Source organism: Nostoc sp. DSM 114160, assembly GCF_053470305.1.
In genome coordinates this window covers 1,008,228-1,065,898 of sequence record NZ_JBPFGO010000001.1, presented here as the reverse complement: position 1 = coordinate 1,065,898, position 57,671 = coordinate 1,008,228, and the positions used below count along the sequence as shown (strand labels likewise).

General features: G+C 41.2%; 53 protein-coding genes and 2 pseudogenes (2 of these 55 cut by a window edge). 30 read left to right on the top strand and 25 right to left on the bottom strand.

Annotated elements, in window-relative coordinates; all coding sequences use genetic code 11:
* Positions 1 to 630 carry the 3' portion of an MvdD family ATP-grasp ribosomal peptide maturase gene (locus tag NSTCB13_RS05010; RefSeq protein ID WP_448271545.1) on the top strand. 345 nt of this gene lie to the left of the window's left edge, so the window shows 630 of its 975 coding nt (coding positions 346-975); the start codon falls outside the window, past its left edge; it ends in the stop codon at positions 628 to 630.
* On the opposite strand, the gene NSTCB13_RS05005 is transcribed toward NSTCB13_RS05010, so the two are convergent.
* Positions 631 to 1,866 (bottom strand): DUF4336 domain-containing protein, encoded by a 1,236-nt coding sequence (locus tag NSTCB13_RS05005; protein ID WP_448271544.1) that lies wholly within the window; start codon positions 1,864 to 1,866, stop codon positions 631 to 633.
* Between the two features lie 311 nt (positions 1,867 to 2,177).
* On the opposite strand from NSTCB13_RS05005, the gene NSTCB13_RS05000 reads away from it, so the two are divergent.
* The 3 genes and pseudogenes from NSTCB13_RS05000 to NSTCB13_RS04990 all read left to right on the top strand — a co-directional run bounded on the left by NSTCB13_RS05000 (position 2,178) and on the right by NSTCB13_RS04990 (position 5,833).
* Positions 2,178 to 2,393, top strand: coding sequence for a hypothetical protein (locus NSTCB13_RS05000; protein ID WP_448268850.1), 216 nt, complete (start codon positions 2,178 to 2,180; stop codon positions 2,391 to 2,393).
* A gap of 2 nt (positions 2,394 to 2,395) precedes the next feature.
* Positions 2,396 to 2,749: a PIN domain-containing protein gene (locus NSTCB13_RS04995; protein WP_448270365.1), complete on the top strand. Its 354-nt coding sequence runs from the start codon at positions 2,396 to 2,398 to the stop codon at positions 2,747 to 2,749.
* Positions 2,750 to 2,811: 62 nt separating this feature from the next.
* Positions 2,812 to 5,833 (top strand): annotated as a pseudogene (locus tag NSTCB13_RS04990) (UPF0182 family protein).
* 597 nt (positions 5,834 to 6,430) lie between these two features.
* On the opposite strand, the gene NSTCB13_RS04985 reads toward NSTCB13_RS04990, so the two are convergent.
* Positions 6,431 to 6,613, bottom strand: coding sequence for a CsbD family protein (locus NSTCB13_RS04985; RefSeq protein ID WP_322693288.1), 183 nt, complete (start codon positions 6,611 to 6,613; stop codon positions 6,431 to 6,433).
* A 587-nt stretch (positions 6,614 to 7,200) separates the two neighbouring features.
* On the opposite strand from NSTCB13_RS04985, the gene NSTCB13_RS04980 reads away from it, so the two are divergent.
* Together NSTCB13_RS04980 and NSTCB13_RS04975 are read left to right on the top strand one after the other, a co-directional pair.
* Positions 7,201 to 8,088, top strand: a complete 888-nt coding sequence (locus NSTCB13_RS04980; protein ID WP_445628598.1) for a TIGR02587 family membrane protein — start codon at positions 7,201 to 7,203, stop codon at positions 8,086 to 8,088.
* 124 nt (positions 8,089 to 8,212) lie between these two features.
* The gene (locus tag NSTCB13_RS04975; protein WP_448271543.1) at positions 8,213 to 8,608 is read left to right on the top strand and encodes a TIGR02588 family protein; all 396 of its coding nucleotides are present in this window, start codon (positions 8,213 to 8,215) and stop codon (positions 8,606 to 8,608) included.
* Between the two features lie 176 nt (positions 8,609 to 8,784).
* On the opposite strand, the gene NSTCB13_RS04970 is transcribed toward NSTCB13_RS04975, so the two are convergent.
* A complete protein-coding gene (locus NSTCB13_RS04970; protein ID WP_448271542.1) occupies positions 8,785 to 11,574 on the bottom strand; it encodes an ATP-binding protein in 2,790 nt (929 codons plus the stop codon).
* Between the two features lie 1,340 nt (positions 11,575 to 12,914).
* Between NSTCB13_RS04970 and NSTCB13_RS04965 the strand changes: the two genes are divergently transcribed.
* From NSTCB13_RS04965 to NSTCB13_RS04955, 3 genes are all read left to right on the top strand, one after another.
* Positions 12,915 to 13,001 carry a hypothetical protein gene (locus NSTCB13_RS04965; RefSeq protein WP_445632225.1) on the top strand — a complete coding sequence of 29 codons (87 nt, stop codon included), beginning with the start codon at positions 12,915 to 12,917 and terminating at the stop codon, positions 12,999 to 13,001.
* 281 nt (positions 13,002 to 13,282) lie between these two features.
* The gene (locus NSTCB13_RS04960) at positions 13,283 to 14,080 is read left to right on the top strand and encodes a hypothetical protein (protein WP_448268843.1); all 798 of its coding nucleotides are present in this window, start codon (positions 13,283 to 13,285) and stop codon (positions 14,078 to 14,080) included.
* 538 nt (positions 14,081 to 14,618) lie between these two features.
* A complete protein-coding gene (locus NSTCB13_RS04955) occupies positions 14,619 to 15,839 on the top strand; it encodes an MFS transporter (RefSeq protein WP_448268842.1) in 1,221 nt (406 codons plus the stop codon).
* Positions 15,840 to 16,046: 207 nt separating this feature from the next.
* Here the strand turns inward: NSTCB13_RS04955 and NSTCB13_RS04950 are convergent, their stop codons facing one another.
* Positions 16,047 to 16,193, bottom strand: a complete 147-nt coding sequence (locus NSTCB13_RS04950) for a hypothetical protein (protein ID WP_448271541.1) — start codon at positions 16,191 to 16,193, stop codon at positions 16,047 to 16,049.
* A 15-nt stretch (positions 16,194 to 16,208) separates the two neighbouring features.
* On the opposite strand from NSTCB13_RS04950, the gene NSTCB13_RS04945 reads away from it, so the two are divergent.
* Positions 16,209 to 16,910 (top strand): hypothetical protein, encoded by a 702-nt coding sequence (locus NSTCB13_RS04945; RefSeq protein ID WP_448271540.1) that lies wholly within the window; start codon positions 16,209 to 16,211, stop codon positions 16,908 to 16,910.
* Between the two features lie 245 nt (positions 16,911 to 17,155).
* The gene (locus tag NSTCB13_RS04940; RefSeq protein ID WP_448271539.1) at positions 17,156 to 18,007 is read left to right on the top strand and encodes a toll/interleukin-1 receptor domain-containing protein; all 852 of its coding nucleotides are present in this window, start codon (positions 17,156 to 17,158) and stop codon (positions 18,005 to 18,007) included.
* Between the two features lie 366 nt (positions 18,008 to 18,373).
* On the opposite strand, the gene NSTCB13_RS04935 is transcribed toward NSTCB13_RS04940, so the two are convergent.
* The 3 genes from NSTCB13_RS04935 to NSTCB13_RS04925 form a co-directional block, all read right to left on the bottom strand.
* Entirely contained in the window at positions 18,374 to 18,514 is a 141-nt protein-coding gene (locus NSTCB13_RS04935) for a hypothetical protein (protein WP_448271538.1), read from the bottom strand.
* A 97-nt stretch (positions 18,515 to 18,611) separates the two neighbouring features.
* On the bottom strand, positions 18,612 to 19,436 hold the full coding sequence (locus NSTCB13_RS04930) for an alpha/beta fold hydrolase (RefSeq protein WP_448271537.1): 825 nt from the start codon (positions 19,434 to 19,436) through the stop codon (positions 18,612 to 18,614).
* Positions 19,437 to 19,492: 56 nt separating this feature from the next.
* The gene (locus NSTCB13_RS04925; protein ID WP_448271536.1) at positions 19,493 to 20,938 is read right to left on the bottom strand and encodes a deoxyribodipyrimidine photo-lyase, 8-HDF type; all 1,446 of its coding nucleotides are present in this window, start codon (positions 20,936 to 20,938) and stop codon (positions 19,493 to 19,495) included.
* A 299-nt stretch (positions 20,939 to 21,237) separates the two neighbouring features.
* Here NSTCB13_RS04925 and NSTCB13_RS04920 point away from each other — a divergent pair, with 299 nt between their 5' ends.
* On the top strand, positions 21,238 to 21,792 hold the full coding sequence (locus NSTCB13_RS04920) for a cupin domain-containing protein (RefSeq protein ID WP_445628590.1): 555 nt from the start codon (positions 21,238 to 21,240) through the stop codon (positions 21,790 to 21,792).
* A gap of 30 nt (positions 21,793 to 21,822) precedes the next feature.
* Here NSTCB13_RS04920 and NSTCB13_RS04915 read toward each other — a convergent pair whose 3' ends face one another.
* The 9 genes and pseudogenes from NSTCB13_RS04915 to NSTCB13_RS04875 all read right to left on the bottom strand — a co-directional run bounded on the left by NSTCB13_RS04915 (position 21,823) and on the right by NSTCB13_RS04875 (position 31,792).
* Positions 21,823 to 22,872: a glycosyltransferase family 2 protein gene (locus NSTCB13_RS04915; protein ID WP_445628589.1), complete on the bottom strand. Its 1,050-nt coding sequence runs from the start codon at positions 22,870 to 22,872 to the stop codon at positions 21,823 to 21,825.
* Positions 22,873 to 23,001: 129 nt separating this feature from the next.
* The gene (locus NSTCB13_RS04910) at positions 23,002 to 24,024 is read right to left on the bottom strand and encodes a glycosyltransferase family 2 protein (protein WP_448271535.1); all 1,023 of its coding nucleotides are present in this window, start codon (positions 24,022 to 24,024) and stop codon (positions 23,002 to 23,004) included.
* A gap of 380 nt (positions 24,025 to 24,404) precedes the next feature.
* On the bottom strand, positions 24,405 to 25,394 hold the full coding sequence (locus tag NSTCB13_RS04905) for a glycosyltransferase family 2 protein (protein ID WP_448271534.1): 990 nt from the start codon (positions 25,392 to 25,394) through the stop codon (positions 24,405 to 24,407).
* A gap of 69 nt (positions 25,395 to 25,463) precedes the next feature.
* Entirely contained in the window at positions 25,464 to 25,814 is a 351-nt protein-coding gene (locus NSTCB13_RS04900; RefSeq protein WP_448271533.1) for a hypothetical protein, read from the bottom strand.
* Complete coding sequence (locus tag NSTCB13_RS04895; RefSeq protein WP_448271532.1) at positions 25,804 to 26,433, bottom strand: glycosyltransferase family 2 protein; 630 nt, start codon at positions 26,431 to 26,433, stop codon at positions 25,804 to 25,806. The genes NSTCB13_RS04900 and NSTCB13_RS04895 overlap by 11 nt, the downstream gene beginning before the upstream one ends.
* Positions 26,434 to 26,589: 156 nt before the next feature.
* Complete coding sequence (locus NSTCB13_RS04890) at positions 26,590 to 27,654, bottom strand: polysaccharide pyruvyl transferase family protein (RefSeq protein ID WP_448271531.1); 1,065 nt, start codon at positions 27,652 to 27,654, stop codon at positions 26,590 to 26,592.
* Between the two features lie 80 nt (positions 27,655 to 27,734).
* Positions 27,735 to 29,007, bottom strand: a pseudogene (locus NSTCB13_RS04885) (lipopolysaccharide biosynthesis protein).
* Positions 29,008 to 29,054: 47 nt separating this feature from the next.
* Positions 29,055 to 30,347, bottom strand: coding sequence for an O-antigen ligase family protein (locus tag NSTCB13_RS04880; RefSeq protein WP_445628584.1), 1,293 nt, complete (start codon positions 30,345 to 30,347; stop codon positions 29,055 to 29,057).
* A complete protein-coding gene (locus NSTCB13_RS04875) occupies positions 30,344 to 31,792 on the bottom strand; it encodes a GumC family protein (protein ID WP_445628583.1) in 1,449 nt (482 codons plus the stop codon). Before NSTCB13_RS04875 ends, NSTCB13_RS04880 begins: the two co-directional genes overlap by 4 nt.
* 548 nt (positions 31,793 to 32,340) lie before the next feature.
* On the opposite strand from NSTCB13_RS04875, the gene NSTCB13_RS04870 reads away from it, so the two are divergent.
* The 3 genes from NSTCB13_RS04870 (at position 32,341) to NSTCB13_RS04860 (ending at position 36,986) form a co-directional block, all read left to right on the top strand.
* Entirely contained in the window at positions 32,341 to 34,479 is a 2,139-nt protein-coding gene (locus NSTCB13_RS04870) for a WD40/YVTN/BNR-like repeat-containing protein (protein WP_448271529.1), read from the top strand.
* Between the two features lie 385 nt (positions 34,480 to 34,864).
* Positions 34,865 to 36,316, top strand: coding sequence for an ATP-binding protein (locus NSTCB13_RS04865; RefSeq protein WP_448271528.1), 1,452 nt, complete (start codon positions 34,865 to 34,867; stop codon positions 36,314 to 36,316).
* Complete coding sequence (locus NSTCB13_RS04860) at positions 36,306 to 36,986, top strand: response regulator (protein ID WP_448268831.1); 681 nt, start codon at positions 36,306 to 36,308, stop codon at positions 36,984 to 36,986. The genes NSTCB13_RS04865 and NSTCB13_RS04860 overlap by 11 nt, the downstream gene beginning before the upstream one ends.
* Before the next feature lie 2 nt (positions 36,987 to 36,988).
* On the opposite strand, the gene NSTCB13_RS04855 is transcribed toward NSTCB13_RS04860, so the two are convergent.
* Positions 36,989 to 37,282, bottom strand: a complete 294-nt coding sequence (locus NSTCB13_RS04855; RefSeq protein WP_448268830.1) for a hypothetical protein — start codon at positions 37,280 to 37,282, stop codon at positions 36,989 to 36,991.
* Between the two features lie 34 nt (positions 37,283 to 37,316).
* Positions 37,317 to 37,451 (bottom strand): hypothetical protein, encoded by a 135-nt coding sequence (locus NSTCB13_RS04850; protein WP_448268828.1) that lies wholly within the window; start codon positions 37,449 to 37,451, stop codon positions 37,317 to 37,319.
* Between the two features lie 828 nt (positions 37,452 to 38,279).
* Between NSTCB13_RS04850 and NSTCB13_RS04845 the strand changes: the two genes are divergently transcribed.
* The 5 genes from NSTCB13_RS04845 to NSTCB13_RS04825 all read left to right on the top strand — a co-directional run bounded on the left by NSTCB13_RS04845 (position 38,280) and on the right by NSTCB13_RS04825 (position 40,583).
* Positions 38,280 to 38,867 carry a WecB/TagA/CpsF family glycosyltransferase gene (locus NSTCB13_RS04845; RefSeq protein ID WP_448271527.1) on the top strand — a complete coding sequence of 196 codons (588 nt, stop codon included), beginning with the start codon at positions 38,280 to 38,282 and terminating at the stop codon, positions 38,865 to 38,867.
* A complete protein-coding gene (locus NSTCB13_RS04840; protein ID WP_448271525.1) occupies positions 38,860 to 39,096 on the top strand; it encodes a WecB/TagA/CpsF family glycosyltransferase in 237 nt (78 codons plus the stop codon). Before NSTCB13_RS04845 ends, NSTCB13_RS04840 begins: the two co-directional genes overlap by 8 nt.
* A 118-nt stretch (positions 39,097 to 39,214) precedes the next feature.
* Complete coding sequence (locus NSTCB13_RS04835; RefSeq protein ID WP_445628577.1) at positions 39,215 to 39,889, top strand: sugar transferase; 675 nt, start codon at positions 39,215 to 39,217, stop codon at positions 39,887 to 39,889.
* A 20-nt stretch (positions 39,890 to 39,909) separates the two neighbouring features.
* Complete coding sequence (locus NSTCB13_RS04830) at positions 39,910 to 40,032, top strand: hypothetical protein (protein WP_448268827.1); 123 nt, start codon at positions 39,910 to 39,912, stop codon at positions 40,030 to 40,032.
* A 74-nt stretch (positions 40,033 to 40,106) separates the two neighbouring features.
* A complete protein-coding gene (locus NSTCB13_RS04825; RefSeq protein ID WP_448271524.1) occupies positions 40,107 to 40,583 on the top strand; it encodes a GNAT family N-acetyltransferase in 477 nt (158 codons plus the stop codon).
* Between the two features lie 155 nt (positions 40,584 to 40,738).
* On the opposite strand, the gene NSTCB13_RS04820 is transcribed toward NSTCB13_RS04825, so the two are convergent.
* Complete coding sequence (locus tag NSTCB13_RS04820; RefSeq protein ID WP_094352776.1) at positions 40,739 to 41,536, bottom strand: hypothetical protein; 798 nt, start codon at positions 41,534 to 41,536, stop codon at positions 40,739 to 40,741.
* Positions 41,537 to 41,893: 357 nt separating this feature from the next.
* On the opposite strand from NSTCB13_RS04820, the gene NSTCB13_RS04815 reads away from it, so the two are divergent.
* A complete protein-coding gene (locus tag NSTCB13_RS04815; RefSeq protein WP_445628574.1) occupies positions 41,894 to 42,340 on the top strand; it encodes a TOBE domain-containing protein in 447 nt (148 codons plus the stop codon).
* A gap of 365 nt (positions 42,341 to 42,705) precedes the next feature.
* On the opposite strand, the gene NSTCB13_RS04810 is transcribed toward NSTCB13_RS04815, so the two are convergent.
* Complete coding sequence (locus tag NSTCB13_RS04810) at positions 42,706 to 44,670, bottom strand: hypothetical protein (RefSeq protein WP_448271523.1); 1,965 nt, start codon at positions 44,668 to 44,670, stop codon at positions 42,706 to 42,708.
* A gap of 351 nt (positions 44,671 to 45,021) precedes the next feature.
* Positions 45,022 to 46,938, bottom strand: coding sequence for a squalene--hopene cyclase (gene shc / locus NSTCB13_RS04805; protein WP_448273123.1), 1,917 nt, complete (start codon positions 46,936 to 46,938; stop codon positions 45,022 to 45,024).
* A 124-nt stretch (positions 46,939 to 47,062) separates the two neighbouring features.
* Here shc and NSTCB13_RS04800 point away from each other — a divergent pair, with 124 nt between their 5' ends.
* Positions 47,063 to 48,298 (top strand): glycosyltransferase, encoded by a 1,236-nt coding sequence (locus tag NSTCB13_RS04800; protein ID WP_448271522.1) that lies wholly within the window; start codon positions 47,063 to 47,065, stop codon positions 48,296 to 48,298.
* Positions 48,299 to 48,375: 77 nt separating this feature from the next.
* Complete coding sequence (locus tag NSTCB13_RS04795; protein ID WP_448271521.1) at positions 48,376 to 48,783, top strand: pentapeptide repeat-containing protein; 408 nt, start codon at positions 48,376 to 48,378, stop codon at positions 48,781 to 48,783.
* Between the two features lie 10 nt (positions 48,784 to 48,793).
* Here the strand turns inward: NSTCB13_RS04795 and NSTCB13_RS04790 are convergent, their stop codons facing one another.
* From NSTCB13_RS04790 to NSTCB13_RS04780, 3 genes are all read right to left on the bottom strand, one after another.
* Positions 48,794 to 49,207, bottom strand: a complete 414-nt coding sequence (locus tag NSTCB13_RS04790; RefSeq protein WP_448271520.1) for an HNH endonuclease — start codon at positions 49,205 to 49,207, stop codon at positions 48,794 to 48,796.
* Position 49,208: 1 nt separating this feature from the next.
* Positions 49,209 to 49,589 carry a hypothetical protein gene (locus NSTCB13_RS04785; protein WP_448271519.1) on the bottom strand — a complete coding sequence of 127 codons (381 nt, stop codon included), beginning with the start codon at positions 49,587 to 49,589 and terminating at the stop codon, positions 49,209 to 49,211.
* 532 nt (positions 49,590 to 50,121) lie between these two features.
* Positions 50,122 to 50,472 (bottom strand): ArsR/SmtB family transcription factor, encoded by a 351-nt coding sequence (locus NSTCB13_RS04780; protein ID WP_445628567.1) that lies wholly within the window; start codon positions 50,470 to 50,472, stop codon positions 50,122 to 50,124.
* An 80-nt stretch (positions 50,473 to 50,552) separates the two neighbouring features.
* Here NSTCB13_RS04780 and trxA point away from each other — a divergent pair, with 80 nt between their 5' ends.
* From trxA to NSTCB13_RS04750, 6 genes are all read left to right on the top strand, one after another.
* The gene (trxA, locus tag NSTCB13_RS04775) at positions 50,553 to 50,876 is read left to right on the top strand and encodes a thioredoxin (RefSeq protein WP_292829099.1); all 324 of its coding nucleotides are present in this window, start codon (positions 50,553 to 50,555) and stop codon (positions 50,874 to 50,876) included.
* A gap of 221 nt (positions 50,877 to 51,097) precedes the next feature.
* Positions 51,098 to 51,892, top strand: a complete 795-nt coding sequence (locus NSTCB13_RS04770; RefSeq protein ID WP_448271517.1) for an SDR family NAD(P)-dependent oxidoreductase — start codon at positions 51,098 to 51,100, stop codon at positions 51,890 to 51,892.
* A 297-nt stretch (positions 51,893 to 52,189) separates the two neighbouring features.
* Positions 52,190 to 53,317 (top strand): alkene reductase, encoded by a 1,128-nt coding sequence (locus NSTCB13_RS04765; RefSeq protein ID WP_448271515.1) that lies wholly within the window; start codon positions 52,190 to 52,192, stop codon positions 53,315 to 53,317.
* A gap of 110 nt (positions 53,318 to 53,427) precedes the next feature.
* Positions 53,428 to 53,859 (top strand): YybH family protein, encoded by a 432-nt coding sequence (locus NSTCB13_RS04760; protein ID WP_445628564.1) that lies wholly within the window; start codon positions 53,428 to 53,430, stop codon positions 53,857 to 53,859.
* Between the two features lie 98 nt (positions 53,860 to 53,957).
* Positions 53,958 to 54,623, top strand: a complete 666-nt coding sequence (locus tag NSTCB13_RS04755; protein ID WP_445628563.1) for a nitroreductase family protein — start codon at positions 53,958 to 53,960, stop codon at positions 54,621 to 54,623.
* Positions 54,624 to 54,800: 177 nt separating this feature from the next.
* A complete protein-coding gene (locus NSTCB13_RS04750) occupies positions 54,801 to 56,090 on the top strand; it encodes an MFS transporter (protein ID WP_448268818.1) in 1,290 nt (429 codons plus the stop codon).
* A gap of 15 nt (positions 56,091 to 56,105) precedes the next feature.
* Here NSTCB13_RS04750 and NSTCB13_RS04745 read toward each other — a convergent pair whose 3' ends face one another.
* Positions 56,106 to 57,002 (bottom strand): ATP adenylyltransferase family protein, encoded by an 897-nt coding sequence (locus tag NSTCB13_RS04745; RefSeq protein WP_448270360.1) that lies wholly within the window; start codon positions 57,000 to 57,002, stop codon positions 56,106 to 56,108.
* Positions 57,003 to 57,326: 324 nt separating this feature from the next.
* Here NSTCB13_RS04745 and NSTCB13_RS04740 point away from each other — a divergent pair, with 324 nt between their 5' ends.
* A protein-coding gene (locus tag NSTCB13_RS04740) for an HhoA/HhoB/HtrA family serine endopeptidase (RefSeq protein ID WP_445628557.1) crosses the window boundary here: on the top strand, positions 57,327 to 57,671 show its beginning. 918 nt of this gene lie beyond the right edge of the window; 345 of the gene's 1,263 nt are visible here — the first part of the coding sequence; it begins with the start codon at positions 57,327 to 57,329; its stop codon lies off the right edge, out of view.

The window sequence follows — 57,671 nt, the reverse complement described above, 5'->3', positions numbered from 1 at the left end:
CTGCCAAATATTCGCCGAGCCGAAAATAAGCAACTGCAATTAGAAATAGCAAGAGATATCGGTCTAGATACGCCTCGCACTCTGACCACAAATAATCCCATAGCAGTAAAGCAATTTGCCCAAGAGTGTCAGCAGGGAATGATTACCAAAATGCTGTCTTCTTTCGCTATTTATGATGAACAAGGGCGAGAAAAAGTTGTGTTTACAAATCCAATTTCCTCAGAGGATCTAGACAACCTTGATGGTTTGCGTTTCTGCCCAATGACATTTCAAGAGAAGATTCCCAAAGCATTGGAATTGCGGACAATTATTGTCGGTAAACGCGTGCTAACGGCTGCGGTTAATTCTCAAGCTTTGGATAAGGCACGTTACGACTGGCGCAAACAGGGAATCGCCTTACTCGACGCTTGGGAGTCATACACTTTGCCCGAAGATGTCGAAGAGAAATTGCTCAAACTCATGGCAGAATTTGGTTTAAATTATGGGGCGCTTGATATTATTTTGACTCCTGATGGTCGTCATGTATTCCTGGAAGTTAACCCAGTTGGCGAGTTCTTCTGGCTGGAACGCTGTCCTGGTTTACCGATTTCCCAGGCGATCGCTGAGGTTTTAACTAATTCACCTAATTGATTACAATTTCTCTTTAGCTGGCGTTGCAATACCCCGTTTAACTAGACCCGCTTCTAGTTCCTGAATGAATTTTAAGTCTTCCTCCAATAGAAGCTGGCTTTCGCTAGAAGAAAGATTTTTTTCCATAAAAGCAAATGCTTGCCGAAATTGACGCGGATTTGCTTTAATTAGCGAGTCAAAGTGACAGGGAATAATCTGCTGAAAATCCCAACTTGCAACTGTATCAGCCCAGTTGAGGACTTGGCTTGGTGCTTGAGGAAAAATGAGGATTTGCAAAATCGGTGCGACAAATGGTCGTCCCTGACCTCGTAGAGCGTCGAATGCCTGCTTCCAGTTTTCTTGCCAGCGAAAAGGAAATAAACCAAAGTACGTTTTTAGCGATCGCTGTGGTGCTTTGAGAGCATCACGAAACATCTGTCCGATTGAAGCAACTTCCAAAGCACTTGGACGGAAGTAAAGCGCAAACAGTGATATACGTTGCCATCCCTTGCGGCGGTTGTCTTCATTGTCCTCGATCGTCTCCCAGGCATTATCCCTGGCATGAAACAGTAAGGGATAAGGATCTAATTGGAGAATTTCTGGTGGGTCAACTGGCACAGAAAGTATAGAATCAGTTACAAGCAGAGTACGCGATCGCTTGTGAAACAATGCAACTTCTGCAAAAGATCCTCGTCCCAAGTCGATGTCCAATATTGCATAGTCAAACTCCAGAGCAAAGGGAGCAAGGCTTGAGTCCTCTGGGAGTTCTTGAGTTCGTTTTTGGGGAAAGCCTAGCCAACTAAGCGGCAGATTGAACGGGAAACTCCACTGGTGCGGGGCAACAAAGACTTGTGCTTGAGGAAAGCGACGAGCAAAGGGGCCAACGAAGACTTTATGCTCCAGACCAGAACTGGTTGGCAGTAAGATATACTTAACTTCACCGTGCTTTGCTACCAACTCATTAACCAAGCGAACACACTCAGTTGTGGGAGCAACGGGTGCATAAACCAGAAGCCCTCCAGCGGCGAGCTTGACGATAGTCATACGAATCGGCACGATGGTGTAGAGAATGCCGTGAAGCTGATCGAATGTCCAGATAGTGTCCTGAACTATTTCCTGACGAAGTGTCCGCCGCCTGCCGTAGGGGTAAAGTGGGACAGCAGCCCAGAATGGCCATGACCAATCCTTGGGGTTGTTCAAAGGAGACATCCCTCGATCTTGTAGTTCAACTCTCGACTGAGATCCAAGTGAATTCATCGTCGTTTTATTGTCCTGGCGTCGGCCAGTTATGAGAGTGCTGTAGTGGCTACAAGATTGATATAGCACGCTTGTCGAGCGAGGGCAACTGGCTAGAATTGCAACTAGAAGGTATAGAATTTCAATTAGCGATCATTGCAAAACTCTTTTTGCAAGAGTGGGCAAAGGGGAAAGGTAAAAAGGAAAGGGTTTTTTCTTATCCCTTTCCCTTTTCCCGACAAATGCCAAGAAGTCTATTGAGTTCGACAAGGCATCATGAACCACCAACTCGGTAATAAATACTACTAGAATTTCCATAGGAGGTAAAAATAATGCTACGAACGATTGAAGGAATTTATAGAAACGGCAAAATCGAACTAGCTGAAAAACCACAAGGTATTACTGAAAGCAAAGTCTTTGTTACTTTCTTAGAAACAAAGCCTATAACTTGGCCAGAAACTATTATGCAACATCAAGGTGTAGTAGAAAGTATTATTTTTGAGTCCTACCGAGACGAACTGCTACCACCTAACGAAATCGAGTTTTAATGATGGGTTATTTACTCGATACCTGCGTCATTAGTGATTTTGTCAAGGGAGAAAAAAATACTCTCAAGCTATTAAAGTCTACTACTCCCACAGATATTTTTATTTCTTCCTTAACAGTAATGGAGGTTAAGTACGGATTAGCAATCAATCCTCAACGTGCCTTAAAAATCCAATCATTGATTGAAGCATTGTTAGGTTCGATTACAATTTTACCTTTTGGTGTGGAAGAAGCAGAACAAGCTGCCCAAATTAGAAGTATTTTGAAAACAGCGGGTACTCCTATCGGTTCTTATGATGTATTGATCGCAGCAACAGCACTAACTCACAATCATATTGTTGTAACATCTAATGTTTGAGAATTTCAAAGAGTAAACGGCTTGCAAATAGAGAATTGGCGTTCTTCTTAAATTACATATCAATGTATTGGAAATGGGGCTTTAGGCTATTAATCGGATTTTTGGGGCTGTGGCTACTGTTGGATCTGGGTTCCCGTCTGGGAGCAGAAATTTTTTGGTTTCGGGAAGTCGGCTATCTTCAAGTATTTTTGTTGAGGCTACTGACCCGTGGTATTTTGTGGGTAGTTGTGGCTGGAATAACTGCTGCCTATCTACTGTTAAACCTGGCTTTAGCACAACGGCTAAAATATTCCCAGTCTGTAAAGATTGAGCAACCAGAATTCAACAGTGAATTAACAAGTTTTCTCAGTCCTAATTATCCAAGACGCAACGAAACCCGGATACTTGCGCCGCAACGCCCTCAAGCATTAAAATTGCACTGGTTATTACCCTTAACTCTGATATTGAGCTTGTTAATTGGGTTAATGCTGGCTCACTATGGTCAAATTGCTCTTTTCTACTGGCATTCTCCAGTCAATCAGGCTATTCTACCCGTTCCCGCTCTATTTCGACCAGAGACAATCTGGCAACTTTTGAAGCAGATTCTCTCTCAAGTCTGGTATCTCGGTTTAATTGGGGGAGTAGCGATCGCCATTTTAATCTATCCGCAATTTTTACTGACTGCGATCGCAATTCTCTCTAGTCCCATTTTTGCCTTCATCATCTTCCGACACTGGCCCAAGGTGCTGGAATATTTGCACCCTACCCTTTTCAACAGGACTGAGCCTTTATTTGGTCGAGATATCAGCTTTTACGTATTTTCTTTACCTTTTTGGGAACTGCTAGAACTCTGGCTGATGGGTTTATGTTTGTATGGCTTCGTCGCCGTTGCTCTCACTTATCTCTTGTCGGCGGATAGTTTGAGTCAGGGGATTTTCCCTGGTTTTTCACCCCAGCAGCAGCGTCATTTATTCGGTATGGGTGGCTTGTTGATGCTGGTAGTGGCTTTTAGTTATTGGCAAAGTCGCTATGAACTGGTGTATTCTAGCCGGGGAGTGAGTTATGGTGCTAGCTATACCGATGTCACAGCCCAGTTGCCAGCTTACACCGTTTTGTGCATTGTGGCAGTAGCGATCGCCTTTTACCTCCTTTGGCGAACGTTTTTCTGGAAACCCAAATCTCGGTATCCTCGCTTTGTCTTTTATGGGTTAGGGGTTTATTTAGTATTAGTTATAGCTGCTGATGTTGTCTTACCTACTGTGGTGCAATATTTAATTGTTCAACCTAATGAGTTGCAACGAGAGCAACCCTACATTCAGCGGACTATTGCCTTAACTCGCCAAGCATTCGATTTAGAGGCGATCGATTCTAGAAGCTTCAACCCGCAAGGAACACTGACTGAAGTTGATATTCAAAATAATGCCTCGACAATTCGCAATATTCGCCTTTGGGATGAGCGACCACTTTTAGAAACTAATCGTCAACTGCAACAAATTCGGCCGTATTATCGGTTCCCCGATGCCGATATCGATCGATATACTCTCAAAACAGATGAACCTTCACCTCGACCACCAGCCCCCCAAAAGCCGCCAGAACCTAAGCAAGAAGCCCTAGACTCAACAGAACGGCGGCAAGTATTGATTGCCGCGCGAGAATTAGACTACACTGCCGTACCACAGGAAGCTCAAACATGGGTTAATCGTCATTTAATTTATACCCACGGTTTCGGGTTTACTGTTAGTCCAGTTAATACAGTTGGGCCGGGTGGACTACCAGAATATTTTGTTAAAGATATTAGCGGTAATAGTAGCGCTCTCACAACTTCTAATGAAGCCGTTCGTGAAAGTATTCCCATTGGGCAACCCCGGATTTATTACGGTGAAATTACGAATACTTATGTAATGACTGGCACAAAAGTTAGAGAGCTAGACTACCCTAGCGGTAGTGATAATGTTTACAACTCTTATGAGGGTCTAGGTGGCGTTGAAATCGGTTCAATATGGCGACGGTGGCTATTTGCGATGTATTTGAAAGATTGGCAGATGGTGCTGACACGGGACTTTTTGCCAGAAACAAAAGTGCTACTGCGACGAAATGTCAAGGAAAGAATTCAAGCGATCGCCCCTTTTTTGAAATTTGACAGCGACCCCTATTTAGTTGCTGCTGCTGCTAATCAAGATTTTCCCAGCAATCCCAGTTATCTTTATTGGATTGTTGACGCTTACACAACGAGCGATCGCTATCCCTACTCAGACACTGGTAGCGATGGTATCAATTACATTCGCAATTCTATCAAAGTAGCGATCGATGCCTATCACGGCACTGTGAAGTTTTACATTGCCGATCGCAGCGATCCGATTATTGCTACTTGGTCAGCGATATTTCCCAATATGTTCAAACCGCTCAGTACAATGCCAGTCAATCTCCGCAGTCATACCCGATATCCGGAGGACTTTTTCAAAATTCAATCTGAGCGGTTGATGACTTACCACATGACCGACCCCCAAGTATTTTACAACCGGGAAGACCAGTGGCAGATTCCTAATGAAATCTATGGTAGTGAACCCCGTCCGGTAGAGCCGTATTATTTGATTACTAGTTTACCCACTGTAGACTTTGTTGGCGTTCGCGAAGGCTCTCGTAGAGAAGAATTTCTGCTGTTTTTACCTTATACTCCCAAACAGCGGACTAATTTAATCGCTTGGTTAGCGGCGCGATCGGATGGCAAAAACTACGGTAAGCTGCTGCTATATGTCTTTCCTAAAGAACGCCTGATTTACGGAACAGAGCAAATCGAGGCGCGGATTAACCAAGACCCCAGTAATTTCTCAGCAAATTTCCTTATGGAATCGCCAGGGTTCGAGAGCGATTCAAGGTAATCTACTAGTAATTCCCATTCAGCAATCGCTGCTGTATGTCGAGCCAATCTATCTAGAAGCCACACAGAATAGTCTGCCAACCTTGGTACGAGTAGTAGTAGCTTATGAAAACCGGATTGTCATGGCGCAAACCTTAGAACAAGCATTGCAAGGAATCTTTAAACCAGAAGTTACACCAGCCCCGGCGATTATCCGTCCCTTTGAAGAAGCAGCCCCGCCCGGTTAAGTAGGGGCGCAAGGCTTTGCGCCCCTACAAATCTATAAATAATTTGGGATAATTTATTTTTGAGAAAAGAATGCAACAAATAGTTGTAGAGACGCGATGAATCGCGTCTTTACAAATGGATGTGTTGCAATCATTGACTGGAGGCAGAACCTCTAAATCAACGTGAGTGAGTTCGATGAACCTCTCCCGGACAGCCTCCTTCTTTGAAACCCAAAGGGAGGAGCAACGAAAAATTAAGCTTTTTGCTCCCCTCTCCGTGTCGGAGAGGGGTTGGGGGCAATACGGTTCGGTTAAAGGGGAAAGGGTAAAGGGGAAAGGAGAATAAAAAACCTTTAACCCTTACCCATTTCCCTTTTCCCCAAACCCTATTTTGAGTTCAAAATGCTTATCTGAACCGTATTGGGGTTGGGGGAGAGGTTAAATAAGACTTGTCGAATTCACGTTAAATCAGGCATTTCCATCCAGAGCATGGAATCTAATACTTTCAGATTTGACGCAATAAAAAACCCCACTAACTTATAGAAAGTGGAGCAATCAATGTTACAAATTTAGGAGTCACTCATCGTTAAAATCGCTATTTGTACTAGACTAGCGCAATTATTCTAAAGCTTTCTTCAGTTCGTCTTTAATATTTTCTACGGTGTGATCGATTTGGGCTTCAGCTTGCTTTGCTTGCCCTTCAGTTTTATCTTGTGGATTACCTGTGACTTCACCCACAATCTCTTGAATTTTTCCTTCAATATTTTTTGCAGTCGCTTCTATTCTCTTTTCGACACTCATGGTTTTTATCTCCAGCTTGTAGTTGATTTAGAGAACTCCAAAGATAACAAGACTTACGCAACTGGCATATTATTTTCAGTTCGTAGTGTTCGCGCACTTGTACTGAGCAAAGCCGAAGTAGCGTCTCGAACGCGAGTGCGTCTCTGAAAGAGAAGAGAGGATTTTAGTTTTCAAAATAAGGGCTAAAACCCTTACTGCAAACTACAAATCCGATTTTTTTGTGACACTTGCGAAGTCCTAAGTCCTAAATAAATTACTACTTGCAAAGTGGCACGAAAAGCCCGCCCATTTCACGGGACGGGCAAGACGCTCACCCTACAGTAATAAAATATTGCTTATCTTATTACTTGTAAGTCCCTAAAGCTATTAGATAATTTAACAACTGTGTATTGTTTTTTACTTCCATCAACGGAGAGAATATTTTGGTAAATTATATCATCTTAAGATAGATGCTGGTCAGTACTGTAGCAGATAATACAAACATGAAAATATGATAAATAAAATTTATATATATTAAAAAAATAACTTTTTCGCAGATAAATGAACTATAAATTAAAACAAAATTTCAATAAAAGGAAAATAAAGGAGTGCCAACGAACAGTCAAAAAAATGTTTGGAAGAATGAGATTAATGACATCATTCGAGGTGCTTGTGGAGGTTTTTTGTTTGGCATACCCTTGCTGTACACAATGGAGGTTTGGTGGATTGGATCGCTGGCAAAAGCACAATTTCTCATGACGGCAATCGCATTAATGTTTATTGTGGTTTACTTGCTCAATTACACAGAAGGCTTTCGGAAACGCAGATATACAGGCCTCGCTCATCAAGCCGTAATGGATACCGTAGAAGCGATCGCGATCGGCATAGCTTGTTCTACCTTTGTGCTATTACTATTGCAAGAATTGACACCAGAAACCTCCCTAAAAGAATCTTTAGGTAAAATTATCTTTGAAAGTGTGCCGTTCGCTCTCGGTGTAGCATTAGCGAATCAGTTTTTGGGAGAGACTGAAAACAGCAATGGAAAAGGACAAGGAAGCGATCGCGAAAATAACACAACCAAGAACAAAGGTGATGAGTTACAAGCCACTTTTGTAGATGTGGGTGGAACCCTGATTGGTGCAACCATAATTGCATTTAACATCGCTCCCACTGATGAAGTTCCTATGCTAGCAGCCGCAACCTCTCCACTTTGGGAGTTGGCAATGATCGCCGCATCTTTGCTGATTTCTTATGGCATTGTATTTCAGGCAGGTTTTTCTAACCAGCAAAAACGTAAAGAGCAAAAGGGAATTTTTCAACGACCATCGAGCGAAACTATTATGTCCTACTTAGTATCATTGCTAGCAGGCGCTTTTATGCTGTGGTTCTTTCAAAAATTAACTTTTAGCGACCCCTGGACAATGTGGTTGGATCATACATTGATACTGGGTTTACCCGCAACCATTGGTGGTGCAGCCGGAAGGTTAGCAATATAGGAATCCGGTTTGATTCGGAGAATTTACTTGCGTGGGTAGGGAACAGGAAATAGGGAATAGGGAACAGGAAAGAAAGCTTTCTAAGGTGTACTGAGTTTTTTCAAAAATCAAATATGAGTCCTATATGACTGAAACAGAACAACCAAAGCGCTCAATAGCTGAGTGGATAACATTCAGCATCGCCTCATTCATCCTAGCAATCATTGTGATTCTAGTAGGGTACACTTGGCTGAACGAAAAAAATCAACCTCCGATCCTTTCTGTCACTAAAAAACAAACAATTCGAGAAATTAATGGCCAGTTTTATGTTCCTTTTGAAGTTGTGAATAATGGAGGAGATACAGCTGAGTCAGTTCAGATTATGGCTGAGTTAATGATTGACGGCAAAGTTACAGAAACAGGAGAGCAACAAATTGACTTTTTATCTAGTGGGGAAAGCGAAGAAGGTGCATTTATATTCAGCCATAACCCGCGCCAAGGTCAGTTAAATCTACGTGTTGGTAGTTATAAATTGCCATAGGGGACTGATATTATGTCCGGTTAAAGACCGCTCCAGGGGCTGGCACAACTATTTTGCTACCAGACCAGTCCTAGTTTTTGCAACACAACCGAAATCCCACCGCCCGTCGTTAGTCTGCTGGAGAAAGTCTACACTGGCACTCGTAGAATAGTCGTTGTTATTTCATTGTTTTATATTTAGTACGGCTGACGTAGGGGAATCTCAATTACAAATTCTGTTCCTTGATTGAGACAAGAAACACAACGCAATTTTCCTTGATGTTTTTCTGTAATAATTTGATAACTAATTGATAAGCCTAATCCAGTACCTTTACCAATGGGTTTAGTAGTAAAAAAAGGATCGAATAATTTTTTTTGTACATTTTCTGACATACCAGAACCATTATCAGCAACGCGAATAATTACCTGATTAGTATTTACAAGTTCAGTTTTAATCCGAATCTGAGGATGAGGATTATTTTGTCCAGTCATACATAATTCTTCTAAAGCATCAATCGCATTTGTTAATATATTCATAAATACTTGATTGAGTTGTCCAGCATAGCATTCTACTAATGGAATATTGCCATATTCTTTAATTGTTTCTATCCCTGGACATTTAGCTTGCTCCTGAAGACGATGCTCAAGTATCATTAAAGTACTATCGATACCATGATGAATATCTACCTCTTTCATTTCTGCCTCATCCAAGCGAGAAAAATTTCGCAGAGATAGGACAATTTCTTTGATTCTTTCGGCTCCAACTTTCATCGAAGTTAGCAATTGTGGCAAATCTGTGAGTAAAAAATCAATGTCTACTGCTTCTGCTTCGTCTTGGATTTCTGCTACTGGATTAGGATAATGTTGTTGATAAAGTTGCAACAGTTTGAGTAAATCTTGGATATATTCATTAGCTGGTGTAAGATTACCATAAATAAAGTTGACTGGGTTGTTAATTTCGTGCGCTACTCCTGCTACTAGCTGTCCTAAACTGGACATTTTTTCACTTTGCACCAGTTGAGTAGCTAATTGTGTAGCCTCTTGCCGTAATTGTGCTTCTGATTGTCGCAATACTTCTTCTGCTTGTTTGCGCTTGGTTATATCATGGAGAATAACGACATATTCTTGAAAGTTCTGATGGGGTCTGTCTGAGATAGAAACTTCCAAATTTTTGATTTTAGAATTATAAATTATGGTGTGTTCGCTACGTCTTGTCCACTGTTGGGGATAGTTAGTAAGTTCTGGCAACCATTTGTTGAGGTGATGTCCCAAAAGCGTATGTGGATTCACACCAAAAAAAAATTCAGTTGCTGGGTTTGCTTGCCAAACTATACCTTGTTCATCTGTAACGACAATACCATCTTGGGCAATCTGAAAAAGATGTTCTGCCGCCTCTCTTGCTTCCGCGATCGCCATTACCTGAGGTAAACTTGTCCAACAGGCTATAGCTACTCCTACAAATGCTACCGTCATCAGCAAAACCACAACTAAATTTTCAAAATTTACAGTTGCAGCTTTATGCCAATTCCATCCAAATAAACAGCCAACTAAAACCGCACTACACAACAGAAGAATTAAGATGCTCACTTGTAACATCACCGAATCTTGAAATAGCTTCTGCCGCCGTGAGTAATAAAGTTTTAACCACCAATTAGGACGAAAAATTGGCATCCGAATCTGGCGCACTAATACATCAATTGCTAATACACCAAACGGAACTAATAAGCCAGTTAAAAAATCTTGCCATCCCCAAGCATAGCTTGCCGTTAATAAAATTACTATTTCTAACAAACATACTCCCAAAGTCAGCGGTGGCAGCACTACATCGAACTTTGCTCGTTGTTGCCATAAACCTAAATGCAGCAGTATGAATGATATAAACCAAGCCGCATTTGTAGCTGCAATGATGTGAGATACATTACCCCAAAGAAAATAAATCAATGCCAAAATTAGGCTCAAAGCCAAAGACGGGCCAAAGACTCCACGTGGTGAGACTACAGAAAAAACTGGTGCAAGATGTTTATCTACAGCTAACTGATAGATAATTCGGGGACAGTTAGAAACAGTCGTTGCTGAACCTAATAAACAAGAACCGGCTAGTAAAAAAGTAGCACTCGCCGGAGCAAAATTTCCCCAAAATGGTGTAGAAGCTGCAACAAAATTTAAAAAGCTGTTATCACCTAAATCTGGAACTGTTGCTAAACGCATGATTACCCAAGAACCACCAACCATTACTGGTAACATTAACCAAGCAGCAATCTCGAGAAACCATAGAGTTTTATGAGGCTCACGGCTATCAGCAACAAAGGATGAGGCTGTTTCACTACTATAAGTTACATAGCTAACAAAATAAAACCATTTTGCCCAATCAATAAAGCTCAAAGATGACCAATTATTCGGAAAAAAGCCAGGACTATTACTAGAAAAAGCTAAAAATCCCAGACCTTGTACACAAAAAGTAAATAGCAAGGTAAAGGCAGGAATTGCAAAAAATAAATGTAGAATGCTTAATGCACGCGTACCACTGAATGCAACCACAAAGGGTAATAATATAAAACTAATCCTGAGAATCGCCTCTGGAACACTTATACCTAATGCCTCAAGATTCACTTTGATTAAATCTGTCAGCACAACAGCATTTACTGACAGGAAAGAAAGCCAAGCCAAAAGATATCCTATTGCCCCGTAGCGGGCAATTATTGGACAATGCTGCCAGACTTTAGTTGTGTAATTAGGTGTTCCGCCAGCTACATCAAATAAACTTCTACCTAAATGTTTCATCTGATAATTCAGTAACATCCCAACAATCACACCAGGAATCCAAACAAAAATAGCTTGTGTTCCCAAAGCGGCATGAATAGCCGGCACTACTGATGTCCAACCAAGATGGGATGTTAAACCAAACGCCCAAGTCTCCCAAGAACTCAAGCTACGCGGCAAACCACACAATGACGGCTGATTAGGTACAGCGCTATCAAAATCAGACATAAGTAATTACTCTAGAAAATTGATATCAACTTCCTAGTTAGAGTTCCCATTCTGTAGGTGTAACCAACATCATGTGACTGTAAGCATAAGTTTGCGTGTGATTCGTTCAGTCGAAATGAGTAGTAATACTCAAGGATGACTGGAAAGGAAAAGAGAAATCTCTCGAACAAATGGCACTAAGAAAAGCGTAAATGTATTATTTACAGGGGTTTCATCACTTTGGAAAAATGTAGGCTAATGAAGCAGCGATCGCAAACTGAGAGTTGCAGATTATTCTGATTCTTGCCCTTAAAAGTATTAGTTTTCTAAAACCCTTACCAGGCAACTATTTCAGCTTTTGTTAGTGCCATTCGGGTTAGAGTTATAGCAGGGGGACAGGGAACAGGTGACAGAGGACAGGGTTGAAAGTCTCTTGGTGTCTATGTTCTATATTCAGTTTATGTCCTAACCTACCTGGCGACCGCTATATATGTGTTAGTTGATACCAGAAATAAATTATGAGACGAAAACTGACTGTTGAAGAACTGTTGGAGCGATATGCTACTGGGGAAAGAAACGCCCAAGTCTTGTCAGAGCAGGATATTGGAATCTGACTCTCCCTGATGGCAGATTCATTGCTAATTGGCAAACTGAAGAGATTTGACCAATTGATATTATTGGTGAAAGTTTGATTCACATTCTCGGCTAAAAGAGGAGCATTAAGCCGGCCAGTAACAGGACCAGTAATAGCACTCGTCGAACTCACGTTATAACTAATTAGCCAGACATAATATGACAAATAAAAAAATACCCTACAATATTGCATAATCTATTTGTTGGAAGTACACCCGAACTCAACCCTCACCCCACTTGCTTTCATAGTGGGAATGCTAAGAGCGAACAAGTCGGGCATTGCCTGCACTAGTACGCTAAGAGTTGAGTTCGGATAAGCGCGATCGATCGCGTGGGTGAGATATTTCTTTACCTGACGTTGACGTAGCCTCTGTCTCCAACACGCTGTTCGCATTCGTAAAAAAGTTGAAATCTGCTGTATGAATCCTATATTTTATTGCTTGCCCATATTTTCAACACGATAGCGCCCGCATTTTGATAACCTTGAAGAAATAAAATAGTTTAAAAAAATAAACAATCGCATTTTTATTTCACCAGAGATATAAAATATGATTAACTGTTTTGAGGTAGATTTCATCAGAAATTTATAATTTTGATATTTGTATTATGTCAATAATACAAATATCAACTACGTTTGATATAGAAAACTATCAAGGAATATTTTATATTTATGATTATTGATATTCCTAACGATGATTTATTGAGAGAATACTAGTAATTACAACCGGATTTTTGCTCGTGGAGGCAATGACCATATCTCTGCTAGTCTTGGAAACAATCTAATTGATGGTGGAGAGAGAACAATAACAAGTTGACTGCTAACGATCGCCAATGAAACATTTAAGCTCAGTCGGAGCGATCGCAGCGGTTGCTTTCACTCTCTCGATCTGAGCAAGGCATTAGACCTCTTGCAAAAGTAACTTTTGCACTCTTGCGGGAAAAGGGGAAAGGTCAAAGGGGAAAGGTTTTTTTATTCTTTTTCCCTTTCCCCCTTACCCTTTTCCCTACAAATGCCAAGAAGTCTATTGTTCGATCGTCAATATTTAATTGTTGCATTTTGATGATATTATCTTAAAAAAATTAAGGAGAAAACCTTGTGGGAGTTACGATCGAGCGATTATTTAATAAACTATCGGTAAAATATTTTTCAGCGATCGCAGCTATAATAACGGTTCTCCCATTACCAGTTAAAGCCGCTACATTTTTAGTAACTGAGCGCGCTGGTTTAGGAGGCAATGATGAAGTTAATTGGGAAAGTTTAGGTAAAGTATTTAATCCCTCTGCTCCTGATTTTTCGGCTTTTTTACCTAACTCTTTTTCAGCGACATCACAACGTGGTTTAGGCTTGGATATAAATATAACTCCAACTAATAAACCTCAAATCACTCCACCATTTGTTTTTCAAACTTTACCTCCACCTGGCATTCGGAGTAACTTCGCTCTAGGTGATTTTATTCTCTTCGGAGGTATAGATCCAACAGGTTTTATCCCTCTTCCTCCTGGTACTCCCGATCCTGGTACTCAGGGGAACGGCGGGCCTTTTTCGATTAGTTTTGCCCAGCCGGTTTTTGGCGCTGGAACTCAGATAGCTGTAGACACTAGTAAATTGAAAATTGAAAATTCGATCGCCGCTTTTGATAAAGCTAATAACCTATTGGGTACTTTCTCAGTTCCAAATATTTCGTCCTTAGCATTAGATAATTCGGCAGTATTCTTGGGGATTCGTAGTGACACTCCAAACATCTCACGGCTTGTTTTTAGCAGTTCTGCTCCACAATACGGCTTGGCTATTAATCAGGTAAGTATTCTTGCAGTTCCCGAACCAACTTATACCTTAGCGATATTAGCTTTTGGTATTTCAGGTGGTGTTTTGAAACGGCGTAAAAGTTATTGACATTCGCGCTGTATTGAAATAGTTTTCATTTAATAAGTTAGAGATTTCGGACATAATCTAACTTATGTAAGTACCTAACGTATAGCAGGAGGCAGTGTTTCGACTACGCGGCAGTTGAGCGTAGTCGAAACTCAACAACCGGGCAGTTCTTGCTGGAGGTAAAACTATTGCTAACTCTAGCATTCACCCTTTTCAAATGTCCTAACCTGTGTGACTACGGCTATAAGTTCCAGATAATTATTGTCTTTAATCAAATTCAACTCAATGTTATACAAAGAATTAGAAAACATCATAGACGCTAAGATTCAAAAAGCCATACGGAAGCACGAAATTATAGTTGCTTTAATTAGTAGTATTATTGGCTTGATTTTTATCATGGGTTTGTTCCATGCTATTTTGCTCAACCACACTGAAATTCAAACACTTTGCTTGTACTGATGACTGTTTGTAATTAATAAATTTTTACAATCAAGCATTCCCAAATGTCCTTAAAACTAATTTAATTCACACATCTTTTTTATCAAATGGAATTGCCCAGATGGAGAGTAAAAATAATCGCAGGGCTATATTCGTCTTATTTTTGAGTGTATTTATAGACTTGCTCGGCTTCGGAATTATTCTGCCGATACTGCCTTTGTATGCCGAACAATTTGGTGCAAAACCTAATGAAGCGACTTTACTTGTAGCTACTTATTCTTTAATGCAGTTCTTATTTGCACCATTATGGGGCAGATTTAGCGATCGCTACGGTCGCCGTCCGATTTTATTACTGACTTTATTCGGTTCGGTAATTGCATACGCAGGCTTAGGTTTTGCCAACTCCCTATGGATTTTGTTTATTGCTCGTAGTCTGGCCGGAATTATGTCAGGGAATATTGCCACTGCTCAGGCGTACATAGCAGATATTACTACGCCAACTAATCGAGCTCGTGGCATGGGTGTAATCGGCGCAGCTTTTGGTCTTGGGTTTATTCTCGGCCCAGCGATTGGAGGTCTTTTAATCGGGTCAGATCCGAACAACGCTAACTTTCATCTACCGTCGTTGTTTGCAGCCGGATTATCTTTATTAGCATTTCTTTGTGCTTTGATATTACTTCCCGAATCTCTAAATTCTGAGACTAAAGCTAAAATCCAACTTCATCGCCATCGTCAGCGATCGCTAAACTTATTACAGTTGTCACAGCGATCGCAGTTTTGTGTACTTGTTGGCATCTACTTTTTAGTCACCTTTGCTGTTGCAGCTATGGACTCTACATTAGCTTTATGGTCTAAGCAGCAATTAAATTGGGGCCCTCAACAAGCTAGTTATCTTTTTGCCTTCATGGGGATTGTCAGCACAATAATTCAAGGAGGACTAATCGGATTTCTCAAGAAACAATTAGGTGAAATCAAGTTACTTATCTTGGGAATATTAGGATTAGGTTTAGGATTACTGTTAATTGGATTCTCGCAAAGCTTAATTTTCTTATTAGTCGCCACCACACTTGTAGCATGGGGAATTAGTGTCAGCCAACCAATATTGAACAGCTTAATTTCTCAGATGACATCCCCAGAAGAACAAGGACAAATATTAGGAATTGCCAGTTCTTGCTCTGCATTGGCACGCATCGCCGGGCCAACGTGGGCAGGGGTGAGTTTTATGAAATTTGGGAGTTCTGCTCCTTTTTTAAGTGGAACTTTAGTAATGGTAGTAGCTTTGACTCTTAGTTTGCGAGTAACTAAAAGCGCATCTGAGCCAAAAACAGAACGTGTCGCCTGACAATCTTGATTTCAAAGCTTAATAATTTTTTGAAACAGCCTTGTATTAAAAATTTTTAATCCCAAATCTAAAATCTAAAATCTAAAATTAATATGACAGGGTCGCCGAGTATTATTTTTAGGCATCTTTGTAAGCATCCTCCTCACCTACGCAATTTGGATCGGTGGGAGCATTCCTGCAAGCATTATCAAACTTCCCGATCAAGGATTAAACTGGTACTACTGGAAGCTTCCCCAACCAACCTTTTGGAGTCGAGCAACGGCTTGGGGTATGTACATTGGGCATCAGTTTAGCATCTGGGCGTGTATCTTGTGGGCGCAGCGATCGCAGTTGAAATACAAATCGGCGTTGCATCCGATAAATTACCTCATGCTTGCCATTAATAGTGTATTCATCGCTTTACACTTTCTCCAAACATATATTTGGTACGATGCTCTAGCTCAAGATACTTCAATTTGGGCTTCTCAAGGTGCAGTTGTACTCTTACTAGTCTTCGTACTGATTTTAGAAACACCTCGACGCGGTTTATTTTTTGGCAATTCTGTTCCCTTCCATCAACAGTTTTTGCAAATTATCAAACTGTACCACGGCTATTTTTTCTCCTTCGCCGCCATCTACACCTTCTGGTATCACCCAATGGAAGCGACTTTGGGGCACTTGATTGGTTTTCTCTATATGTTCTTGCTTTTGCTCCAATCTTCCTTGATTTTTAACCGCACCCATGTAAACCGTTGGTGGACATTTACTTTGGAGGCTTCCGTGCTTTTACATAGTGTAATCGTGTCATTAATACTAGGACAAAGCAAATGGCCCACATTTCTTTTTGGTTTTTTTGGCATTTTGGTACTTACTCAGCTTCACGGTTTACCTGTGGGTAGCTGGGCTAAACGTACTATCTACGCAGCCTTTTTAGTGAGTGTCCTGACCGTTTATGCACTGACTGAACGCGGCTTGGGCAGAATTTACGAAGTTACCTATATTCCTCTGATTGAGTTTGGATTAGTTGGTGCAATTTACTTAATCTTCCTGCTCATCTTATGGACAATTTCTCGTTTACCTGTCAAGACGTAACTTATCAATGAATCCCGTTTTAGGAGCAATTCACTTTCGGGTTTGACGGAATAGAAACACGGGGGACAATCGCTGCCAGCAAGATTTATTCTGGATTTTATTTCCACACTGCGGAAAAAATTTTATACAAATTTTATACGTTAATCATATGAATGGGACTTTTTTTGAATTTTTACCCATATATACTAAAGAATAATGGTGTCATGAGATAGACATCGGTAAAACAAAATTAGCAATAGGTACATATGGCATCGCTTTATGAGTATTTCATCAAAGATGGCTCAAATAATATTACTATGCACCGGACACTATCGCTTAGTGATAGATTTGGTAATGTTCTGTTAGAAACTATTGGGCGAGTCCATTTTGATTTTGATGCTGGTGGAGTCTATATATCGTTTTATATACCATTTTCTGACAAAGTGCGATGTCCAGAAGCTATATTATTAAATAAAGTAAATGATCTACTAAAGTGGAGCGAAACAGACGTTCAAATACATTCTGGGTTTGCGAATCTAGATATGCAAGATTCACGTCATCTCATTTTTACAGGGCGTGTATATTTGTATTCAGAGCAACTAGTTTCCGCTCAATTGAAAGAGCAGATGAACAGCGAGTCCAAGTTAGAAGGTCATAGTCTTATTTTCCGAAGCGTAGAATATGTTGAACAGCGGAATAAATTTGAGAAGCCACAGGCGTTTATCTCTCATGATTCTCGCGATAAGTTGGAAATTGCAGAGCCGCTCGCTGTACATCTTACAAAACTTATGTGTCCAGTCTGGTACGATGAATTTTCATTAAAAGTTGGAGATAGCCTTAGGGATAGCATTGAGAACGGTTTGAAAGAGTGTCATAAATGCGTGTTTATTATAACCCAAAACTTTTTAAGCAACGGTGGATGGTCAAAGCGTGAATATGATTCAGTTTTTACACGAGAGATTATAGAGAAGCGCAATGTTATTATACCTATCTGGTATAACGTGACACCACAAGATGTTTATAGCTATTCACCAATTTTGGCTGATCGGTTTGCGGTTGACTGGTCTTTAGGTATTGAAAAAGTTGCAAATAAAATACTATTGGCGATTAATGCGTAAATAATTATAATTTTCGGGGTGAAATGAGCAGTGATACCGAAACTTACGCTAAGGACTTGATGAGCCGCTTTAAATACTGAATAATAAAGACGAGTAATTCGCACCGTAGAGAAACACCTCAAACCAACGACAATTCAATAATGCAAAAAGCATTCGCGTTGATATCAAAATGAAACTCTCGAATGATTGTTTTTAGTTATAACCAAATATCTTCTACCCAGTTATGTTATTTTTTCACGAATGATTTAAAACTGCCTATTTGGCATCATCGTGCATGATTTGGGGCGATCGCCCCTTATAGTATCTACGAGGCAAGGGACAATCACTCTTGATGCTTGAAATGCTGGGTTCTTTCCTTAACCCAGACTATCGAGAATCTGCGATCGCATTGCTGCTCACCTGAACATCACAACCCAAAGATGACCTCTGGCTACACCCTATCGACAGATTGAGGGTTAACGAGACACAAGATAAGCGATCGCACATGGTTGCAAGGTGGACAAACACACTATACCAAAGCCACGCATCGCAGAGCGCGGTTCGCTACATCATCTGGTTAGACGTTTTGAGGCGGCAGTATGGAGACTAACCGAATGGTTTGCGTCTACGACTGAATGAATTCGAGGAGATCGGCATTGATTTGGTCTGCATTTGTCGTCGGCATACCGTGCGGGAAACCCTTGTAGGTTTTCAATACCGCGCCCTTGACCAACTTAGCGCTGAGTGGGGCGGAGTCGGCATAGGGAACTATCTGGTCATCATCGCCGTGCATTACCAAAGTCGGCACAGAGAACTTCTTAAGATCCTCGGTAAAGTCGGTCTGGGAGAAAGCCACGATGCCATCGTACTGCGCCTTGCTACCGCCCATCATCCCCTGGCGCCACCAATTCTCAATCACGCCTTGCGACGCTTTCGCACCCGGTCGGTTGTAACCGTAAAAGGGCCCGCTGGGCACATCCCAATAAAATTGCGCCCGATTAGTGGCAACCTGCGTCTGAAAGTCGTCAAATACCTCTTTAGGTAAGCCGCCGGGATTCTCTGGGGTCTTCACCATCAGTGGTGGCACGGCGCTAATAAGAATGGCCTTCGCGACGCGGCTTTCGCCGTGACGCGCAATGTAGCGTGTCACTTCACCGCCGCCAGTCGAGTGTCCAACGTGGATGGCGTTCTTTAAGTCGAGATGTGCGGTAAGCGCAGCGAGGTCATCGGCGTAATGATCCATATCGTGTCCGTCAGCGCCTTGGGTTGAGCGTCCATGCCCTCGCCGGTCATGGGCGATGACGCGATAACCATGATTTAAGAAGAACATCATTTGGTTGTCCCAGTCGTCAGCCGATAGAGGCCAACCATGCGAGAAAACGATGGGCTGACCGCTACCCCAATCCTTGTAGTAAATCTCTATGCCGTCTTTGACTGCGATCGTGGTCATGTGTTTTTCTCCAGTAGGCTGAATTTTTGGAAATGTCTATTAAAAAATTAGCAATTTTACTGACCACTAGTAAGAATTTTTTGCTGTTGATAACGCTGTTTAAATTGCTGTTGCTGTATTTTATGATCCACAATTGGGTCAGGATAGCCAACAGCATGACGTTCTAAAGGTGAAATTTTCCCAGTAACTAAATATTCTGTATCTACAGACCGCAATTCTGACACCCATTTCCGAATATATTCCCCTTCTGGATCGAATTTTTGTGTTTGACTAGCTGGGTTAAAAATCCGTACAGGTTTGGGGTCCATGCCACTAGAAGCACTCCATTGCCAACCGCCATTATTAGCAGATAAATCACCATCAATTAGGTGCTGCATAAAGTAATTTTCTCCCAATTGGGGATTAATTAGCAAGTCTTTAGTGAGGAAACTCGCAACAATCATCCGACAGCGGTTATGCATCCAGCCGCTTTCGTTTAACTGACGCATTGCTGCATCCACAATGGGGTAGCCTGTTCTCCCCTCACACCAAGCTTGGAAATGTTCTTCTTTAGTTTCCCAAGGAAAATTCTTAAAGGTGTCGCGGAAAGCACCATCAGCTAATTCCGGGAAGTTATACATTGCGTGTTGATAAAACTCCCGCCAAGCTAATTCCTGTTGCCATGTGCGGATATTAACTGCTGTTTCCTCACTGCGGCTATTTTCCAGTGCTTCTACCGTGGCTTGCCAAACGGTGCGAATGCCAATTACGCCAAATTTTAAAGCTGCACTCAGTTGTGATGTTCCGTCCACTGCGGGGAAATTGCGCTGTTCTTGATATTCAGTAATGGCTTTATTAGTAAATTCTTCTAATCGTTCTTGTGCCGCCGCTTCTCCTGGTGAAATAATCAAGTCACCATCCCAGATGAATCCTAAATCTTTTGCTGAAGGTAGTGCCAAGGCTCCTGCAACTTTGGCAATTTCCTGTTCGGCTTCCGTTAATCCCTCAACATTTTGCAGTGTTTCTACTGGTTGAGCCTTTGGTTTGGCAATCCAATTTTTCCAGAAGGGTGTGTAAACCGTGTAAGGACTGTTACTACCCGTGCGTAACTCCTCTGGAGAGTTGAGGATTTGATCCCAGTTTTGGTTAAGAAACTCAATACCTTTTTCTTTGAGGGCATTTATAATGGTGCGATCGCGTTCTTGCGAATAAGGTTCTACATCCCAATTCCAAAAAACAGCTTTAGCATTTATTGCTTCGGCTAAAGCTGGTATTGCTTGTACAGGATCGGCGTGGAGGATTAACAACTGGCTACCAACTTGAGCATATCGCTCTTGGAGTTTCTGCAAACAGCCAATCATATAAGTTACTCTCACAGGAGCAACATCATCCCGTTCCAGAAGATTCGGATCGAGGCAAAACACGCCCACCACCTTCGGACTTTGCCGTTTTGCCGCAGCCAGTCCCGTGTTGTCAGAAATGCGTAAATCGCGTCGATGCCAAAACAGAATTAAGTCAGACATTCCATGTTGGATATAGTTCACCCGTACTAGCTTAGATGCTAGTGGTACCAATAAGCATCATTCTGGCGATAAATTTATTTTTTTAATGGGCATTGGGCATACGAAGAGGCAGAGGTGCAAAGGGGCAGAGGGGCAGAGGGGAAAGACTTACTGCTACTTCTCCTCTGCTCCCCTGCTCCCCTGCTCCCCTGCTCCCCTGCCTCTTCCACTCTCTATTCCCCGGTTTCTCAATCGGGAATAGTGGCTTCCTGTCTCAAAATTGAGTATACTCTTCTTAACAGTTAATTAGTCTTTTTGTCATGGCTAACCTACTACTTGATGACGGTACGATTGAGAGCGATTTAGACGAAATAGCCCGCGAACTTGCGCCTCTTGGCATTCAACTCAAACACTACGACCCAGGAACATCGCTACTCTTCCCTAATCTGCTAGACCAGGACGTTTTAACTGAGACCGAGAAACGTTATTACGTAGAACTCCATAACAGCGTCTTTGAATTTCTTCAGCAAGAAAATGGCGCTCTCTGGTGTGACTTACTAAATGTGCATCCAGGTTCGTTCAATCTTCACCACCTGATTGCCACCTACGGTCGCTACCATACTCATCCTGCGCCTGAACCCGTCTACGTGTTGGCAGGAGAAATGATTTATGGCTTCGTGCGACCTGATGGCAGCCAGGTACAGCTTTTAGTTCAGGCACAAGATTATCTCTACATCCCCGCCGGCGTTGAGCATTGGTGCAGCCCAACTGCATTGTTGAATTTCAAAGGGATACGCTATTTTGCAATCGCCGAAGGTTGGGTTCCCAATTATACAGGGACTCAAATGAGTGATTCGAGCCAAAAGCCGCGTTAAAGCTCATTTATACACGTCCTTTGGGCGACTTCACGAAATCGCGTTGCTCCCCCCTAAGCCTTGTGAAATGCGCTGTCTTTGAGTATATCCTGTAGTCTTTAAAGCAACAGTCTCAATTCGACTGTAAAGGAACTGGGGCAAAAGCCGAAGGAAATAGGCAGCTCCCAAAGTCAAAAGTGTACGGCGTGGTTCTTTAGAGAGAATATGCCAGTTGGTTGCTAATGCTCGATTCACCAACTTCACAGCCATTGCACCATCTTGCAGGCTGACTGCTCTACGCGCTAAATACCGCAGCTGGTAAGCTCTAGCCAGTGTTTCCCATTGATTAACTATTTCTGGGGCGTATAAACGTGCCCTAGAGATTGCCAATTCCCACGAATCTAACTGCTTGAGCAAATTTGCTGATAGTCCCCCTGAATTTACCCTATATAAAGTCAAAGCTTCAGGAATACCCTCTATTTCCAGATCGCTCTTAACAGACATCCGAAACCAACATTCAACATCTGTTGAGTCACCATTAGTATGACGCGATCGCTCATCGAAATAAAAATTTTCAACTGTACCGTAAAGATTGTCTTGGAATTCAATAGCTTCAAAAACTTCTCTTCTAATTACTGCTACCGAACCATTGCTAACTGGATTGCGGCAAAGGATAATCGCTGGAGTTATTCCCTGCATCTGAGGCATTTGATAAATACCTAAAGGGTTGCCATTATCATCAATAAAAGCAGAGCGGCTAAAGCTTACCCCGACATTAGGCGAATTATCTAAATGCTTAACGTGTTTTTCTAATTTTTCTGGCAACCATAAGTCATCAGCATCTAAAAGAGTTAAATATTCTCCTTGTGCATGGCGAATACCAGTGTTTCTTGCCCCAGGTAGACCCCGATTCTTTTGACGAATAATTTTAATTCTCGGGTCTGTAAATTGCTGACAAATTTCTATACTCTTATCAGGAGTACCATCATCAATAATTAAAATCTCGAAGTTTTCGTAAGTTTGCTCAAGAGCCGATTGCAGCGTAGCAGCTATATATTTTTCTGCTTTATAAACCGGAATAATGATAGAAACTTTCTTCATTGTTGACCATTCCCATTGATTTAATTTAATTAATATCTAATGAAATTTACTATGCACTATGCAATAAATACAATTATGCTTTAGGCAGAAAAAGTTCTTAAACTTTGATAAAAAAGTTCTAAATTATTTCTAGATATCTTCTTGAAGAATACGACGTTTTTGGTTAGCTCCTACTATATTATTTGAAACCAGAGTTTCAAATTTATTGTAAACATTTTGAGGTAAGAGTAAAAGTAAATAGGCAGCTACTAGTGTCAAAATTGTACTTTTTGGATTTTCCAGAAGAATATGCCAGTCAGCTATTAACGCTCGATTAATTAATTTTACAGCCATTGAACCTTCTCGTAATCGTACTGCATTACGAGCTAAATACTGCAACTGGTAAGCTCTAGCTAGGGTTGCCCCTTGAGTAAATATTTCTGGAGCGTAGGAACGTGTCTTTTCAATTAGCTTTTCCCAAAAATCTAACTGCTTGAGCATATTTGCTGAAAGGCCTTTTGAATTAACCCGATACAAGGTCAAGGGTTCTGGAATGCCTTCTATTTGCCAATTGCTTTTAATGGAAATCCGAATCCAAAATTCGTTATCTTCTGATTGGAGTAAGCGTTCATCAAAATAACAATCTTCATTAGTACCATAAACATTATCTTGGAATTTAATCGCTTCTAGAACTTCTCTGCGCATTACCGCAGCCGAGCCATTACCAATCGGATTGCAACTGAGTAAATAGGACGGTGTGATTTCTTTAAGCTTGGGCATCTGATACGTACCTAAAGCTTGTCCAGCTTCATCAATAAAAGCAGAACGACTGAAGCTAACACCGACTGCTGGTGAATTTTCCAAGTGAGCAATCTGTTTTTCTAACTTTTCTGGCAACCAAAGATCATCTCCATCCAAAAAAGCTAAATATTCTCCTTGAGCATGGCGAATACCAGTATTCCTAGCTCCAGATACCCCTCGATTTGACTGGCGAATAATTTTAATTCTGGGGTCAGTAAATTGCTGACAAATATTTATACTTCTGTCCAAAGAAGCATCATCGATAATTAGAAGCTCGAAATTTGTATAGGTTTGCTCAAGAACAGATTGTACAGTAGCAGCTATATATTTATCGACTCCATAAACCGGAATAATTACAGAAACTTTTTTCATTTTCCAGACTGACTTTAGTTTCAGTTTGCTCTCAGGTTTTACTGGTAGTACAGTAATCTTTGATATGGCAATGGGAATACTATCTAATGGATACGATCGCACCTTCTAGTGATAGCATCTAAAAAAGTGAGATATTTATCCACCTGGCTATCCGTCTAGTTATAGAACGAGTCCCATTTCCTAACTTTTCACCGGATAATCTCAGATATTTACTTCTAGTATGCGTTATTAAAACAAATCTTGTATTTAACAATACATTTTATCCTGCGTGTGGATAGTCTGATTGAAATTCTTAAGCAAGCGATCGCTCCACCATTATCCAGAATCAGACTGAGTAACTATCCCATTGAGTTACCAAGTGGCAAGTACTACAACTTACTTCAACCGATTCTTTTTTCATGAATATTTAATTTTTGAACATGAGTAACGCGAATTTTACTAATAATCTGGAGCAAGTATGCAGAAATATTTTCTACAAGTATTTTTTTCAACAACAATTTAATAATTAGCTTTTGAGTTTCCTTTTTCAGGATAATTTTTGGATATAGCTGAATTGCCTTCCCCAATTTTTTACTTGCTTTTTCAACTCCTTCATAACCTGTAATTCTTGTTAAGCAGAGCCTACAAGAATATCGGTAAACATAAGCTAAACTATGATTTTTCAAGATTTGAATTTCTGGCGCTCCTGATTGAAAAGCTCGCTCCAATACTTTGAACTGGCAGTCTTCCATAAATTCAATTTTAGATGACATTGAATTTGAAGATTGACGATAAAAAATCTGCGGTTTACTAACTACAACAAACGACCATTTTGCAGCTAAACGCAGCCAATAATCCCAATCTGCTGCTCCTGATACTGAAGGTTCAAACTCTCCGACAGATTCAATCGCTTGCTTACGGATTAATGGATTTGAACCACTAGCAATAAAGTTCCAGGTTAATAAATTAGCCAAAACATTACCTTGGAAAAAGATCGGCCGATCCATGTGGCAATTTCCAGTTTGTTCATCCATAAAATAAGTCCAGCTATAAGCAACACCTGCCTCTGGATTTTTCTGCAAAGCTTCTAACTGGAGTTCTAGCTTATCGGCTGTCCATAAATCATCAGCATCAATAAAGGCTATAAAATCTCCCTTGGCATGAGAGATACCACGATTACGAGCTACTGATAAACCCCCATTTTGATAGGAAAAGACTTTTAGACGACTATCTTTTAACTCATCCAGTAGCTTAAGAGTTCCGTCTGTTGAACCATCATTGATAACAATTATCTCAAAATCAGAAAAAGTTTGTTGTTGTACTGAGACAATTGTATCGGCAATTGTGCGCTCAGAATTATAAGCGGGAATAATGACAGATATAGTTGGCATATGATTTCAATAAGTTGCTAAATTTTACTAGCGAATTAGGATCGAAAAGTTGCTTTCTAATAAGAGTCTTTATTGCAGCTTTGGAACCGCAACAGACCTAGCCAAAGAAAAAGGTCGAGTCAAGTACTTAGCAATTCGAGGAGAAAGGACTTGCATTACCAGCCATTTCATTAAATAACGCTGAGTGACTCTTTCTCGCAAAATCTGAGGATATAAAGAAACCGTCTTCCACAATTTGCGACCAGCTTGGTTGACTTGTTCTCTATTAGTCACATGAGCCAGTTCCATCCCCGTTAAATATTGATAGATATTAGCTAGGCTTTGATTTTTCAGATTTTGTAACTCTGGCGGTGCTGCTTGAAAGCCTCTTTCCAAGACAATAAGCAAATATTTCTCCATCTTCTCAACTTTAGTTGACATAGATTTTGAAGAGTGACGATAGAGAATTTGAGGTTTGGGAACTACTGCAAAATCCCAGCGCTGTGCTACACGAAACCAATAATCCCAATCTTCCACAGAAGAAAGCGTTGGGGTCGAATTCTCCAGCAGATTCAATTGCTTGTTTACGAATTAAAGGATTAGAACCATTGGAAATAAAGTTACTGAGTAATAATTTGTCATACACATTACCTTCATAGACTACATTATGACCAGGGTGAAAAATCTCTGCTGTTTCACTCATGTTCAGAGTCCAGCTATAAGCAAGTCCTGCCTCTGGATGTTTTTGTAATGCTGCTAGTTGTAGTTCTAATTTATCAGGTGTCCATAAGTCATCGGCATCGAGAAATGCCATAAACTCTCCAGTGGCATGAGAAATACCACGATTACGAGCTACTGATAGACCAGCATTGCTGTATGAAAAAATCTTGAGACGAGAATCTTCAATAGTCTTCAATAATTCTAAAGTCCGGTCGGTTGAGCCATCATTAATAATAATTAGCTCAAAATCAGAAAAGGTTTGTTGAAGAACGGATTTTATCGTTTCTAAAATAGTGCGTTCAGCATTGTAAGCAGGAATAATAACAGATATAGTTGTCACGTCGCTTCGCTCCGAATTAAAAATTAAAAATTAAAAATTAATGATACCCACAAATAAATTTAGTTGCTCTGTATCATCAGTCGCTTTCGGTCATAGAGCTTAATCAGATAGAAAGTGAAGGATTTTTGTAATTCTTAATGTAGGCACAGAAACCAGTTAGTTTAGGAATAATTCTAATAGTTCTTGCGCAGCCACCTGAATTTGTGAAGGTTCTTTGACAAATCTGCAAAAGGGAATTGAGTAAGTCCAAGCTTGATAAAATGCCTCATTTTTATGGTAAGCATTAGGTAAAAAGACATGAGGAATACCCATAAGAATGCAGAGAATATGTCCGTGTAAGCGGTTTGTAATAATTAGACGATGCTGCTTGAATTGATACATTCCATGATGCATATAACTTAAGGATTTAAGATGCATTGAGGAGTTATATAAGCTATTGAATCCAAAGGAATAATGATGGAAGTATTTCCAAAGATGTCGGTATATCCACTCACCAGGAATCACTGTACCTTTTTGCAAGCCTTCCCGAATTCGCTCCATACGTTCAGTTGTGTCATATTTGAAAGAAGTCCAATCTTCTACAACTAAATTAGGGAGATCGATAGAAGTCTGAGAATTACTTGGATTCAACTCTTTGTCATTTCTATAGTGATATAAAATAGAGTTACTATGGTTAGACTTAGATAAGATACCAGGTAAGTTGACCATTTGAAAAGCCATATCAGGTGCTTTAATTACCTGGCAGTTGTAGAAATATTTTAGAGCAAGTTCATAGCTATATTCGTCACGCACAAACAAAGTCAAATTAGGATGTGAATTGAAGACATTTGCTGCTTCTATTAAATTGCTTTGTTCAACAAAATAAATACTTTGTGGTAGGATAACTATTGGTCGATCTTGGTATTTGGAAATAATCTGTTCGCGAAATTTTTGATGAGCAGTCCAAAGATCGCCTAAATTCCCTCCTCCTTGCAGGAAAATAGGAGATTTTCCAATTCTATCTTCCATTACTTTGCTAGAAAAGTTGTTAGGACTGGCAGTATATTTAATTTTTGTTTTTCGCACATTGATTAAATAAAGTAAAGTACCTAACGCAATCAGATGATCGCCAATATTAGGATAATCAGGATAGTCTAATAATGCACACTCTGGAAATGTCTCTAATTTTTCTAGTGATTTATGCAGAAGTTGTTTTAATTGTTCCGGTTGGGTGGTAGTCATTAATTTTAGTTCCTCCCTGTTATTCGTTATTTTGCAATGAATGTAGCTAGAAAAAGGTATTTTTCTAAAAAGCCAAATTTTTATTTTGCAATTGATAAAGATTGAGTTCTAGATAAAACATATTTACTAGCCCAAATGCTGTAAAGAGGTAATGCTAATATATGAGCCATGAACACCGCAACAGCTACCCAAAAAATTCCCCATTTCACAGCTACTAGTAATGAAATTGTAAAAATCACAGTAAAAATTAGGTTCCAGTAAAGATTAATATGACTTTTATCTACAGAGTTAAGTAACATAGAAGCGCCATCAGCAAATGGGCGTGGTATGGCTGACAAGCAGATAACTATCAAGACTGGAATTGCTGTTATCCACTTTTGCCCAAAAATAATTGGTACATAAAATGGAGCTAGGCTTGACTGTAGCAAAACCAATGGAAATACAATTAAGGCAAATGTTTTGAGGCTACTAAAATAACGTTCTCGAAGCTGCTTAACGTTTCCCCGAGCAGCACAAAGATGGGGGTATAAAGACCAAGTCATTGTATTTATGACATTCATGCTGATTCCTAAGCCAGCATTGAAAGCGAAATAGTAAATTCCTAGCGCCTGGACTCCTAAAAAACGTCCAATAATCAGGTAATCAAGATTAGCTCTTAGCTTATTTAGTAACTCAACGCCAAGAATATTTCTAGCATAACTAACAACTTCCTGCCACTTGTTAAAACTAAAGAACATGGTAGGGTCGCCAAGGATGATTCATCAGATTAATAACAATCCATACTGGAGTCGTTATAACAATAGGTATAACAACAGCCCACATTCCCAGCCCTAATAGAGCTAGACCTATAGTGAGAATATTGATTAGAAACGACTGAGTAGCATTGCATAATGCTATAATTTTTAGGCGGTTCTCTCGCTGGATTAAAGCAGACTGAACTGCAAAGATTGGCAACATTAAATAGACTAATGCCATAATCCAGATAGGTAAGATAACTTGGTTATTACTATAAAACCAAGCTATCGGGAAAGCGGCAGTACACTGAATAATAAACATTACTCCGCATAGTATCCAATTAAGGCAGTAAGATGTCTGACAAATAATTTTTACATCCTTTTCTGATGCCTGAATAATCTTAGAGCCAATTCCAGCTCTTAAGGTAAAAACAGTTGCAAATTCATTAGTAGTCAAAACGATTGCGATCAATCCATAATCGTAGGGATTTAACAGGTGAGATAAAGTAATTGTTGTTCCCAATCGGAAAACACGATTTGCTAACTCTGCTCCACCCATCCAACCAACATTACGCACATATTGACTAGATACTTTTTGCCTTAGCTTTTTGATTAACATGAGGGTATTTTTAAGAGATAATTTATATTTTTTAATTAAATTAAAAATCAAATATAAGCAGTTTCAGGCTTATTTTTAAGAGAAAAATTAGAAGGTTTAACTTCTTCTTTAAATGCAATTCCCATGATAATTAAACCGGGATAATATAAGTAAGCTAAAGCCTCTTGACTATCATTAAATGTAAAAAGTAATAAAGTTATAAGAAAATACAATGCAACTCTGGCAATTATGCTTTTCTCTGCTTTAATCAGCAAAACTATAAAACTCAATAAAATTGGTACTAAAAAAGCAATGAAGCCAACTATACCTTTAACAAACAAGAGACCAAACCAAGTATGGTGAGAGCCGATAGGCATTTCTGCTAATGCTTTAGGCCCTGGTGCTTCTCGAAAACCATGACCCCAGATAGGAGCTTCTTTCCATTTTTCCAAGGCAATTACACCTAAAGCTTCATGCACTCGTGAAGAGTCTGGTCTAGCATTATCAAATGCTTCTTTAGCATCTTTAATAGTACCAAGAAGTACCGTGCTAAAAATACCTGCTAAAAAGCTAAAAAACCCGATCGCAATTTGCGTAGTAGGTTTAGTAATTTTTGTCAGCAACAAAACTAGTATGAAAACTATTGGTAAAGCTATAAAAGATAAGCGAGAAACAGATACTATACTCATCGCTAAAGAGCCGACTAGACCAATGAAGCGCCACTTATTGTTACGTTCTTCAAGAGCAAGGAAGAAGTAGATGTTTCCAATAAGACCTAGCGCAGGTGCCCAAGGTGCAAATAGAAATAGACGGACATTATTCGTACCGTAATCACTACCATAGAAATTTACATTGTAAAAAAGCTCACCATTCTGGATTAATCTTTCAATTGGAGAAGAATATAGGTGTGCAGGCAACTTTAATATCCAAGCTAAATAAAAGAAGGGAATTAAAATCAAACTTTGAAGGCATAATATACAGACGGCTCTATAGATTATTTGTGGTCGAATATTGAGACAGCCGCTTAATGGAAATAGTGCTAGCAAAGCCCAATCTGTAAACCAATTAATTAATGACCTAAGAGTTTGATTTGTACCTACATCATAATTTATACAGCCTACAATCGTAGCGATCGCTATTACCAAAATAGAGACAATCCAAACCCAATGTATCCAATAAACTTTGATTCTTTTTTCAATACTAGTGTGCGTTGTTTGGCTCCAAAGCCGCTTACATAGGTAAAAAAACAGTATCCAGGCTAATAGAAAATTTACAGGATATAAAATACCAATAAAATAAAATACATAGGTACTAATTATCCAATACCAAACAAGACTTTCTTCAAAGTTTTGAGGTTTCATTGTTCCATTCTCTTCCTCTCTGTACTCATAGTCTTATCAGATATTAAATTTTTACGTTCGCGCCACCAAAGTAACACCAGTCCAAGGGATACGAAAAGGGAGCCTAAAGTTGAACCTAGTAAAACCAATTTATCTTTTGGTGAAGTCGGTTTCTCAGGTAATGTAGGCTGTATAACAAGTTGAATCAGTGGATAAGATCCAAAAGTATTCGACTTGCCAATATCCAATCTGGTCAAATTGGAAGAAAAGACCGCTTCCGCAATTTGCGTATTTCGCTTCAGCGAATCCAAGGTGCTTTCCAACTGTGTTAAATTCTTCAGCCTACTCTCAAGCTGGTTAATCTCCTGTTCTATTGCTTGAGCTTGAGCGGTGAATCCCTTTTGGTCTGCTTGAACTGTAACTAATTCTTGGGAAAGAGCGTCTCGAGGAATGCTGTTACCAGAGTTATTGCTACTAAGGCTTAACTGCTTGAGAACTGCCAAAGTGAATTTTCGCCCTAAAAGAGACTGACCTCGAACTAGCAGGGCCTCTTGAGCAGCATCTCTTTTCGCTTTCTCTGTAATTAATATCGGATAGCTAGGCAGAAACTTAGATTCTAAAACTACCACAGAAGCGCTAGCATCACTATAATTTTTTAAGTTCTGTTGAAATATCTGGTCTGTTTGAAGAGTAAAAGCATCTGTAGCTTGTCCAGCAGATAATTTTAAATTATTCGATAGTTGTGCCAGACGAGTAGTAGCCTGTTGCTGTTGACCGATTATTTCAGCTCTTTGTCTGCGGAGCTGTTCAATGTTGGTTGTCAAATCCTTAATTTGATCTTCAGAGTTCAAACCTGAACGTGCTTTGTAATCGGCAAGGCGCTTATGAGCATCTGCTAATTTTTTTTGCGAAGAAATTAGGGAAGTTTGATAACCGGTATCTCTTTGAACAGCTTCTTGATTTCGTAGCATGTTGAGTCTTGCTTGCAAGGCTTTGTAAAAAGCTAAAGATTTATTTTGAGCTTCCTGGGGACTCGCGCCTTCAAAATCAACGCTCATCATGGAAGTATTAATTATTAGCTTGAGCCGAGGTTTGCCAAACTCTTCTAAAGACATATTAAGTTGATCTGCTGCCGCTTTTAATATCGGGTCGCTTTCAGCAATAAATTTATAAATTTCTCTGGGATCTTGAGAAGCAAGAGCAGCATATGGAGACACATTTTCATAATTAGCATAGCCAATGTCTGGTAAATTAATATTGGCATTTGACCATGCTCCCGGCAGATTAATCGCTGAAGAACTAGTATAGGTCGGTGGTGTAAGCTTTAGATAAAGAAAAGTTGCAGTCCAAAATGCTATGTTGGTTGCTATACCTATAAGTAAGTAACGCTGCCAACATCCTTTTCTCGCTACTAATTTTCTCAAACTGCTAGGGTAACCCGCAGAGATTTCTGTATGATTGGCCATTAAAAATCCTTTAAAGTCGGGAACTGGCTGCGGAATTACAAAGTCTAGGTGGGTTTGTGCGATTCGCCTAAGTAAACTTACAGGATCGTACTACATTGTTACTTAAAAATTGATTAATAATTCTTAGTAAAGTTTCCTTCCTAAACAGCAATGACAAAACCGCCTGATGGTCAATATTGCATCCATGCAGACAGCATCCTCTAGGGTTCAATAAAATTATCCACCCGGATATCCACCTAAGTAGGTGCAAATAAAGATAACTAGTGTACCCCTCTGGGGAAGCAAGCTAGCAAGAGCGTCTCCTTCAGGAGAGGGTTGTCATTTGTCATTTGTCCTTGGGAGCTAGTGCGCCCTTGCGCTCTGCCGACTTGTAGCAACTGGCGTTCATTTGTAAGGGTTTTAGATGTATTTACATTTCGTAACTTAGTTAGGTTTTTTCTCGCAGACTTACTTAATTGGACTAACCGAGAAGTATCGATCTGTAGCTGATTTACTTGACTTTAATTTACTTCCTGTAACGTCAATTAAAATAAATACGTGCAAATATCATGAAAATAGCAATGAGCGATCGCCGTTTCTGGAGACTGCTAAGGAAAACAATTTGTATTGCTATAGTTGCGCTGGCTATTGTCGTCAACATTACACCCCTCAAGTCTAGTTGGAGTACTACATCAAGGTATCACTGGACTAATGTCTCTATTGGAGGAGGTGGTTATGTTACAGGCATTTATTTGCATCCACAAGAGCAAAATTTAGCCTACATCAGAACTGATATGGGTGGCTTTTATCGTTGGAATTCAAAAGACTACACATGGATGCCGCTAACAGATATATTTAGCTTGCAATACAGCAATTACTACGGGGGAGAAGCCTTAGCACTTGACCCAAATAACCCAGATATTGTATACATAGCAGCAGGTAAATATACTACTAATCGGGGTAGATTAGGAACAATTTTTAAATCGAGCGATCGCGGTAAAACCTGGAATAAGCTGAAAATAGACTTGCCAATGGGCGGCAATGAAACTAAACGTTGGCTAGGAGAAAGGCTAGCCGTGAATCCCTTTAATTCCAGTGTTATTTTATTTGGCTCGCGATTGAATGGGCTATGGAAGTCTTCAGATGGTGGTACAACATGGGACAAGGTTAGCTCCTTTCCCGAAAAGTCAGAAGCAAAGATTGGAATTGCAGGTATTGTATTTAGCAAAAATGTATCTGGACTAGTCTATGCCAATGCCTATGGAGATGGCATATATGAATCCACTGATGCGGGTGTTACCTGGAGCAAAATCCCAGAAAGCCCATCAAAAGTGAATCGAATGGCTCTAGCAAAAGACAAAGTTCTGTATGTAACGCATAAATCAGGTGTCAGCAAATATGCAAACAGTATTTGGAGCGATATCACACCAAGTAACGCCAAAACTACATTTAATGCCATTGCTGTAGATCCAAACAATCCCAATCATCTTTTAATTGTTTATGACCAGTATGTTTCCACAACAAACAATCGTGTCATATTTGAATCTACTGATGGTGGAGCTACATGGCAACAGAAAAAGCATACATTGAAACCTCAAGTGCCCTGGTGGCCTAAGTGGTATTTTGCCTCCTCAACCTCAGCAATTGAGTTTGACCCAAAAACTGCTGGACGATTATGGTTAACAGACTGGTATGGAACATGGCGGACAGATAACATCAACGCAGAGTCATCTGTTTGGTCAAACTATGAAAAAGGACACGAGCAGCTAGTTAGCTTCGCCCTAGTCTCACCTCGAAGTGGCTCTAAATTGTTGAGCGGTGTTGCTGATACGGATGGGTTTGACCACAGCAATGGGCTAGATGTCTACCCATCTACGCAGTTTGGCGGCAAAAATAGTCCTCGGTTCCAGGATACCTATGGTCTTGCTTATAGCGAAAGCAATCCTTCACAAATGGTACGTGTTGGTGGTAATCGATGGAACAATACTTATACGGGAGCAACTTCGCAAGATGGAGGACTGACATGGAAACAATTTTCCTCGTTTCCGAAGAACACAATCCCGTTGCGTGTAGCCATGTCAGCAACAAATTCAAATCTATTTGTCGCAATTATTAATCAAGGACAGCCTATTCGTACAACCAATGGCGGATGTTCTTGGAGCAAAGTATCAGGATTACCCAAAGGCCCCAAAGGCCCGTGGTACTGGGGTCAACCATTAGTAGCTGACAAATTAGATGGCAACACTTTTTACTACTACAGTGGTGGCAAATTATACCGCAGTAAGAATGGAGGCGCATCCTTTAAGATTGTAAACTCATTATTGCCTTCTGAAAGTTGGTCTATGCTCAAAACAGTTCCGGAGGTTAAAGGCGAAGTTTGGCTCAGTCTTAATTCTCACGGACTTTATCGCTCAACAAATGGCGGTGTGAAATTTGCCCAGATTCCTAAAGTGAAAAAAGCTTATTTATTCGCCCTTGGTAAAGCACCCAAGGGAAGCAAAATTCCTGCACTGTATTTGTATGGGGAAATTGTCGGTATGGGCGAAGGAGTATTTCGCTCTCTCGACAAAGGAAAAACATGGATAAATATCGCCTATTTACACCAACCTATGGGCAATGAGCCTAATGTAATGGAGGCTAGCTGGCAGAAATTTGGACTAGTCTTTATTGGCACTAATGGTAGAGGAATCTACTATGGAACTCCGTAAATAATACTACTCTATACTTATTTCATGCAACTAACAGTTGCAAGAAAACCACGAAGCTCAAAGATTATTAAATTTTATACATTATGTTAATTTTTGTAAAAAAGCTAGTAGTATGTTTTTACGACATTATTTAATACAATTGAGTGTTAATATAAAGGATATTGATATGTAATAGATGTATAGTTAACGCTTTTGAATGATAACTGAACACCAGCAAAGCTTTTGCAGTACTGGTGTATAGAGGTGTTAAGTAGTATTATAGGTAACTTAATTAAGGTGGTAGAGATATTAGGTAGTGATAGCTATTAGCTTGATACCTTTCTTAATTCACCCATCTAGGAAAGGTAATTTTTTAAACCCTCTGCATACTAGTATTTTACTACTAGTGTTGTTTTTATTTGGACAGCAAGTCTTCAACCTCTTGATTGCACAACTAAATCATCAGGCATATAACCAGATAACCCATGCTTTATTCATCGGGCGAGAAGGAGAACGTCTACTCAATGCTGTAATCGATAATCAAGAAAAAGGTTTTCTAGAAAATTCTAGTCAGGGACGAACTAATCCGATAAATTATCGTCAGAAAAGGCCCAGCTTCCACAACAGCTTCAACCATCTGTACAATCTCGTACAAGACAACCCTGCTCAAATAAAGCAACTGGATAAAATTAAATATATCTATAACCAGTGGCAAAAGGAGTTGAAGCAAAAAGCGCTTTCTGGTTCTGTAAGGAATTCTGCTTTGACAAAAAGCACTTTATTTGATTCTTTGCATAACGAGATTGAGAAACTCATTCAGCACGAAGAGATGCTTTTGAGAGTTCGCAAAAATCGTATACAGTACTTGAATAGTATTAACACTACGATCAATATTTTCAGCACATTAATCATTTTATTAGTAGCAATTTTAAATCTCCAGTTGTTGCATTGTCGAGTCAAACTTCCATTAAACAAATTGACACAAGTTTGTAAACTTTGGCAAGCGGGACAAATGGAAGTGCAACTATCCCATTCTTCTATAGATGAGATCGGGCAACTAGCTGGAGTTCTTAACGCGATGGCTGATAAGACTCGTCACCGTCAACAAAGTATTGAGGTGCGTAACCAACAGCTTGAAGACATGATGTCTGCACTTTCCCACGACCTACGTATTCCTTTACTTGCGACTCGTAACACTTTAGACTGTATGCTTAAAGGAGCTTTTGGTTCAGTCAATGACACTTGGAAGGAAGTTTTTGAAGAATACCATGAAGCTAATGAGGATCTGCTTAAGCTTGTGGAACTTTTGTTAGATATCTCCCGTTATGAAGCAGGCAGCGCTTGTTTAATGTGCGATCGCCTAAACTGGGAAAAGATTTTAATTAAAGTAATTAGTCAGATAAAAGCAACATCTACACGTGAGTTAGCCTTCGTTTGTAAAACTTCTCAATTGCTGCCGGCTGTCTATGGCGATCAACTAGAAATTCAAAGAGTTTTACAAAACTTACTTGATAATGCTGTACGGGTAAGTAAGCCTAACGGGGAAATTCTGATTGAGATAACGCCTTATCAAGAAGAACAAGTGCGGATTTCGGTGCGCGATCGCGGTCCAGGAATTGCACCACAAGCTCAGGAAAAGCTGTTCCACCGCTTTATTCAAGGACGAGGGCATCGGGGAAGAAGTGGGCTTGGTCTGTACTTATGTCGTCAAATTATTGAGGCTCACGGAGGAAACATTGGTGTTGAAAGTTCTCTTGGAGAAGGAAGTACTTTCTGGTTTACTCTCCCAAGTGCCATAAATCAAGTTGATAGTAACGATGAACAGAATATAAACAGATGTAGTAATAATGATACCTAATATTAACAAAGAGAAAACTGTACAGGTTCTATTAGTTGACGATCACGCTTTAATCCGCCGAGGGATGAAAGGGCAATTTAGCCTAGAACCTGGTTTTAGTATAGTTGGAGAAGCATTGGACGGTGGAGAGGCTGTTGAATTAGCTAGTCAACTCCAACCAGATGTAGTTTTAATGGATATCGATCTACCAGTTATGGATGGGATTACAGCCACCCAGCACATAAAAAGTAACTGCTTGACTACTTGTGTTCTAGCCTTAAGTGCCTTCGACGACGATATTCAGGTCATGGGAATGCTTGCAGCTGGTGCTGATGGTTACTGTCTTAAAACCATTGAATGGGAACAGCTCATCGCCGTTATTCAATTGATACTTCAAGGTGGTGCTTATTTAGATCCTCTAATCGCTCAAAAAGTTGCTCGGATGCTGAGGTCTACCGCTGTCGTTCCCGATGTTTCTGTATCTCAGGTAATAGCGCAACCTATTCTCAGTAATCGCGAACGCGAGATTCTTAAACTTATTGCACAGGGGCGCTCAAACCAGCAGATTGCAAACCAACTCTACCTCTCACTCGGAACCGTTAAGTCTTATGTACGTATGATTCTCAACAAACTTAGCGTTGACGATCGCGTTCAAGCAGCAGCTTTAGCTGTACGCCAAGGGCTGATTTAAGCTTAGAGGAATTTATGTAAACAGTCAGATAATTCTGTCAAAGTGGTAGCCAGTGGTGAGATGTTATTCACAAGTTGTTCTGACCACAAAATGTAAGGCTGAAGTAGTTGATGCTGGAAGTGCTCAGGTATGGGTAGACATAGTACTAATACATGAGGTTTAAACAAAGCGATCTCTTCCGGCGTGGGAATACAATAATATGGAAAAACTTCTGCATTTTGTTTGAGGCAATGACTGCTGACGCGTTGCACGGTCATAACATTTTTACCAATAACCATAATTCGGTGTCTTTTCATATATCTACACTTATCTGCAAATGGAAAATTCCTACTAGAAAATGGTTTTAGCGATCGCAAAGGAAGTGCGATGGCGTAACCGTCCAGCGTAGCCGATCGTCAGCGTTGAATAAACGTAACAATAAGGCTTTGGGCGAATAAGTTGAGCTAAATCATCAGTTAAGAGCAAAAAGATAGAAAGAAGAAAGATTTATTTTTCTCAAAGAGGCTCAAGTCATTAACAGATAAGAAGCATAAGCAATTAAATGGCAATCTTACAACTTTACAGACTGCCATTATTACTTGACTATGGCAATGACAAGATAAACAAAACTTCTCACTCATTACTGGAAATATTTTCACTCAACATATCATCTGTTTAACATCAATTCTGTGTGGCAATAATTGTTGGTTATTTTATTTCTTTACTTGTCAAAGCTCTGATTTTTTTGGTTTTTATGTCCTGTAGTCAGTCAATCGGCGTTAAAAAACAAAGCTATGTAAAGAAATGTAACTTCACCGAATAGCTTAGAAATTGGTTATTGTATAGGTTTGAAAAAATTAAACATACCTTTGCTTTATTGTACCTACTTACCTGATTATGAAATTTAGATTATCTGTACGCCACAGCCAAACGGATAGTTAGCTGGATAATTTTATTCCTCATTAGGACACTGTATAAAAAATAATTTAAGTAGCCATCAGATAGTATTTTGCATCGGTATTTGCGTACGAAAGTATACGTAGGTTTCGCGAGGTTTTGACTCAACCTTGTGAATAAACTCTCAATTCGGATCGAATGTTTTATGGTACTTACACATTAAAAAGTTAAGTATCTCAAAAGGCCTAATCGATCAAAAGTTTCAGTTTTGTTGCAGGTAATGTTCGCTTAGCAGCAGCCATAATTCTTTGTGTCAATTAATGTATAACCTGTCAGTAAATTTCCGGTGAGCAGAAAATATGGGCAATGCTCTGAATTCTACTATTTTGCAACTCTAGATGGCGAGCATTAAATTATATGGCAGACCGAGTTAATTTTCTCGATACTGATTTTGATCGTATGCCTTTATATGAGGCAATTGAACTATTACTGATGCAGTTGCTGAAGCGGCAGGGTGGTCGAGTGTATTATGCTAACGCCCACACGATGGTAACTGCTGCCAAAAACCCAGCATTGGCAAAAGCCTTAGAGCAGAGTGATTTGTTGTTGGCAGATGGGAGCGGAGTTCGTTGGGGTAGCGCTTTGTTGGGTACACCATTGGTGCATAATCTCAATGGCACTGATTTAGTTCCGGCTTTGTGCAAAGAAGGGGCAGCAAAAGGTTTATCAGTTTATTTTCTCGGTGGTAAGCCAGGTGTCGCTGAAGAAGCGGCAGCTAACCTCAAGAAAGCCTATTCTGGGTTGATAATTGCCGGAACTCAGCACGGCTATTTTCCTGAATCACAAACGCAGCAAGTATTAGAAGCTATTCGGATAGCCCGCCCCCACCTGCTGTTAGTGGCGATGGGCGTACCCCTACAGGAAATTTGGATTAACCAATACGCTAGTCAATTGCCTCGTATCACTTGTATGGGTGTGGGGGGGTCTGTTCGATTTTATGGCTGAACGTGTGGCCCGTGCCCCCTATCCAATTCGTTCTGTTGGTATGGAGTGGCTGTGGCGACTGGCAATGGAACCGACTCGACTTTGGCAGCGCTATCTTCTAGGCAACTTTATCTTTTTACGTTTAGTACTAACCTACGCGTTTGCTCGACGCCAAAGTGAAGAACAAAGTAGCCAAATCACATTAGCTACAAGAAATAAGTCTGGATTTGAAAACGATTTGAACTTTTAATTCATCACCAAGACTGATTAAAAGTTGCTTGTAACACTACTCTTTGGGTGATTCATCTAGTCAAAGTAAATTTTATAAATAGTTCAAGCTTAACCGCTTTACTTAAGGGGGTTTTGATATGCAAGTTGATATGCAAGTTTTAGATGATATCCATACTCTTCCTAAAGTTAAAGTTCCAGTTCATCCTTCTGTAATCAGTAAAGCCAAGCGAATGATTGACATCTTAGGTGCTGTTATTGGGCTATCGATTACACTATTCTTAGCAATTCCGATTGCGATCGCGATTAAGTTAGATAGCCCAGGCTCTATATTTTACAGTCAAATTCGCTGTGGTTTGAATGGGCATCACTTCCGAATTTGGAAGTTCCGTTCGATGTCAGTTGGAGCTGACCAACTTAAGCATCTAGTTAAGAATGAAGCTCAAAGCGATCGGATATTCAAAAATGAGAATGATCCCCGCATTACCTGTGTAGGAAAGTTTCTTCGCCGCACTAGCTTAGATGAACTTCCTCAGTTTTGGAACGTGCTGCTGGGGGAAATGAGTCTAGTCGGTACCCGCCCTCCTACTCCTAATGAAGTAATACACTACTCAAAGCACCACTGGGAACGTTTGAATGTCAAGCCGGGTATGACTGGTGAATGGCAGGCTCATGGTCGCTCCAGTATTAAAGACTTTGAAGATATTGTTCACATGGACTTAGACTACCAACGTAAGTGGTCTATCGTTTATGATATTAGTTTAATCTTCAAAACTTTAAAAGTTGTGTCATCAAATAAGAGCAGTGCTTGCTAACGTACTGCGATCTACTTCTAGTGCTAAATAAAAACTTACTTCTTGTGATTGATGAGGCGATGCGGCTGCTGTCATTATTAAAAGAGAGCGATCGCACCTGGGCAATTAAACGACGTTTGACAGCAGATTGTGACTTTTCCTGATGGCGAGAGGCTGTTGGTCAATAACGAGAAGAAGTATACTTTTAGCAGAAGGTACAGGATGAGCGGTTGGGAGTATGTCAATGCACTTTTGCTTTGAACCGATGAATGCGGCTGAGGCAGAAAAACTTACTCGCTGGCATTATCAGCCACCTTACCAAATGTATAACAGTACATCTGATGAAACACTAATTGGGTCGTTTATAGACCCTGAAAACGCTTACTATAGCATTCTTGACAATGGGGAACTGGTTGGTTTTTGCTGCTTTGGTAAGGAGGCTGAAGTCCCAGGAGGTGATTATGCAAAGGACTCACTCGACATTGGTTTGGGAGTGCGCCCCGACCTCACGGGTCAGGGAAGGGGACAGATGTATATTGCAGATGTCCTCAATTTTGCACGTTCAAAGTTTAATCCCACCCTATTTCGCATTACAGTGGCAGCATTTAATAAACGTGCGATCGAAGCATGGAAAAAAGCCGGATTCCGACAGGTACAATCATTTCAAGCACTAGATGATAAGGAACTATTTATTATACTGGTGCCGCATATTTGAGAAGTCTACTGTAGAACGACGAATTATTTGATCAGAATGGCAGATTGTTTGTCATCAATCTAAATTTTTCTAGGTTTCTTGTTCCAGCAATTTCTATAACTTCATGCCAGAAATCCTAAAAATTAGATACTGAATGCTTACGCGACTTGACTACTTTACTCAACTTCCTCACAATGAATTAACAGCTTTTCCATCGCTTCTGCTAGAGAAATCAATTCTGTCCAAGAGGAACCACTAACTAAACTTTGGGCGTGAGCTAATCGGTTTCGCAACTGTTCAGCAGACTTGAGGAAACGTTCTCCAAACCGTTTTGATTTTAGTCCTAGTTGCTGAAGAAGTTCTGGTTGATTTAAAATCAACTCTCGCTTATCACAGAATTGCAGATAATCTAACAAATCGGTGGCTTCGTTTCTTTCCTGACTCTCTCGCCATAATCGTTGAGCAACTTCTAAGCGTTCAGGTTTAAGGACTTTTTGCCAAGAATCTTGAGGATAGTAAATCCGCACCAGCCGCAGCAAATTCATTTCTAGCAGCGTTACTAAGCCAAACAGTAGCATTCGCACGGGTGCTTTCTGCAAATCACCACAGGTAACAATACCACTTACTTGATTGCAATCCAAGACAAACAATCGCGGAGTTTGCTGCAAAATGGGTAGCAACTTGATCAGTGGAGTGGAAATGGCAATTAGTTCTTTGGGATGAAACACCCGTTGATAGTCGCTACATTTACCTTTTTTGCCTGGGATCAAACTAGAGCGTTCTACATAACCGCTAATAATATCTCCCGTCTCCACGCCGATAACATCAAAATTTTGTGCTTGCATCCAATGCAGCACTTCTTTCGCCTCCGCATCAGCTGGCATAGCTTTTAGGGGTTCTGCTACGTATTCAATGGTGATATTGTTCTCAAATAAACTCCGCAGGTCTTGAGAACGTGATTTTAGGTGTTTCATCCCCCAGCTGTGAACTCAGGTTAAATAATCCTACGACACTCACGCGATGTCTGCGACGGGCTACGCCTACGCCAGTGGAATTTTCTGTTAGATTATCCTTGCGTAAGCGTAGCTACCCCAACAAATACCATCTTAGTTGGTATCATTTTAGTGATGATTTAGACAATCTCAAGTAACAAAATATTTCGCATCTAGAAAAAAATAAATATATATGTAGTTAACTATATGAGAATAGTTGATTAATTGCGGTAAAAATGCCGAAAATCCCGACAAAAAAATGTTATTACTAAAACGACGTATCGAATTGATACTTGATAGAATTTTACCAAGATAACCAAAATTGATAATAATATTATTATGCCAAGAAAAGAACAAGGATGGGTTACATTTCAAACCTCAGAGGACGAGCGGAAGATTCTAGAGGAGTTCTGCGAACAGTCTCAACGCACTAAGACTGAGATTCTGCGGGAACTGGTGCGTAGTCTCACTCAGCAAAGCTTGGTACCAATATCACCACCAACTCACCAAGAACAACAGGAAGATATCTACTACACTCAAAAGCCTGACATAGAAAGTAGTATTCAAAAGAAATCACTAAAAGTTAGCTCTCGCAATATTCTTAAAGGTGTAATTAAACGAGTTGTTTATGGAGCAGTTAATAGTGAGGTTACTCTGGAGATTATTCACAAAGTAGAATTAACTTCGATTATCACCAGAGCTTCCGCAGAAGAGTTGGAATTATCTGAGGGAAAAGAAGCTTATGCAGTTATTAAATCTAACGATATTGTCATTGCTAGGGAATAGAAATACATTGATTATGGGTGTTATATCAGGTTTGGTTAAACACTTATAATATCTGTATGTTGGGTTTCGTTCTTCAACCCAACATTAATTGTTTCGTTATTTATGTTGGGTTTCACTGTCGTACCCCTACGGAGAAGCAAGCTACAGCCCAACCTACATTGATAGGTTTTATTATAACTAATCACCCAAACTTGATATTAGATATTAAGAGAATAAGCTTTATTCACTAAGATTTTAAAGAATTGAGTATATATAGTTGATGCGATCGCTGATGTAATAGCTCTTTTTGTGTAAATGTAATACAGCATAGGGTAGCACAGTTATTCTACCCTACTGAAGTTGACACTGATAACAGATGTGCCATCCTACCCTTGCACCACGAAATCTGATGCACTGAGAGTTGGCGCACTAGTCAGAGTTGCAAATAGACCGCCATTGCCAAAACCAGCCGCACTACCATTTTGGTTGTAGAACAACTGCCCACTCACAGCGTCGTAGATAATTTTTGCTGTGCTGGTCGCGACTGAAGAAGTAATTTTAAAATCACTGGCATTACTAAAACCCGTTCCTGCAGTTGAAGCGATCGCACTAAAAGTAGTTTTATCTAGAATAATCTTATCGCCTTGGGAATGCTTGAAATCAGCGATCGCATCTACACCAACAGCAACACTGGCAAAAGCAGCATTGGTGTTGTACAGGAAAGAGTCGGCACCCGCACCACCTGTAAGAATATCATCGCCAGCACCACCGATGAGAATATCATCGCCAGCACCACCCCGCAGCAAGTCGTTGCCACTCAAGCCGTCGATAGTGTCGTTACCCCCCTGAGCATTAATCACATCAGCGGAGTTGTCAAAACCCGTGATGTTATTGTTAAGGTCATTGAGGAATGTCACACTGTTGCTGTTAAAGATACTACTAAAATTCCAGTTGGCATTGAAGACATCATAACTGTCCCTGATAAAAACTTCTTCGTCAAACGATATATTACCAATGCCTACTAATATTCTAGGAGATTCGGGCGGAAGATTTTCCAAGTTTTCCAACTGAAAGTTTTCCAGGGTGACTTTGGTATTTGCAACGTCTTCAAAGGTGAGTTCCAAGTTATTACCATTTTGAGTTAGTTGCAGATTCCGGGCAGTTAAGCCAGCGCCGATAAATTGCAACGTGTCTGAAGAGGCAGTCATCAACAGTGACCCAGTGCCCACACCACCAAAGTCAGTGATGGTCTTATTGCCATCGCCGACTCGGACAACAAAAGAATCATTGTCAGTACCACCAACAAGAGTATCATCGCCAGTACCACCAACAAGAGTGTCATCACCAGTACCACCCCGCAGCAGGTCGTTGCCACTCAAGCCGTCGATGCTGTCATTACCTCCTTGGGCATTAATCACATCATTGGAATCGTCAAAACCTGTAATGTTGTTATTCAAGTCATTGAGGAAAGTGACGGTGTTTTTGTTGAATAACGTAGTTTGAGTGGAATTAGCATTAATCACATCAAAGCTGTCGTGGATAAATGGTTGTTCGTCAAATTCCCCAAATAGAATATTACCGATAGCAGGTCTTGCTGTCGATGCAGGTAGGTTATCCAGGTTTTGTAGCTGAAAGTTTTGCAGAATGACTTTGGTATTTGCTACACCCTCAAAGGTGAGTTCTAAGTTGTTGCCATTTTGAGTTAGTTGCAGATTGCTGACGCTCAAGTCAAGATACCCAGAAAATTGCAACCTGTCTAATTCGCCAATCACCGACGCTGATGGGTTTGCTCCAGTACCAATACCATCAAAATCAGTAATGATGTCAATGCCATCTCCTTCCCGAATAATAAAGTTGTCATTTCCACCGTTACCTGTCAAGGTATCATTACCAGCTAGTCCGTTAAAAGTTTCGTTGTTGGGAGTACCGATGAGGTTATCGTTTTGATCGGTGCCGTTGAAGTCAAGGGTAGGGGTAGCACTGCCATAGATGACATAGCTTTGTCCAGCTTGGAGGTTGCCGTTAGGAGAGGACAGCCATGCTCCAATAATCAAGTCGCCAATGCCATCACCGTTAATATCCCCCGCATTGCTAACCGATCTGCCTGCCTCACGAATGCCACTAATGGCGCCATTGATGGCGAAGCCGTTAGTACCATTCAGAGAAGAGAGGTCGAAAGTGCCGCCACTACCCACATTTTTCCCCCCATACACCACGTAGCTTTGCGAAGCACCAATTGCTCCAATAATTAAGTCGTCAATGCCATCATCGTTAGTATCTCCCGCATTGCTGACTGAAAAACCTGAATAGCTTGATGAATTAATGCCATTTCTGTAATAATACCAGTTCAAAAATGTTTGCGACAGATACCCCACCTACGCTAACACGCACCCTCCTTTTAGCAACTACGGTTTACAACACACAAATCTCTTGACCTGTAATGGCATTGCATCGCATAACAATGGCATTGCATCGCATAACAATGGCATTGCATTGACTGACAATGGCATTGCATTGACTGACAATGGCATTGCATTGACTGACAATGCTATTGCATCGACTAACAATGCTATTTCTCTCGTTTCCATGCTTTGTATGAGAACGAGTCAAGCCTTATCAAGCTAGATTTTTATAACTTTTGCGTTAACCGTAGCCCTGACCAAGGGGAGGATTCGGGAGGTAGGGCAAACGCATAATTACTCTTAACCTTTTTGAATCGCTGCTTGATAGCGACCTAGCGCAATTAAAGGAAAGTATTGTTGATACAGATGATACTTGAGATAAAAATGGCAAGGGAAGCCAGTACCTGTAAAGTCAGCCTCAAACCAAGTACCATCGGGCTTTTGAGTTGCCACCAAATAGCCAATTCCCCGTTCAACGGACTCAAGAGCTAATTTACCTGTTGCTTCACCTGCTGCTATTAAGCCTATTATTGCCCAAGCAGTTTGAGATGCAGTACTATTTCCTTGGCCTTTGAGACTGGGATCGTTGTAACTACGGCAAGTCTCGCCCCAACCACCATCTGGATTTTGACATCCAACTAACCAAGCTGCTCCCCGTTCTATACTGAGTTTGTGTCTTTGAGGATCGATTAACGCCAAAGCTGACAAAACGCCACTGGTGCCGTAGATATAATTTACACCCCAACGACCAAACCAACAGCCTTCAGTTTCTTGTTCGCGTAAAAGATAAGTAAGCGATCGCTCCAAATTATAACTATCAATTGACAAGTCACAAGCACCCAGCATTTCTAGTACCCTAGCCGTAACATCTGCGGTGTTTGGATCGATCATCGCTTTCAAGTCCCCATAAGGGATGGAATTAAGCCAATCTTGATCGTTGTCTAAATCAAAAGCAGCCCATCCGCCTGGTTTACATTGCATAGATGCAATCCAGTTTAACGCCCGTGCGATCGCAGCCTGCTTGATTTTTTCATTGGGGAGTTTTACCAAATGTAGTGCCATCACCACCACCGCCGAGTCGTCTACATCGGGATAAAAGCGATTTTCAAACTCAAACGCCCAAGCCCCTGGTTTTCCTTGGCGATTTTTGACAGCCCAATCTCCGTAATCTAAAATTTGTTTTTGCAGCAACCATTCTCCAGCCTTTACTACAGCCGAACGATCTGGTGCAAAGCCAGATTCTATCAAAGCACGCATCGCCCAAGCTGTATCCCAGATGGGTGAAATACAAGGCTGAATTCGATAACTATCCTCTGTTTCAATCGCAAAGTTATCAATTGCTTGCAAACCGCGTTCCACAATCGGATCGCTTGGGTCATAATCTAGACAGCGCAAAGCTAGCATTGAATTCAACATCGCCGGAATAATGCCGCCCCAGTCACCTGTAGCTTCTTGGCGCTCTAAAATCCATTTTTCGGCAGCTTTGATGCCTTCTTCACGAAAGGGTACTAAATTCAGACTTTCTGCCAACTTGAACCCTTTATCAAGAGTGAGGAATAAATCCGTCCAATCGCCACTTTCAGGTAATTCCCACCGGACTCGATCGATACCTTCAGCGTATAACTCATCTAGGTTGATAGCTGAGTCAGTCAGAAAAACAGGTTTGCGATCGCATACAATCAGTAATGGTACTGTACTAGAACGTGCCCAGCTAGACATCTCGTAGATATTGACAGGGAAAGCTTCGGGCAACAGCATTATCCAAGGTGGTAGCGAGGGAATACCGCGCCAGTTGTAGCAGCCAATCAAGGCTAGGTGCAACTTGGTAAAAATCCGAGTTTTGCCGATCCCACCTCGTTGCAGAATAAAAGCTTGCGCCCGAATCATCGCCGGATCGGTTGCTGGTACGCCTAGCAATCTTAGAGCCATGTAAGCTTCAACCGAAGTGCTAAGTTCTCCGCCATCACCATAGTAAAGTTCCCAGCCGCCATGCTCTCGTTGCTCTTGACGCAAATATGCTTCAACTTTGTGCAAAGGTCTGGTTTGGTCTGTTCCCCAAATTTTATGCAAGAGGACGACTTCAGCAGTGATGGTGACATTAGATTCTAACTCAGCCCACCAGTACCCTGCCGGATTTTGAATCGAAAGCAGATATTCTTGGCTAGCTGCGATCGCATCTGCGACTTGATTGACTTTTACCCTGTCTTGTGTCTGCATCAAAAACTATTTAACCTCAACACCCAACACTAAATATGAACGCGATATTACAGCGAAAAAATTTTTTTTCCTCTATCAATAGACATAGTATTCTGTCTGAGTCACTGATAATTTGCAATAGGTCATGGATGTAATTGTATTAGGATTGATGCTCTTATCGTTGACAATTTGGTTAGTATTACTGGGTTTTTGGGGACAGTTTTGGCAAACAGACCAGCAATTAGAGGTTACAGAAACTCAGCTAAAATCATTACCTGTGGTTTGTGCGGTCGTTCCAGCGCGTAACGAAGCTGAGTTAATACCAACTAGTTTGCGATCGCTCTTACTTCAAGATTACCCTGGTTCTTTCAACGTGTTTTTGGTAGACGATCGCAGCACAGACCGGACAGCAAATTTTGCCGAAGGGGTTGCACACGCTGTTGGCAAACCCCAACAACTGCATATTATCTCTGGCGCTTCACTACCTCCCGGTTGGTCGGGTAAACTTTGGGCAGTTGAGCAAGGTATAAAAAGTGCGAGTTTATTAGCACCTGACTATTTTTTGCTGACTGACGCAGATATCGAACACGATCCTAGTAATCTCCGCCGACTCGTGAAGAAAGCTGTCCAGGAAGATTTAGACTTGGTTTCGGTAATGGTGCGACTCAGGTGTGAAAGCTTTTGGGAAAAACTTTTGATTCCAGCTTTTGTCTTTTTCTTCCAAAAACTCTATCCCTTTCGCTGGGTGAATAATCCCAACAATCCCACAGCCGCCGCCGCCGGGGGATCTATTTTGATTCGTAGAGAAGCTTTAGAGCGAATCGGGGGAATTCAAGTGATTCGTCAAGCTTTAATTGACGATTGCGCCCTTGCTAAAGCTGTTAAGAAGAGTGGGGGACAAGGGGACAAGGGGACAAGGGGACAAGGGGACAGGAAGATTAACTCAATGCCCAGTCAAGGTCGTATCTGGCTGGGATTGAGTAGCTTGACTCGCAGTTTACGCCCTTATAACTCGCTAGCGACGATTTGGGATATGGTTGCTCGTACTGCCTATACCCAACTGAATTATTCGCCATTAATACTATTGGGAACTTTGGTGGGAATGCCTCTAATTTATTTAACTCCACCTGTATGTGTGATTCTCGGTGTAGTTTGGAGTAATTGGGCGATCGCATTTACAGGTTTATTAGGATGGCTGTTAATGACTTTCGCTTACTATCCGACAATCCGCTTTTATAAATGTTCTGTCTGGTTCGCGTTGAGCTTACCTGCGATTGCTTTTTTCTATACCCTAATGACTTTAGACTCAGCATTACGTCACTGGCAAGGACGCGGTGGCGCTTGGAAAGGAAGAGTTTATCCCAACCCAGATAATTTATAGTTTATTAAATTGCGTATTGCTCTGGGAGCAAAATTGGACTTTATCTTATATGTGTTGGTTAATGCGGAGGTGTATAGATGAGGATAACTGTTGAGGAGTTGTTGCAGCGTTATGCTGCTGGGGAAAGAGATTTTATTGGGGTTGATTTGAGAGATGCTGAATTGAGAGGTATTAATCTGAGTCGAGCTAACCTGAGTGGTGCTGATTTGATCGGTGTTGATTTTAGTGGGTATGGATTTGGCCAAAAGATTGGTTCAATCCACAGTAACTTGAGTGATGCTATTTTGGTCAACACCAATTTGAGTTGGGCTAATCTCAAATTTGTTGACTTTAGCCGAAGTGACTTGAGTGGATCTGATCTGACCTTCGCCGATCTTGGTAGCGCTATCTTGGATGACTCGATTTTGATAGGAACAAACTTCACTGCTGTTAAAGGGAGTTTCAGCATTGATGGATCTGAAACTGGATACGATCTGGAGTCCTGAAGAATTATATCTATGGGTATTGTCCTTGACTTATCAACAATTGTCGAGAAAGCACCCGATTGGCAACATTAAATTGAAGTAACCTTGCAGTCCCTTGACCAATCTGAGTTTTTCCTTCTATTCTGGCATTTTCAAGATAAAAATGTTCATCCCAGACCAGGCGGCGGGGATTAAACAATGGGACAATTTCTTGAGTAAGTTGGTCTATAGTAGCGAAATCAGAACCTTTATGACGATTACAGGATAAACATGAAAGTGCCAAATTTTCAGCAGTAGTTTCACCCCCATGTTTGACGGCAATAATATGGTCTACTTCATGGGTATAAATAGAAAAATTTTGATGGATTCGGCAATATTCACAGCCTGCTGAAGCTCTCTGGATAACTAACCTACGGAGTTCCACAGAAATCGAATTAGAAGTCATGTTAGCTGATTGCAGAATAAGCTCGTGCTTTTAACAAAATCATCAAATGTTCTAGCTGCTCGTAAACATCTAATTCTGCTAATTCCATTTGATCGAGTGTTGCAGAGCGACTTTTTTCTAGTAATTCTTGTAGGCGTGTTTGAGATTGAAATGAAACTTTAAAATTAATAATTTCTTCTGGTTTGGGGCCCTTAATTAAAAAATCAATAACTTCTTGATAAACTGCTGGAATATTTGTAGTCTCAGGATTAACTGTTGGCTGAATATTTGTTGGTAGATTAACAACGTCTAGTAATCGCCAAAGCAATTCGGGTAAGCGATTTTGCAGAGGTTCTAAACGTTGAGCTAGTTCATCGGGAATTTGAATGGTGAATTCTGCCATTGGTGCTTTTGTTGCGATTTTGCACTTTTAAGAATATGTGTTGTATCCTAATTATAGCTTTCAAATTAACCTCTGCATCAAATGCCATTGTTTTGATACAGGCATGACACTCCAAGACTTAGCAGTACGTAGATTTTTTTAGATCGCCCGCTTTATATTTCGTCATTGATTTGTCTTTCTTAACTATCGATTTAGCTGTTCTTCGGCTGCGATCGCCAATACCTCAAGCATCAATTGAGAAGGCTGAAAAAGCATATCAGGTTATCCGCCCTTTGAAAAGAGCGTAGGCGTAGCCCGTCGTAGACATCGCACGCTTTCAGGAAAGACCAGATTACAGGGAGAAATGCTTTCTCAGTCTGCAAGTAGATCGAGTTCAGATACCCAAAATTATCGATGGTATTGATTTGCTATCTACAGATTTAGGTTTATCTCACACTCCAAGGACTTTTCGAGAACAACATGATGTCTTTGCCGATCTAGAAACACAAATTGAAAAACGAGCAGATTCTTAAACAGGTCATGCCCAATACCCCTAAATCCTTGAAGCTGTTTGTTTAGTATTAGCGGGTTCAACAGGTAATGGTTGAGCAGCTTTCAATACCACATCCAACAACCCTGGAAACAGCACCTCTAAATCTTCACGCCGCAGGATGTTAATATGATGTGTCCCTTCTTTGCGTGTCAAGACTATCCCCGACTCTCGCAAAATCTTGAAGTGGTTGGACATAGTTGATTTGGCGATCGCAAAATCAAATTTGGCACAGCATTGTTCCCCCTCAGTCGCTAACAGTCGCACAATCTCTAGCCGCACCGGATCGCCCAATGCATACAACACGCCTGGTAAAGAAATATTTTTTCTATCTGGATGATAAAGGAATCTCATAGTTGCATTATCTCATCAAGTGGCATATATTTTTATTATTCGATATTATCGAATAATAGAATTAAGTAGGAAGGCAATTTATGTCATCCATTACAAACGTCACAGAAGCCACATTCAAGCAAGAAGTCTTGGAAAGTGAAATTCCGGTATTAGTAGACTTTTGGGCACCGTGGTGCGGCCCTTGCCGGATGGTGGGCCCAGTCGTCGATGAAGTTGCTGTTGAATACGAAGGACAGGTGAAATTTGTGAAGTTGAACACAGATCAAAATCCTACTGTCGCTAGCCACTATGGAATTCGCAGCATTCCGACATTGATGGTTTTTAAAGGAGGTCGCCAGGTCGATACTGTCGTAGGGGCGGTTCCAAAAACTACCTTGAATAAGACCTTAGCACAGCATCTTTAATCTAGTAGTCTGCCAACCCAAAATTGTTAGGTGGAGATTGGGTAAAGGTTAAAGGGAAAAGGGTAAGAGGGAAAGGGAAAAGGAATAAAAAAACCTTTCCCCTTTGACCTTTCCCCTTTTCCCGCCTCTTGCAAAAGTAACTTTTGCAAGAGGTCTATTAGACTCCTGAATCCTGACTTCTGACTTTTGAATTCTGTTTCAAATAACGGGGAAAGAGCGAAATGGACTTGAAATTGCATGGTAAATCCGCATTGGTGAGTGGCTCAACTGCCGGAATTGGTTTGGCCATCGCTCTTGGGCTAGCTCAAGAGGGTGCATCAGTAATTGTCAACGGTCGTTCTGAAGAACGAGTAGCTCAAGCGATCGCTAAAATTAAGCATTCTACACCCGACGCAAAAGTTTCTGGTGTTGTTGCTGACACAGCCACTGCATCAGGAATAGAGAAACTCATTCAAAAGGTTCCTCACGTTGATATACTCATAAACAATGTGGGTATTTATGAGGTAAAAACCTTCTTTGATATTACTGATGAAGACTGGTTAAAGATATTTGAGGTTAACGTCCTCAGTGGAGTCCGTTTGAGTCGGCAATATCTGCAAAAGCAGCTAGAGCAAAACTGGGGGCGGATAATTTTCATCTCCAGCGAATCTGCTATTCAGATCCCAGTGGAAATGATTCACTACGGCACAACAAAGACAGCGCAGCTAGCCATTGCCAGAGGTTTAGCAGAAATGACTGTGGGGACTGGAGTTACAGTAAACTCTGTCCTTCCAGGGCCAACTCGTTCTGAAGGAGTTGAAGAGTTTATCACCAACCTGGCACAGGAACGCGGTATTACTCGCGCTGACGTTGAGGCGGAGTTTTTTCAAAATGTGCGTCCAAGTTCCTTAATCAAACGCTTTGCAACAAATGAAGAAGTAGCAGCGATCGTCGTTTACCTTTCTAGTCCTGTAGCATCAGCAACTAATGGCGCAGCTTTGCGGGTAGATGGTGGCGTTATTCGATCGATTGTCTAGTATTTCAACCACAACCGCATAGTCTATTTACCTGAAATAGCTATAATGCGCCGCACGCAAAATTTAAATCTCGTTTCCAGTCTGAGGCTGGAAATGCACTTCAATTGGGCTGCTTGCTGCCGCGAGTTCGGGAGGCGGAGCCTCAACGACGAGCATTCCCTCGGAGACTGGGAACGAGGCAAATGACAAATACTTCGGCTTACCTCGGCTCCACTACCTCGACTTCGCTCGGCACAAGTCGGTACGAGTCGCTCAGTACAAGTGACAAATGACTAAAATAATTTGGAGATATAACCAATGACTACTGAGATCGACTTATTCTCTCCTTACCAATTAGGAAATCTGGAACTGCCTAACCGGATAGTGATGGCACCCTTAACCCGAAACCGCGCAGGTGAGGGAAACGTACCACACCAACTGAATGCTACTTACTACGTCCAACGTGCTTCCGCCGGACTAATTATTTCTGAAGCAACACAGGTAACTCCTGAAGGACAAGGCTATCCCGCGACACCAGGAATTCATTCATCAGAACAGGTGGAGGGATGGAAGTTAGTAACCGATGCCGTACATCAGCACGGCGGCAGAATTTTTCTGCAACTATGGCACGTAGGCAGAATTTCTCACCCTGATTTACAACCGAATGGAGTTTTACCTGTGGCACCTTCTGCCATTACTCCTAAAGGTGAGGCTGCAACTTATGAGGGGCCAAAACCCTTTGTTACTCCTCGTGCTTTAGAAACTTCAGAAATACCGCAGATAGTCGAACAGTACCGTCAGGGAGCGGCAAATGCCCTAGCGGCTGGGTTTGATGGGGTGGAAATTCATGCAGCTAATGGTTATTTAATAGATCAGTTTCTGCGCGATCGCACGAATCAACGCACAGATAAATATGGGGGTTCGATTGAGAATCGCGCTCGATTTCTGTTAGAAGTGACAGAGGCGGTAACTAGTGTGTGGGATTCTAACCGAGTTGGGGTACGTTTCTCTCCCAGTGGGACTTTTAACGATATGCATGACTCCAATCCTCTGGAGACATTCGGTTATGCCACTCAAGCGTTGAACCAGTTTAATTTGGCATATCTGCATATTTATGAGGCAACAGAAGCAGATATTAGACATGGTGGGATAATAGTACCCACTAGTCATATACGCGACCGCTTTACAGGTACACTGATCGTCAATGGCGGTTATACTCGTGAAAAAGGCGATGCAGTACTGGCAAATAAAGCAGCAGATTTAGTTGCCTTTGGCACATTATTTATATCAAATCCCGATTTACCCCGACGCTTCGCTTTGAATGCACCACTAAATGAACCAAATCAAGCCAGCTTTTATGGCGGCGGTGAAAAAGGATATACAGACTATCCATTTTGGTCGCCTGCTAACGAGCAGGTGGGTCAATGCCTAATTCTTCTCATCTAAATAATTAAAACCTACTTGCCGCACTCTAAAGTATCAAATCAAACTGAGGATTTTTAGATTTTTCCCAGATACAACATCAGTAAAATGATTGTAAAAATTGGTTTTGAACTATGAAAGATACTTTAGATGCAGCAAAAATCAAAGAACGCGTTAACGATTGGCTAGCTGCGTTTAGTCCAGGCAACAAACCCTTTGATTTCTCTCTCCTAAACAATCTCTACTGGCAAGATGAACAATTCCTCGCCTTCGATACCCTCTCACCGCAGACCACTCGAATTCAAGGATGGCAATCCTATGAGAAGATATGGAAGCCCTTCATGACAGCAATAACCCAGTGGCAAGTTAAATTAGTTGGGGATATTCAGATATTTCCAGGCGATCGCATTACCGTCTCTGCTTTGCTCTTCCACAGTACGGCAACCACCATCGGGAATGAGGCGGTTGGAATTACGGCTCATGCGACGCTTGTATGGGAGAAGCGAGAAGGACAATGGCGCATTATCCACGAGCATATCTCTAACCCAGTTAACATTGCCAATTAGAGAGGAATATATTTGGATTGCCCTGCTCTTTAACGCTTTTAATCACTTTAGATATAAAATCCGAAACCCTTTCATAATCTAGCTATCAGGAGAATATCATGAGTTCCATCATCCAAACTCAACCTTTAGATGTACCCAGTGCGATCGCTAAACGTCGTGCCATCAAAACTTTTAAAACAGACCCCATCACCCCAGAACTGCTCAAGCAATTGGTAGAGTTAACCGTAGCTGCACCCAGTAGCTATAATCTCCAAGACTGGCAAATTATTCTTGTGCAAGATGAAGCGCAAAAGGCAGCACTGTCAGCGGCATCTTTTAATCAACAGCAAATTGTTCAAGCACCTGTAACCTTTGTCTTTGCCGCCGATCCTAACGCAGGCGAAAAAAACTTGGCCCCAATTCTAGAGCAGGGACTCGAAACTGGGGCATGGAATGAAGGCACAGTAAACTACTTTAAAACCGCCGTTCCGCAATTTCAATCAACGCTAGGCGACAAGCGACGCGAATATGCGATCAAAGATGCCATTATTGCCGCTACCCATTTGGTGTTAGCGGCAGAAAGTCTAGGATTGTCCACTTGTTTTATGAACGGTTGGATTGAGGATCGGGTAAAACAAGTGATTGGTGCAGGAGATAATCCAGATTTAGCGATCGCTGTTTTAGTTCCTGTGGGTTATGCAGCCGAACCACGCTTAAATCCAGGTCGTTTGCCATTTTCCTCGAACGTCTCTGTAGACAGAATCGGTAATCCTTATGCAGGGTAGCTTTCCCTAAATTGGGAATGGGGCATTGTAAGGGGCAGAGACAAGGTAGACAAGGAAGAGGGGGGAGACTTGGGAGAGACTTGCTCAATAATTTCCCCTTGTCCCCCTTGTCCCCCTTGTCCCCCTTGTCCCCCTGCCCCCTGCCCCCTGCCCCCTGCCCCCTACCCCCTCCACACCATGTCCTTACCCTCCTTCCTAGCGCGTCGTTCGTTCCACTATGCTTGGATCGTCGCGGGTCTAACATTCCTAGCCTTGCTGGTGGCAGCCGGAATCCGCTCTGCTCCTGGAGTTTTTATAGTTCCTCTCGAACACGAGTTTGGCTGGAGTAGAGCAACTATATCTTTGGCAATCTCCATTAACTTAATACTCTACGGATTAATTGGCCCTTTTGCTGCCACAGTCATGGAGCGAATCGGCATTCGTCGGATGATGGTATTATCACTTGCTGTCATTGCGCTTGGTGTCGGTTTAACCACTTTAATGTCAGCTTCCTGGCAGCTAGTTTTGCTGTGGGGTGTAGTTGTCGGTTGTGGTAGCGGAGTCATTGCCCTAGTTTTGGGTGCTATTGTCGTCAATCGCTGGTTTTTGGAAAAGCGGGGTTTAGTTCTGGGGATCTTAACCGCCAGTACAGCCACGGGACAACTAGTGTTTCTGCCGATGCTGGCCTCAATAGCCGATCGCTTTGGCTGGCGAACTGCGGCTCTGGCTCTGACTGGTGCAGCACTTCTAATTATTCCAGCGATCGCAGTCTTTATGCGCGATCGTCCGGCGGATGTCGGTTTGCGAGCCTTTGGCGACAACAGCGAAACTGTAGAAGTGTTACAGCCTAAAGTCAATTCCATCGCCTCCACTCTTAACGCCCTCTGGCTAGGAATGCGTAATCGAGACTTCTGGCTGTTATTTGGTAGCTTTTTTATCTGTGGCGCAAGCACAAATGGGTTAATTGGAACTCATCTAATTCCTGCTTGTATTGACCACGGTATCCCTGAAGTCAAGGCTGCTGGGCTTTTGGCAATCATGGGACTATTCGATTTTTTTGGAACTACTATGTCCGGTTGGCTATCTGACCGTTGGAATAATCGCTACTTATTGTTTTGGTACTACGGACTGCGGGGTTTATCTTTGATTTTCTTGCCCTTCAGTTTCAACTTTTCCTTTTATGGACTTTCCATTTTTGCCGTCTTCTATGGACTTGATTGGATTGCCACCGTACCACCAACAGTCCGTCTTGTTGCCAACGCCTTCGGTAAAGAAAATGTCGGCGTGATGTTCGGTTGGATTGTCGCCGGACATCAGCTTGGTGCAGCGACAGCAGCATTCGGAGCCGGAGTCTTGAGAACTTGGACGGGTAGTTATTTACAAGCGTTTATTTTATCAGGTATTCTCTGCCTGATTGCCGCAGTTTGTGTGCTGCAAATTGGTCAAACTCCCACTAAGGATAATTATCTCGTAGAGAAGAATTCGTAATGTGTGCGTAAGTATTTAGGATACAGCAACATTTTTGAGGATAGTCATCGGCCCTTGGGTTTTGAGAATCTCCATTTCTGCTGCATTTTTCACCAGCAGCGCACCAGCAAATCCTAATGAATTCACAGAGATAGATTGGAAATGCTCTTGCGATCGCGGTACGATTAACATCCATTCTCGTGTCGCTAGCAGATTGTAAGCACCAGACTGCTTGTCATCTAAACCTACAGCGTGACGCAAATTGTGATAAACTTCCAATGTTGCTTGGCCCCCTGCAAATGGCGATCGCACCCAATTGGAATTTAGTGATGCGAAAGCGTGTACAAAAGGAAGTTTTGCTGAAGTTGGGTTCGAGTTTTGAAATTGTGCTGATGTTAGTAAAGCTTCAATCGGTATTTGCAACCCTGAAGGAGCAAGTGGTAGGGGTACTAATTGTAAGTGCTTGTGTCGCTGACTAGCACCTGCGGTTTTGCTACTGTTGTAAAATGCTAAACCATCGAAATCCGCCAAACACGCCCACATAGCCGTAAAATCTTCCAGGGTGAGTAAGCTTTCTTGTTCCTCGAAACCACGGGTAATGATTAGCAGATGATCGTCTACAACATTGAATTTATTTAAAATACATACATGGGTATCGGAGATATCCGCCACAAATAAATCCTCTTCGTAGGGCAAAAAAGGATTAAACTCTTCACCAGAAGTAACAGATTGTTTTTTCTGTTTATCCTTCGCTGCTTTTTTGCGATTCAGGTTAGACAAAATCCGTACCAAAAAGCGCACGCCATCCTGTTCAACAAATTCAAATTCTGTTGGAATCGAGAGTAGCGCCCCGCATTGCAAAGCATATTCAGTTCGTTCTTTAACACTTGTCCATAAAGTGTCAGGTTTAAGTAAGATTTTCCCCTGTGCCATTTTTATTCCTTCAGGCATGATGAAGAGTAGACTTCTTGGCATTTGTCGGGAAAAGTGGAAGAGTTAAAGGGGAAAGGATGGAATTTTCCCTTCCCCTTTAACCTTTAACCTTTCCCCAACATCTTGGCATTTGTTACTTTTGTAAGATGTCTAGTGCTAAGTTTGGTAAAGAGTACGCAGCGATGTACGTCTCTACGAATGACTATATTCCAATACGGTTCAATAAAATACCAAAGCTTTCACAACAACGCAATACCTTTGCAACAAAACTGTCATAAATCATATCTACATTAGTAATACATCTAAATATCCTTCCAGACAGCAATGCAAAACGAATCTCGCGACAGAGAACACCCATCAAATAGCATTTTACATAACACTGCTGATGCCAAATATTATAAACCCTGGCGAAAAGCTGCCGCCTCTCTATCGCTGGTGCTGCTGGGATCGGGGATGACATTGGCAGGCGGCTATCTAGCTGGACACTCTCAGCAGGTGTCTGAAAATGCATCTAATTTGGCAGTAAGTCGAGTAAATGCTGCTCCTCCAATCCCAGCAGGCACAGATCCTAACTTTGTTACTCAGGTGGTGCAAAAGGTAGGGCCTGCTGTAGTGCGAATTGACTCTTCCCGAACCGTAAAAACCCAGTTACCAGATGAATTTAACGAT

What these genes read in the sequence shown, in the direction of transcription:
- NSTCB13_RS04790 (WP_448271520.1), bottom strand. Translation starts at nt 49,207, where the DNA reads ATGACTTCTAATTCGATTTCTGTGGAACTCCGTAGGTTAGTTATCCAG.
- NSTCB13_RS04770 (WP_448271517.1), top strand. Translation starts at nt 51,098, where the DNA reads ATGGACTTGAAATTGCATGGTAAATCCGCATTGGTGAGTGGCTCAACT.
- shc (WP_448273123.1), bottom strand. Translation starts at nt 46,938, where the DNA reads ATGCAGACACAAGACAGGGTAAAAGTCAATCAAGTCGCAGATGCGATC.
- NSTCB13_RS04955 (WP_448268842.1), top strand. Translation starts at nt 14,619, where the DNA reads ATGGAGAGTAAAAATAATCGCAGGGCTATATTCGTCTTATTTTTGAGT.
- NSTCB13_RS04975 (WP_448271543.1), top strand. Translation starts at nt 8,213, where the DNA reads ATGACTGAAACAGAACAACCAAAGCGCTCAATAGCTGAGTGGATAACA.
- NSTCB13_RS04870 (WP_448271529.1), top strand. Translation starts at nt 32,341, where the DNA reads ATGAAAATAGCAATGAGCGATCGCCGTTTCTGGAGACTGCTAAGGAAA.
- NSTCB13_RS04950 (WP_448271541.1), bottom strand. Translation starts at nt 16,193, where the DNA reads ATGCAACGCCGATTTGTATTTCAACTGCGATCGCTGCGCCCACAAGAT.
- NSTCB13_RS04880 (WP_445628584.1), bottom strand. Translation starts at nt 30,347, where the DNA reads ATGAAACCTCAAAACTTTGAAGAAAGTCTTGTTTGGTATTGGATAATT.
- NSTCB13_RS04985 (WP_322693288.1), bottom strand. Translation starts at nt 6,613, where the DNA reads ATGAGTGTCGAAAAGAGAATAGAAGCGACTGCAAAAAATATTGAAGGA.
- trxA (WP_292829099.1), top strand. Translation starts at nt 50,553, where the DNA reads ATGTCATCCATTACAAACGTCACAGAAGCCACATTCAAGCAAGAAGTC.
- NSTCB13_RS04800 (WP_448271522.1), top strand. Translation starts at nt 47,063, where the DNA reads ATGGATGTAATTGTATTAGGATTGATGCTCTTATCGTTGACAATTTGG.
- NSTCB13_RS04920 (WP_445628590.1), top strand. Translation starts at nt 21,238, where the DNA reads ATGGCTAACCTACTACTTGATGACGGTACGATTGAGAGCGATTTAGAC.
- NSTCB13_RS04905 (WP_448271534.1), bottom strand. Translation starts at nt 25,394, where the DNA reads ATGCCAACTATATCTGTCATTATTCCCGCTTATAATTCTGAGCGCACA.
- NSTCB13_RS04860 (WP_448268831.1), top strand. Translation starts at nt 36,306, where the DNA reads ATGATACCTAATATTAACAAAGAGAAAACTGTACAGGTTCTATTAGTT.
- NSTCB13_RS04925 (WP_448271536.1), bottom strand. Translation starts at nt 20,938, where the DNA reads ATGTCTGACTTAATTCTGTTTTGGCATCGACGCGATTTACGCATTTCT.
- NSTCB13_RS04750 (WP_448268818.1), top strand. Translation starts at nt 54,801, where the DNA reads ATGTCCTTACCCTCCTTCCTAGCGCGTCGTTCGTTCCACTATGCTTGG.
- NSTCB13_RS04745 (WP_448270360.1), bottom strand. Translation starts at nt 57,002, where the DNA reads ATGGCACAGGGGAAAATCTTACTTAAACCTGACACTTTATGGACAAGT.
- NSTCB13_RS04940 (WP_448271539.1), top strand. Translation starts at nt 17,156, where the DNA reads ATGGCATCGCTTTATGAGTATTTCATCAAAGATGGCTCAAATAATATT.
- NSTCB13_RS04915 (WP_445628589.1), bottom strand. Translation starts at nt 22,872, where the DNA reads ATGAAGAAAGTTTCTATCATTATTCCGGTTTATAAAGCAGAAAAATAT.
- NSTCB13_RS05000 (WP_448268850.1), top strand. Translation starts at nt 2,178, where the DNA reads ATGCTACGAACGATTGAAGGAATTTATAGAAACGGCAAAATCGAACTA.
- NSTCB13_RS04900 (WP_448271533.1), bottom strand. Translation starts at nt 25,814, where the DNA reads ATGTCAACTAAAGTTGAGAAGATGGAGAAATATTTGCTTATTGTCTTG.
- NSTCB13_RS04780 (WP_445628567.1), bottom strand. Translation starts at nt 50,472, where the DNA reads ATGAGATTCCTTTATCATCCAGATAGAAAAAATATTTCTTTACCAGGC.
- NSTCB13_RS04890 (WP_448271531.1), bottom strand. Translation starts at nt 27,654, where the DNA reads ATGACTACCACCCAACCGGAACAATTAAAACAACTTCTGCATAAATCA.
- NSTCB13_RS04755 (WP_445628563.1), top strand. Translation starts at nt 53,958, where the DNA reads ATGAGTTCCATCATCCAAACTCAACCTTTAGATGTACCCAGTGCGATC.
- NSTCB13_RS04785 (WP_448271519.1), bottom strand. Translation starts at nt 49,589, where the DNA reads ATGGCAGAATTCACCATTCAAATTCCCGATGAACTAGCTCAACGTTTA.
- NSTCB13_RS04820 (WP_094352776.1), bottom strand. Translation starts at nt 41,536, where the DNA reads ATGAAACACCTAAAATCACGTTCTCAAGACCTGCGGAGTTTATTTGAG.
- NSTCB13_RS04835 (WP_445628577.1), top strand. Translation starts at nt 39,215, where the DNA reads ATGCAAGTTGATATGCAAGTTTTAGATGATATCCATACTCTTCCTAAA.
- NSTCB13_RS04855 (WP_448268830.1), bottom strand. Translation starts at nt 37,282, where the DNA reads ATGAAAAGACACCGAATTATGGTTATTGGTAAAAATGTTATGACCGTG.
- NSTCB13_RS04970 (WP_448271542.1), bottom strand. Translation starts at nt 11,574, where the DNA reads ATGTCTGATTTTGATAGCGCTGTACCTAATCAGCCGTCATTGTGTGGT.
- NSTCB13_RS04945 (WP_448271540.1), top strand. Translation starts at nt 16,209, where the DNA reads ATGCTTGCCATTAATAGTGTATTCATCGCTTTACACTTTCTCCAAACA.
- NSTCB13_RS04815 (WP_445628574.1), top strand. Translation starts at nt 41,894, where the DNA reads ATGCCAAGAAAAGAACAAGGATGGGTTACATTTCAAACCTCAGAGGAC.
- NSTCB13_RS04910 (WP_448271535.1), bottom strand. Translation starts at nt 24,024, where the DNA reads ATGAAAAAAGTTTCTGTAATTATTCCGGTTTATGGAGTCGATAAATAT.
- NSTCB13_RS04840 (WP_448271525.1), top strand. Translation starts at nt 38,860, where the DNA reads ATGGCTGAACGTGTGGCCCGTGCCCCCTATCCAATTCGTTCTGTTGGT.
- NSTCB13_RS05005 (WP_448271544.1), bottom strand. Translation starts at nt 1,866, where the DNA reads ATGAATTCACTTGGATCTCAGTCGAGAGTTGAACTACAAGATCGAGGG.
- NSTCB13_RS04930 (WP_448271537.1), bottom strand. Translation starts at nt 19,436, where the DNA reads ATGACCACGATCGCAGTCAAAGACGGCATAGAGATTTACTACAAGGAT.
- NSTCB13_RS04845 (WP_448271527.1), top strand. Translation starts at nt 38,280, where the DNA reads ATGGCAGACCGAGTTAATTTTCTCGATACTGATTTTGATCGTATGCCT.
- NSTCB13_RS04875 (WP_445628583.1), bottom strand. Translation starts at nt 31,792, where the DNA reads ATGGCCAATCATACAGAAATCTCTGCGGGTTACCCTAGCAGTTTGAGA.
- NSTCB13_RS04765 (WP_448271515.1), top strand. Translation starts at nt 52,190, where the DNA reads ATGACTACTGAGATCGACTTATTCTCTCCTTACCAATTAGGAAATCTG.
- NSTCB13_RS04995 (WP_448270365.1), top strand. Translation starts at nt 2,396, where the DNA reads ATGGGTTATTTACTCGATACCTGCGTCATTAGTGATTTTGTCAAGGGA.
- NSTCB13_RS04795 (WP_448271521.1), top strand. Translation starts at nt 48,376, where the DNA reads ATGAGGATAACTGTTGAGGAGTTGTTGCAGCGTTATGCTGCTGGGGAA.
- NSTCB13_RS04760 (WP_445628564.1), top strand. Translation starts at nt 53,428, where the DNA reads ATGAAAGATACTTTAGATGCAGCAAAAATCAAAGAACGCGTTAACGAT.
- NSTCB13_RS04825 (WP_448271524.1), top strand. Translation starts at nt 40,107, where the DNA reads ATGTCAATGCACTTTTGCTTTGAACCGATGAATGCGGCTGAGGCAGAA.